Below are 57,671 nucleotides of genomic sequence, written 5' to 3'. Positions count from 1 at the left end.
ACATTACCAGTCATATCATATATGCCTAATTCATTAGCTTGCTTAGAACCAACAGCATGAGTTTTGCTGCTGCTATTATCTTTATACCATGCCACATCAGAAAGATTATCGCTACCACTATACTGATAGCCTCGACTCTTTTTTCCACCACGGGCGGCATATTCCCATTCGGCTTCTATGGGGAGACGGAATTTCTTGCCAGTTATACTGTTCAGCTTGCTGATAAATTCATGACAGTCATTCCAACTAACCTGTTCTACGGGTAAGTTATCACCCTTAAAATAAGAAGGATTATTGCCCATAACTACTTGCCATAAAGCCTGTGTTACCTCGTATTTACCAATATAATAATCGTTGGTAAGAGTAACTTGATGGGCAGGTTTTTCATCATCCCATGGTTCCTTCATCTCTGGAGTCGCTCCCATTGTAAACGTTCCTGCCTCAACACGAACCATATCAATGCTGATGCCATCCTTTACGGGGATGGAGATTGTATTGCCCGCCAATGAAGTTCCTGAAGCTACAGACGATGAGGCATTGGTTTTCAACACCCCCGACAGAGAAGCTGTCTGACCCTCCAAGATGCTTACCGTCTTGCTGTCCGTACCATAGCCGTCTTTTTTAATTTCAACCTTATGATTGCCCACCAATATCCCATTAAACACACGTGGACTTTGCCCAACCTTATTGCCATCAATATAGACATCTGCCCCAAATGGCTTATAGTTTACAGAGAGGTTGCCCTGTATGGCTACGAGTTCATTAAAAGCCACATCAAGTTTTTGTTGTTGAGACAGATTGATGGTACGCTGTTGACTGCGGTAGCCCTCCTTCTTTGCCTCGACAAGGTGCATACCCTCTTTTAGACTTCCTGTCCAAGGAATCGTGCCAACGGATTTCTTATCGACATATAGCGACACGGCAGGTGTCGGGCAAGTTACAGAGACTGTAGCCATAGCAGAGACAAGGCTGACATTGATGGGAGTCATGTCGCTGCTGCTGATGGTGAACGAGCCACTCTTACTTATATAGCCTCCTGCCTCCACCTTATAAGTATGACTGCCATAAGGAAGCATGGCTGAATACTCACCGTCGGTGGATACCGTCTGCTGATTGCCATCGATGGTGACGACAGCATTCTTGGGATTAACGGTGAGTGCATAGAAGTTGCCTCCAGCATCAGCAGGCTCTGTGCTGCCTGAAGGCTTTGACAAAGTAAGGATGTATGTCATTCCACTCTCCACCTTGCCAACGCCATAGTCGTAGAAATTGACCATAAGGGGAGTGTAGTTCTTATGCAGAACCTGAAGCATAGAGACACCCTTAGGCATATACACCCAATACTCGCCCAATTTCTGAACGGGCTCACCCATGATGCTACCATCAAACTTAACGCCGTCGAGAGCGATGCCCACCTTGACAAGAGCACAATTAAGATTGTTGAGGTCCTTGCGAGGGTGCGATTGGGCAGTGATGTCGTTTGAAGCAAGTTTGAAGGACTCCACCTTGAGCTTTTGGGCAAAGACAGTAGACATTATTGCAAAAAGCATGAAAAAGGATAATAATATCTTTCGCATGATTGTTGTTGTTCTTTTATAATGTTATTATCTGATGACAGTGTCTATCTTCTTTCCATCACGGTAGAGACCACCATTCTGAACCACTCCGTTTTCGCAGTAGCCAATGATATAATCGCCTGCTTGAGGGGTCATAGAACAACCGCTAATGGCATGAGAGCTATGGAACTTCATTGTGCCCTCGCCATGAGGCTTGCCGTTAAGCAGACCACCAGTCCATGTGGCGTAACCAAGATTTACTGTGCCAGACTTGGGAGATGGAGTAGGCTTGGGAGATGGGGTAGGAGTTGGTTTTAGCTCCTCCTTTTTAGGAGTTGGCTTTTGCTCCTCCTTTTTAGAGGGTGTAGCTACAGGAGCTTTAACAATTTCTATAGACGCTTTCTTTTCAGTGTCAGCTGTGGCAGACGTGGAGTCCTTCTTCTGAGACGGCAACGTATCGTTAGCTGCTGGAGTTTGTTCAGTAGCATTGCCCCCGCCACCTTTATAGAATTTATCCCAGGCAAACCATCCACCAATAGCCACTACAGCCACACATGCTATAGCAATGAGTTTTGTACCGATAGGCTTAGGAGAATCAGGAATGATAGGGTCGGTTGGAGTACGTCCGTCGCCTGCATTATTAGAGGATGAGCCGTTGGCAGTTGAAGGTTTGCCATGCTCCAATATATTCTGGAAGGAAGCAATGTCGTTAGGTCGGTCGGCTGCGTCCTTAAGCAATCCGCATATAATGGCATCCATTGTGTTCGACGACACAGATTCAGGCAATGTCTTATAGATTTTGTGAATACTTTGCTCCTCAGCATCACACGGGTCAATACCGCTAAGCATATAGAGCAATGTGGCAGCAAGCGAATAGATGTCGAGCGAGGGAGAGAAGGTGCTGACGTTTTGTTTCAGTTCCAAAGGAGAATAGCCCTTGGAATAGCCACGGATGCCCTTATCCTTTTTAGGCTTGCCATTGACGAAATACATAGCCTGACCGAAGTCTATCAATACAGGTTTTATAGTGTTGCCATGCCTAACCATCATGATATTGTCGGGCTTGATGTCGAGATGCAGGATGTTGCGGTTGTGCAGATAGGCAAGAGCACTCGTAAGCGGCAAGATGATGCCTTTGGCTTGAGACTCCTGCAATGCCCCACAATTCTCAGCCACATACTGATAGAGCGACACATTGCCGAGATAGCTCATGACATAATACACAGTGTTGTTCTGCTCGAACACCTCGTTCACAGGCACTATGTTGTCGTGTTTGAGCGAGTGCAGAATCTCAGCCTCGGTCTTGAAGTCGGCCTTGGCATTCTTAAACGCCTGCTGGTTTTCAGCAGCCACCACAACATTGCCATTGACATCCCTTGAGCAAATCTTGCCAATAAAGAACTCCTTGATGGTGAATGTGGCAGTCTGCGGAATGTTACCCACCATTATTTGGGCTGTGGCACGATAGGTGATGCCAAAGCCACCACTATGCAATGGCTCTGCTATAGTATAAAGAACGGCTCCTTTCAATGAGGAGCCGATAGTTAGAGCGTTATGTATCATGTTGTTTATTTAGAAAGACAAAAACGAGTTCTACCAAGCACAAACTCCTGGTTTGGCTGGATATAAATAGATGTGCCCTCGGCAATAGGTTTGCCAGAGAGATAAACAGGATTTTTGGAACGGTTGACAGAGAACAGATACTTATAGGAGCTGCCCACAGACTCAACCGTTATAGTAACAGAGCGATGGCTGATGGTACGGTCGCCCTCAATCATAATGTCGGAAGGCGACTGCGGGTCGAACATACCAATGGTGTTGGCACCCAGATGCAGCTCATGAAACTTATCCTTGTTGTAGAAATGCTTCTTTTTCTGCAACAGTCGGGCAATAACACCCGAAGGAGTGCCACCAGTGTTCACAATAGGGTCGGTGACAGGATGAGATTCTCCTTGCTGTTGCTGTGTGGCACCATTGCCAAGATGAATTTCCTTCTGTGTGATTTTCACTCCAAAAACATGTCCACATTGCTGTTGCGGACATTTTAGTTTTACCACACATCCCTGTTCAGGCATATAGAACTTCACAACCTGTCCGCATTTGGGACATTTGGCTGCTATTAATTTTCTTTTATTATCTTCTGCCATATTGAAATTCCTTACCAGCTCATTAGAACATTATCGTATAGTGACTTGGAAGTGACCAGTTGCGGATGCTGCTTGTTGTTATGCAGTTGCACATCCTTATGTACATACTTAAACAATTCCATCACAGTAATCTTCTTGTCGTCGTTGCTGTCAGCCTTGCCACGCAATCCCTTGATGACACCATTGGTGAGGAATCCCGAACCAACAAGTGGACTTTCTGCCGAGAGTTCATCAGAGCGTGAGGACAGAAAGACAATATATCGAGGATTGTTCTTCACGATGGTTTTCCAAGCAATGCGGTTCATGTCCTTGGAGTTCATCTCTTTTGTATTCATATTGCTAACAGCAGTTCCTGAGAAGCAAGCGTCAATATAACAAACGATGTCCTTAGCCTGGCATTTGTCCAACTCGCTGAACAGTTCATTATAAGAAAGCATCTTCGTGCCCCCCGACACATAAGTGCATATATAATTCTCCATGCCATGTCCGCTATACGAGAACACGATGTGGTCGTTGGCATTGGCAACAGCCTTCACCTTACGGATGGCAGCAATGACATTGGCACGTGTGGCATTCTTGGAAGTAAGCAAAACCACAGTAGCGTCTTTGGTCTTGTAGAGCGAGGCAAGACGCTTGGCATCTTTGGTAGACTGGGCAAGGTCGTTCTGGTCGCCCTCATAGTTTGACACGCCCGTAATGATGGCATAGGTTTTCTGAGCCTCTGCCGACATACAGAGCAGAAGCATAGCAATGATAGTAGAGAACAGTCGCTTCATATTTATTTTCTTTGTTTTTAATGTTATGCATGAGCTTTACACCTGCTGCACATTTGATTTTTAAATTCTATCTCGGAGAGAAGTTTAGAGCAGCAAGGACATATAAGTTTGTTAGAATATTTGGCGTTGAAATTCTTCAAGTTGGAGTCCTTGCCCAAATAGAAGTTGATGATAGCCTGCAGAAGAGCCGTGAACACAGCTGTTACAGCCACACCATACACCTTCTGGTTGAAGGGAAGAAGCAATGTGAGCAAAAGACCAATGACTGCCGAGACAACACCCGGCAAGAATCTCATCATATTCTTCTTTTGTATCTTGGCATCAATCTCAGCTTTCTCCTTCAAAGCCTTGTCGTGAATGCGAAGAACATATTGAAACTCTGCCTTGTAATTTTTGGGATCATCCTCAACAACATGGTGGGCAAAAAATGAGAACCCCATACTCGTTTGGTCGGCAAGGACGACACGAGTAAACTCAGTGATGTTCACCTTCTTGATTTGAACAAGTTCGTCGTTGTCGTCGATGATATAAGTGCCGTTGGTGGAATTAAGGTCTTCAAGAGTCCATTGTCCACTGTCCGATACAGTAATCTTGGCATGTTGTCGGCTCACTCTCGAATTGTTGATAGGGAACTTCTGTGTTCCCTCCTTACCGATAATAACTTCTTGCATAACTATTTTTTTACAGTTATGTTGCTACTTCCGCTCACCATATCCTTATATTTCTTAAGCAATGGCTTGGGAAGTTTGAGCGTTACCGAATTTTTAAGGCAATCGGACAGCACAAGGTGTTGTTTTAGAACATTGATGTCGTAGAGGAACATCTGGTTGATGATAACGCTACGTCCAAGGCGTATAAATGGACTCGTCGTTCCTTTGGGGTAAGCCTGCGACAACATAGTCTCAATCTTTGAGATACCCAACGATAGTACCGTAGAAAGTCCACCGATATAACATATTTTGGTGTAGTTGCCGTCTGCCATGATATATGCAATATTATCGACAAACAGTAGAATCATCTCGTCGCGATTGTTGATACAAATCTTTTTCATAAGCTTTATGTTTTGAAATGATATTTTAGACCCCTTCTATGTCATTGACATATAAATCATCATTAGGACCACCATACATGACAGGTTCTGGATATATCATATTATCGCACATACCAGGACCTCCGTACATTAAAACATCATCTTGTATAGGGCCTAAAGGGTCGTCTATAAAAATTGGTTCTTCTGGCTCAACCGGTTCTTCTGGCTCAACTGGTTCAACCGGTTCAGCTGGTTCTTCTGGTTCAAGAGGCTCTTCCAGATAAAGAGGTTCTTCTAGCTCAACTGGTTCTCCCAGTTCAACCTGTTCAACCTGTTCTTCCAGTTCAACCAGTTCTTCTGGTTTAAGAGGCTCTTCTGGTTCAAGAGGATCAACCATAATCGTTTGATCTATATCTTCAGTAAAGTCTTGAAGTGCATGCGGACTTAGTTGATCTTGTACATTGTCTTCATTCACAACCTCAACAATAAAATCTTCTTCTGGACTATCGTTATCGGTTGATTTTTTGTCGATTATTACATCCGCCCCAAATGATCCTCCAATACTTCCTACAGCAGCTGCCGCAGAAAGAGCAGCTGCGCGTTTAGCTTTTTCTTTATCCATATCATTTGCTATTAAAAAGTTTGTTATAATTACAGAACATTAGGCTTCCATCATTATTTCTCAAATGCATCCCATTGCCTTGGCAATATTTGAACACCTTGCAGTCGGCACACTCACCACTGCGCATCCACTCACGATTGCGATATTTGTTGAAACGGTTTTGCCATACGTTCCAAAAATCATCCTTATATATATTTCCCTGATGATAGTTGCTTCGGATGCTCAAACAACCAGAAATCGAACCATCGCTCAGCACAGATGCCGTCGTGAGACCAGCACTACATAGGAAATGCGACCTACGCACAAGTCCTTCATAATCTCCCAAATATCCCTCGCATGCATACGACAGTTGTATCTTGCCTTCCATTCGTGTTTTTACAATAAAGTCCATAAGGTAACGGTACTGACTGTTAGACAAAACCAATTCATTATCATCTTTAGCTCTGCCCATTGGTACTATTGAAAAACAACGCCATTTCGTGACACCAGCTTCAATAAGCATGCGTTTTATTTCTTCCAATTGCGATATATTCCTACTGTTTACACATGTGATGACATCCCAAATTAAATGAGGAGCCTTCTTTATATGTCCAATAGCATTATACACAACATCAAAACTATTGTTATCATTACGGAGCCAATTATGTGTGTCGCGCAATCCGTCAACATCAACAGCCAATGAACGCAGACCAGCATCCGAAAGCTCTTTCATCATATAAGAATCGATAAGCTTGCCATTAGAAACCATTCCCCATAAGAATCCCTTCTCTGTTATAGCACGTCCACATTCAATAATGTCTTTTCTGACCAATGGTTCACCACCTACAGTAAAGACCATTGTTTTTATGTGGGGTTGATGGAGTCGCACCTCGTCAAGCACTGGTGTGAAATCTTCAAATGGCATATCTGGGACATTTGAAACAGTCTTGCAATCACTGCCACAATGTCTACAAGCCATATTGCAACGTAGGGTACATTCCCAAAAGAGTTGTCGGAGAGGATGAAGAAGTTTCAGTCGCTCTCGATACCAATAGGTAATTTCTTGGTCTATTTCTTGTAGTTTATTCATCTGTTTTAGATAATTGTTTTCCTATGAGTGGCAAAATATACCAAATCTACTATTCCCCAAAATATAGAACAACTAATGAATGCCAATATTAACTCTATAGTCTCCAAGTCTTCTGCCATGACTCTTGAACTATTTGTAATGTATTCGATTGTTATTAATAGAAATGAAACGGTAAAAAGCACACCCGTTCCAAAATTTAATCCAATTAATAATGACGAGCACCATTTGCCAAATCTACTCTTGGTAGGGAATAATCCAATGAATGATTTTGAAGAATAATTGTTGAAAAATATCCAAGGAATCAATAAAAAGACAAAAGCACATAAGCAATGCCCAAGAACATACCAGTCCATTGATGACAGGTCGAAATAATGATAGTACCTATTGCCATTCTCTGTTAGAGGTCCATAATGGGTATAGAGTATGAATACTGAAATAATATTAATCGCGAAAATTATTGCAGCGTATAATAACCGCCACTTCCTTATAGGTGTTATTTCTTTGAAACCTTTCATAGCTTGAGTTTTATATTTATTGTTGTTTCTCCAAAAACGCACTCGGCACATACGCTGTCACCACAGTTACCAGTTCTTCCATCACAACAGCCACTCTCTGTTGTCCTTGCCATCTTGCCACTCTTCCTACCACTCCCTTGAATGCTCCGTCCGTTACTCTCACCATCTGTCCTTTCTTGAACTTTGGCACTTCGGCTAATGACACTATAGTGTTGTCTGTTTCGGCGGCATAGATGATTCTTAGACTTTCCATCTGATGGTTGGGTACAATCATTGGGGTCTTTTCGATTCGGCTGCCAACATGGGTGTGACGATAATAAAAGCGGAGGAAGGGAAGGTTTACGTTGTCGTAAACGAAGTGTTTTATCTGGTCTAAGGTTCCGTAGGCAAAGAAAATGTTTGGTAATAGTGATTCGGTTACAGCTTTGCGTTTGCCTTTAATTAGTTTTACTGTCGTTTGTGTAGGGTAGAATGCTGTGATGCCTTTTGCCGTCATATATTCGTATGCGGTCTTTTCTCTGCCGTAAGTGCAGCGTAGAGCATACCAATGGGGAGGGTCTCCCGAAAGTGCATAGCTGGTGGACACCCCGGTATGTGAACTCTCTGCTTTTTTACAGCTTTGAGCTTTGGGGAGGGCGTTGGAGGTAAGTCCAGCGCAGGGAGGGATTTCACCACCTCCCGAGGTGTGTATATCTTCCGATATACAGCCATCGATATTCATATCGCTTAACTTAATTCTAGACAGAATTATGTTGGTACAGACAAAAAAAGCGTGAACCGTCCGTTGTCCGATCCTCACTCTGAGGCCGTGAGAAGTGCCTATACTGCTGAACGAACAACAGTATAGCCCACGCCGATATGATATATAGCAATATTCGTACTTTCGGCATGATGCAAATAATTGTACGACAAAATGTCAGAACACAATAAATGCTTCTGCGAAAATACGAAAGGTATATCACACCCCTGGACATTTACCGTTGCCATGTTCAATGCAGTACATGTATCTTGAAATTTCTCACGTTTCAGAGTGTACGTTGAACGTGACGTTTGTAAACGCCTAATATGTCTGGACTGCTTTTCCCACCCAATACCCGCTTTGTGTAGATATGTCATATTGATGACCTTAATACACTCTGCACGGCGTAGGCTGCCGAGTCGGTTGTCATATGTGATAAGAACACGTTCTTTTGCGACAACAGCGGTCTGGCTTTTCAGTCCGAATGCAAAGTTACGAAAGAAAAATGAAAAAATGTGATTTTGTAATAAAAATTGTACAAGATTTTTCATGCAAATATCGTACAGGCAGTAAAAAAGTGTTACAAACGAAAAATTGATTTTAGAGTTTTCAATTGGCGTTTTTTAGTGGTTGGGCAACGTCAATCTTCGTGTTTTTCATCATTCAAGGCTTCGTTACACTGCAAAAGGACTACTTTTGGAGTGCAACGAAGCCCCAATTGCATTGCAAAAGGACTACAGTTGCAATGCAATAGTTGTCCTTTTGAAGTAAAAAGGAGCTTTTTTTTGAAGCATAAACTTGCACCGCAAAGCCACTATCGACATAACTCGCTGTGTATAAACGATATAACTAAAACCGCTCAAAACTCACGAATTTTGAGCTAAAGATTTCCTCGCGCGTTCAGCTCGCAGTTTTGAGCGGTCAAGAATGCAAATATAGGAGCGAAGCGCTGCTCGCTCCGATTGAGATAGTGAGGTGTTGGGGGTGGGTTTTATTTTATTAGCCACTTCATAGCCCATTCCGTTAAAGGGGAGGGACATGCAAGCATTCCACAGTTTTGCTGCAAATTAAGGAAAGAGAAACGTATGCGGTTCCTGGGTTGGTAACGTTCGTTGTACACAACAATACTTCTGCCACTGACACAATTTTCAGCCTTTACTTCTACAGGAATTATCTCGTCTTCTCGCTGTAACAGAAACTCTATCTCAGCCTTTCCTTCCGAAGACCAATAGTAAGGAATAGAACCATATGAAGGCAACAGACTTTGCAGCACTGCATTCTCAGCCATCGCTCCCTTAAATTCGGTGTAGTTGGCAGTCGGGTCAATAACTATGCTTCCTGGCAGCCCAGCCAATCTCCGCAACAGTCCGCAGTCACTGGCATAGACCTTGAATATGTCCGGCTCCTCGTAGGCACTTAAAGGCATTCCAGGTTTCGAGACCGCGTTCACACGATATATCATGCCAGCATCTTCAAGCCACAACAATGCATCCTCGTAGTCACGGCTTCTTGCACCCTTCTTTATAATCTTATAGATAAACTTCCGATTCTCTTTTGCAAGTTGGGATGGAAGCGAGCGCCAGATGGCATGAATGCGCGGTATCTCGCGAGGATCTGCATACTTGGCAAAATCAAGCTCATATAAGTCTAATATACCTTGAAGAATGTCATCCACCGCTTGCATACCCTGATTTTCAAGCATACTTACGGTAGCTTCTGGCATTCCTCCAGACACCATATATCTACGATATTCCGATTTCAACTTGTCAAGTATAATAAGAGGCAGTTTCTCGGGCTGTTCTATCTGCTCAACAAAATTGAAAGTCTGGATATCACTGGCTCGCAGATATTCCTTAAACGTAATCGGATACATACGCATAACCTGAACCTTTCCTACTGGTACGGTCATTCTCCGCCTTTTCACAGCCACACCCAACAGCGAACCAGCTGCAATAATATGCCATTCGGGAGCATCCTCACAAAAATACTTCAACGAGTTGAGCGCTTCCTCGCATTCTTGTATTTCATCGAATATGAGCAGCGTCTTGCCAGGAACAAGCGGAACAGGACTATAAAGGGCGAGTTCCTTAATTATGCGTGCAGGCTCTTTTGACACAGTGAAAGCTGACTGCAACTCTTTCTGGCGGTCAAAGTCAAATTTCGCTGTGTATTTAAAACACTCTCTTCCGAACTCCTCCATAGCCCATGTCTTGCCTATCTGACGGGCACCTTTCAGAAGGATTGGCTTATGCTTTTCTGCTTCTTTCCAATCCTTGAACTTATTTATTATGTCTCTTTCTATCTTCATAATTACATCAACAACTTCCGATTTGTGTCAAAATTGACATTTTTCCGAACTTATCAAGTGCAAAGATACAATATATAGAGGAATGTTACAATTTTTCTGAGAGTTTTTAGCAAACAATTCCAAGAATAACTTGTGATCTGTTTTTTCGTTATAGCACCTCAAGTCTTTGCATGCAAATATCACACAGGAGGTAAAAAAGTTTTGCCCAAAATACACGGAGTCTGCAAACTGAACTATCACCATTATACATAATAAATATGGTTTAAAAGTCAAAAAATCAGGCAAGCGTGTTTTTATGTGCAATAGTTTGTATAACTTTGCAGTCCAAAACGTATATTATGAACCAGGAAATAGAACGCAGGCGAACTTTCGCCATCATTTCACACCCTGACGCAGGTAAGACTACGCTCACCGAGAAGTTCCTTCTCTTTGGCGGCCAGATACAGGTGGCAGGTGCAGTAAAGAACAACAAGATACGCAAGTCGGCTACGTCCGACTGGATGGAAATCGAGAAGCAGCGTGGTATCTCTGTGTCAACGTCGGTTATGGAGTTCGACTACGAGGGCTACAAAATCAATATTCTTGACACTCCGGGCCACCAGGACTTCTGCGAGGACACATACCGCACTCTTACAGCTGTCGACTCAGCCATCATTGTAGTGGATGGAGCCAAGGGTGTGGAGACTCAGACACGTAAGCTGATGGAGGTGTGCCGCATGCGCAACACTCCGGTTATCATATTCATCAACAAGATGGACCGCGAGGGTCGCGACCCGTTCGACTTGCTCGACGAACTGGAGGAGGAACTTCAGATCAGCGTGCGCCCGCTGTCATGGCCTATCAACATCGGTGTCAAGTTCAAGGGTGTGTACAATATCTACGAGAACAAGCTCGACCTCTTCAAGCCCGACAAGCAGCGCGTGACTGAAAAGGTGGAGGTTGACATCAACTCTACAGAACTTGAAGAGCACATCGGTGAGCAGGATGCCAAGCAGCTGCGCGACGACGTAGAACTGATTGACGGCGTATATCCCGAGTTTGACGTTGAGACATACCGCTCAGCCGAGGTGGCTCCTGTATTCTTCGGTTCGGCATTGAACAACTTCGGTGTGCAGGAACTGCTCAACTGCTTCGTAAAGATTGCTCCGTCGCCAAAGCCTACCAAGGCTGAGGAGCGCACCGTAGAGCCTGAGGAGCAAAAGTTTACGGGCTTCATCTTCAAGATTACTGCCAACATCGACCCCAACCACCGCTCATGTATCGCTTTCTGCAAGGTGTGCAGCGGCAAGTTTGAGCGCAACAAGCCCTATCTGCATGTGCGTCAGGGCAAGACTCTGCGTTTCTCTTCGCCCACCCAGTTTATGGCTCAGCGCAAGAGCACCATCGACGAGGCATGGCCAGGCGACATCGTAGGTTTGCCCGACAACGGCATCTTCAAGATTGGCGACACACTGACTGAGGGCGAGAAGCTGCACTTCCGCGGACTACCTTCGTTCTCGCCAGAGATGTTCAAGTATATCGAGAACGACGACCCAATGAAGGCAAAGCAGCTTGAGAAGGGTATCAACCAGCTCATGGACGAGGGTGTGGCACAGCTGTTTGTCAACCAGTTTAACGGTCGTAAGATTATCGGCACCGTAGGTCAGCTGCAGTTTGAGGTAATTCAGTATCGTCTGGAGAACGAGTACAACGCCAAGTGTCGTTGGGAGCCAGTTCATCTGCACAAGGCCTGCTGGATAGAGAGCGACGACGCTGATGAACTCGACCAGTTCAAGAAGCGCAAGTATCAGTATATGGCCAAGGACCGCGACGGACGCGATGTATTCCTTGCCGACTCTGGCTACGTGCTGTCTATGGCTCAGCAGGACTTCAAGCACATCAAGTTCCACTTCACAAGTGAATTCTAAGAAGAGTAAAAAGGTAAAAGAGTAAAAAGGTAAAAAGGCTGAAGAGATTATTGTCTCTAAGACTATACATAAAGCAATGAGGGTGTGTCAATTTGTTTTGACACACCCTCATTTTATTTTCGAGGCTTTCCCATTTTATTTATACAACTGGATTCAATCGTTCAATTTCCTGTTTCTGCAGACCAGTTGCTTTTGCAATGTCGTCAATTGACATTCCCATATTTAATAAATTTCTGGCAATCTCAACACGTCCTTCCGCTCTGCCCTCCGCTCTGCCTTCAGCTCTGCCTTCCTCCATGCTTCTCCTATTAGAATCGACAAAAAGCAAGCGTTCTGCACCGAGTTTGTCCCAAAAGTCGTCGTAGGCAAGAAGCTCATTTTTCGACATTGCTGATTCTTCTACAGCCTTTAGTGCTTTAGAGGTCTCGGGATTGTCCAACAGTTCTTGCGGAACTTCCTTTGTATGCTCATCTATCTCTGTCAGAAATCTAAGCCACAGCACAGCCATTTTCTTTTCTTTGATGGAATGAGCCTGGAATTTTGGCAGCTCCACGAATGTGAAATGAAGTCCGTCGATAATCTCGTCGCTATGCAGTTCGTGCACAACATTGTAGTTATGGATAAACTCATCCGGATATTCCTTCATGAAAGTCTCGTTGACAAGATTGAGCGAATATACAGGCTGTAACATTTCATACTTGCGCTTTTTGTCAAGCTGACGCACAAAAGCCTTGGAAGCATTAAACAGCACACGCTGTTTGAACGCCTCTGTCCACAGCATCTGCATTTCTACAATAAATTGCCTGTTTTTCACATCACGACATCTCACGTCAACAATACTGTTCTTACCTACGTAAGTGTCGGGCACAAGTTCAGGCGACAGATACTCAACGCTCTTTATCTGCTCGTCATCAGCCAATGGCAGCAGGGCGTTAAGCAGACTGATGAGCAAATCCTTATGCTCACCAAATATCTTCTTGAATGTGAGGTCGGCTTTAGGGTCAAGATATCTCATAGTGGAACTATATTTATTGTTTACATATTGTTATATATGGCAAATTTACGAATAAAAATCGACAACGTTGTGGTTTTATAGATTAATTGTTGAGATGAAAATGTATATTTATATATGAATACACGTGATGAATTGAAAATTAATATTTACCTTTACAGCCAAATAAATACAATAACCATAAAAATGAAACCTTTCGTAAAACAAACAATCTACAACAGGTCTTTAATCAAGACACTGGGCGTGGCTTTGCTTACAGCCACACTGGGATTTGGCACACACGCAACGGCAGCTGCCAAATCCGACAACAAGAATACTGCTAAAGAAATTGAGAATTATTTCGGCGAGCGTCTGGCTGGCAAGGATGCCAAGCTCAACTGCAACGCCAAGGTAAAGACGGCTGACGTAGCCTCGTCGAGAACTATGGTTTGGGAGGCATGGAAGCGCGCCAACAACGCACAGGACAAGAACATAATGGTGAACCTGCCAAACCTGTCGGATGCCAAGACCGGCAAATGGCAGTTGCCTGCACAGCTTGAACCGAACGCCACAATGCCGTATTATTATGGCAAGAAAGTGGCAGCCGGCGAGACTGTGCCAGCCAACGGACTGCCCCTGTTTGTATACATGCACGGTTCGGGACCCAAGGCGCAGGAGTGGACAACGGGGCTGAAGCTTGCACAGATGTTCAAGGACTCGCCGTCAGCTTACTTCATACCACAGATACCTAATGAGGGCAATTACTACCGCTGGTGGCAGCAGTCGAAGCAATGGGCATGGGAGAAACTGCTGCGCATGGCTATGCTCTCGAGCGAAATAAATCCCAACCGTATATATATGTTCGGCATCTCGGAAGGCGGATACGGCTCGCAGCGTCTGGCTTCATTCTATGCCGACTATCTGGCGGCTGCCGGACCAATGGCTGGCGGCGAACCGCTGCGCAACGCTCCTGTAGAGAACTGCGCCAACATCGGATTCTCATTCCTCACCGGCGAGTACGACCAGATGTTCTTCCGCAACCGCTTCACCTACGAGACCAAACTGGCGTTTGACAGTCTGCAGGCTCTGCACCCCGACCAGTTCAAGCACCGCATCGAACTGGTGCCCAAATGCGCCCATCAGATTGACTATCGCCCCACGACACCATGGTTGAGCGAGTTTACACGCAACCCCTACCCCAAGCACATGATGTGGGAGGACTTTGCAATGCACGGACGCCACCGCCAAGGATTCTACAATCTGCGTGTTGACAAGCGCCCAGCTCTCGACTCGATGTCGCGCTCCACATACACAATGGACATCGTCGACAATACCGTCAACATAACAGTGAAGACCGTGAGATACGAGATTCTGGAGACCGACCCCTACTGGCACACTATCGACATGAAGATACAGCGCCACTACTCGGAAGCCAACGACCTGCAGTTCACCGTGTTCCTCGACGAGCATCTGGTAGACATGAACCGCAAGGTAACTATTATTGTCAACGGACATAAGGTGTTTGCAGGCAAACTCAAGACAAACATTCAGAACATGGCAGAAAGCGTGGCTACATTCGGTGACCCATGCCGTATATATCCAGCGGCAGTGCAGGTGAAGCTGTAGACTACTTGTCTATCTTGCTAATCTCGCTTGCCTCCCATTCCTGCCACTGCTTCATAGCCTCCTGCCAGTCGGTCTGTTCGCCAGCAGCCACAGCGTCCTGCATTCGGGCAGCCTCGTCGCGCTCACGGTCGCGTGCACGCTTTGCCTTCATGTCGGCTATGGTCTGGTCGTCGAGTATACGTATGGCGCCACGATGTATGGCGTCATACAGTTCCTGCTCGCCAAAGGCACGTCCCGGCACGTTGAAGTCGGAGATGTTGAACTCGTATTCGACGCGCAGTTTATGGCGAATCTCCTTCTGCTTGGCACGGTTGGCACAGTTCTTCAGTCGCAGGAGCTTGGCAATGCCCTGAATCTCGGAATCAGAATATTTGTTTCTTCCCATACAAATTTAATAATAGTCTGAATTAATAATTTTCGTAATCAATTTTACATACATTAAAATAATGGCAATGTCCGCAGCGTTCAATGCAGGCATTGCCATTGTTTTATGCTTAACAACTTGCAAAATTAGCTTATTTTGTTAAATAATCCACTTTTTAACCGCAAATATTTGTTTTGTTCGAATATAAGCTATATATTTGCGTTATCATTTTTTGATGATTTCGATTTTTACGAAATCAACAGTTATGAGGTTGGTAGCTTCCTGCACCAACCTCTTTTGTTTTTATGCCGTTGCATCATCGTGCCAAACGCAACTGAGAACGGTCGATGTCGCCCGAACCTTTCTTTGAGGTGTTGAGCGTGCGCAACGTTCCCTTCAACTCTACGTCGCCACTGCCGCGCAGGTCAATATCGGCATTGCCACAATTGATGAAGTCAAGATCGAGGTCGCCACTGCCTTGCAACGAAGCCTTCACGTCGGCTACACCTTTGAGCGTAGCGTCAAGATCGCCCGAGCCTCTGAGTGCTGCATTTGCATTGCGTGCCTTCAGCATCTTCACCTCAAGGTCGCCGCTGCCAAGCAGTTCGAAGTTTGCCACAGCACAGTCTACAGCCTGCGCTTCAACATCACCGCTGCCACGCAAGCGCAACGATATATTGTCGCACAACACCTTGCGCAGGTCGACATCACCCGAACCAGAGAGTTCTACATTGAGAGCGTCAGTGTCAATATTGCTTTGCGCTTCAAAATTGCCCGATCCTTTCAGATAGACAGAAGTAATGTCGGGCGACGATACATATACGGTGAGGCGCGCCGGACCGACTATCCTCATTCCACGACCTTTAGTTGTAACAACAAGAGTCTCGCCATTCTGCTTTATGTCGAGATTGTCTACCAGACTCTTGGTTCCCTCAATACGCACCGACGATGTCTTGCCTTGAACAAACTTTATATCAGCCGAGGTGTACGACTCAATCTTGCAGAAATAGCCAACCTTAACTACACGTTTCGCGAAAGAACGGTCTGCCTTCAGATCCTTGCTCGAATAGCATGCTATGCATGCAACACTCATCGTCACCAAGACAATGAATGAAAAGATACGTTTTGCTGTCATCATAATACTAAATATTAATTATTAATCGTATATTTGACGCAAAGCTACAAAAAAAAGTTGCAAAAATAAAAAAAAGTTGGCTGTACCATACTTAATTTGTAACTTTGCAGCCAATACATTATTTAAACAATGGGCATAGAATTATTAACCGCGGCGGAAGCCGAATCACTCAAGGCATATATCAACACAGCCGAACACATTATTATTTGTTGTCATAAGTCGCCTGACGGCGATGCTATCGGATCGTCGCTCGCATGGGCCGACTATCTGCGCTCACTCGGCAAGAACCCCGAAATCATTGTGCCTGACGCTTATCCCGACTTTCTTCAGTGGATGCCCGGCACCGAGCGCATCATACGCTACGACAAGCACGCTGCCGACAAGGCCGACCCGATGCTTGCCTCAGCCGACCTCGTATTCTGCCTCGACTTCAACGGCACCGACCGTGTAGACGAGATGAAGGACGCTCTGGAGCAGTCGCCTGCCAAGAAGATAATGATCGACCACCACCTCGACCCACGCATGGACACAGTCTTGACCGTGTCGCACCCGCACATGTCGAGCACCTCCGAACTCGTGTTCCGTATAATATGGCAGTTGGGCGGATTCGAAGAGATGTCGCGCAAGTGTGCTGCATGCATATATTGCGGCATGATGACCGACACGGGCGGATTCACATACAACTCTACACGCCCCGAGATATTCTACATCGTCAGCCAACTGCTGACCAAGGGCATCGACAAGGACAAGATATACCGCAACGTGTTCAACAACTTCAGCCCATGGGCAATACGTCTGCGCGGCTATCTGATGAGCCAGAAGCTGAACGTGTTTGGCGACATTCATGCCTCTTACTTCACCATCTCGCGCCGCGACATGCGCGACTTCCACTTCATCAAGGGTGACGCTGAGGGGCTTGTCAACGAACCACTGAAGATAAAAGGCATGCGCCTGTCGGTTTCGCTGCGCGAGGACGACCGTCGCGACAACACCATCTGGGTGTCGCTACGCTCGGTAGACGACTTCCCCTGCAACAAGATGGCAGCCGACTTCTTCAACGGCGGCGGCCATCTCAACGCCAGCGGCGGCAGACTCTACTGCTCGCTCGACGAGGCTGAACGCATAGTGAGAAATGCGTTTGAGCAATACAAAGACCTGCTCACGAAATAAAAAACGTGAAATATTGTCAACCCAAGGTGACATTACATATAATTTTTGTACTTTTGTACGATAATTAGTGATTTCAATCAAATAAAAAAGAAAAAGCAATTGATGAAGACGTTAAAATTCTTAGCGCTCACACTCTTAGCCATTGTGGCTCTTGCTTCGTGTAGCGACAGCGAAACTTATGCCGACATGAAAAAGAAGGAACGCTCGGCTATAAACCGATACATTGCCAACCAAAAGATAAAGGTCATATCTGAGGATGTATTCAACGCACAAAACCAGACCACAAACGTTGACAAAAACGAATGGGTGCTGTTTGAAGGCACTGGCGTATATATGCAGATTGTGCGCGAGGGATGCGGCAAGAAACTGGAAAGCGGCAAGACCGAAAAGATACTGTGCCGATTCAACGAGTACAACATTCTTGAATCAGACTCGACACTGCAATGCACCAACATCTACTCATACAACTGGTTGGTAGAAAAAATGACAGTGAAGAATACATCAGGTACATTCTCTGGCACATTCGACAAAGAAAGCAGTCTGATGTACAATACATACAGCTCAACAGCTGTTCCTTCGGGATGGCTCGTTCCGCTGACTTATATCAAGCTTGGCCGTCCGGCATCAGCAACCGATGAGATTGCCAAGGTGAAACTGATTGTTCCGCACTCAATGGGACAAAGCAATGCCTCGCAGAATGTCTATCCGTGCATGTACGAGATAACATACCAGCAGGGAGCATAATTGCAGAATCGGCGGTCACTCAACAACAGCCGCCAACATACTAAAGACTAAAGTCAATCATTTAAAACATCATTACTATGACACTAATCAAGTCAATTTCTGGTATCCGCGGTACTATCGGCGGACCTACGGGCGACACACTCAATCCGCTCGACATCGTTAAGTTTACAACTGCCTACGCTACATTCATGAAGCGCAATGCCAAGACCGAAGGACGCGGCAAGATAGTAGTTGGTCGCGACGCACGTATCTCTGGCGACATGGTGCGCAACATCGTGTGCGGTACTCTTATGGGTATGGGACTTGATGTTATCGACATCGACCTCGCTACAACTCCTACTACAGAGCTGGCTGTACGCTGGACTGGCGCTATGGGTGGTATCATCATAACAGCAAGCCACAACCCACGTCAGTGGAACGCTCTGAAGCTGCTCAACAGCGAGGGCGAATTCCTGACAAAGGAGAACGGCAACGAGGTTCTCGAAATTGCCGAGAAGGAAGATTTCGACTATGCCGACGTTGACAATCTGGGCCACTATACACGCGACGACTCTATGGACGCACGTCACATCCAGAGCGTACTCGACCTCAAGTTGGCTGACGTAGAGGCTATCAAGAACGCTAAGTTCAAGGTATGTGTTGACGCTATCAACAGCGTTGGTGGTGTTATCCTGCCCGAACTCCTTAAGGCTCTCGGCGTAGAGTTCACAATACTCAACGGCACACCTAACGGCGACTTCGCTCACAACCCAGAGCCATTGGAGAAGAATCTTCAGGGTATCATGGACGAGATGAAGAGCGGCAAGTACGACCTCGGTATCGTTGTTGACCCCGACGTTGACCGTCTGGCTTTCATCTGCGAGAACGGCGAGATGTTCGGCGAGGAATACACACTCGTAAGCGTAGCCGACTACGTACTCTCACACACACCGGGCAACACCGTAAGCAACCTCTCTTCTACACGCGCTCTGCGCGACGTAACTGAGAAGCACGGTGGCGTATACGCTGCATCGGCTGTAGGCGAGGTTAACGTTACAACTAAGATGAAGGCAGAGCACGCCGTTATCGGCGGCGAGGGCAACGGTGGTGTTATCTATCCGGAGAGCCACTACGGTCGCGACGCATTGGTAGGTATCGCTCTGTTCCTCTCTTCACTGGCTCACAAGAAGTGCACAGCAAGCGAGTTGCGTGCTACATTCCCAAGCTATCAGATTGCCAAGAACCGCATCGACCTCACCCCGTCTACCGACATCGACGCAATCCTCGAGAAGGTGAAGGAAATGTTCAAGGAAGAGAAGATTACTGACATCGACGGCGTTAAGATTGATTTCCCCGACAAGTGGGTTCACCTGCGCAAGTCGAACACCGAGCCTATCATCCGTGTATACAGCGAGGCTGCTACAATGGAAGAGGCTGACGCACTGGGCAAGAAGCTCATGCAGGTAGTTTACGACATGCAGTAATTAATATAATACAAAATGCCGCAACATCCAAAACGAAGAATGGATTGTTGCGGCATTTTCCATATCCGAACAGACATGAGCAAATCATTATTCACAGTCATAGCCGTAGCCACAGCCATGCTGATATGCACCAATGCTACAGCACAACAGACCGATGGATTCCCCTACCCTACAGTGCCCGACACATTGCGCACTGCCGAGACGCGTGCCTTGTATGTAATGGAGCACTACTGGGACCGATTCAACTTTGCCGACACAACACTCATGCACCGTCCCGAAACGACCGAACAAGGATTTGCCAATTTCATCGACCTGCTGCCGCGTGTGGCTCCATCGACTGCCACTCTCGGCATAAAGGCATTTGCCGACCACCTCTACAACATCAAGCCAGCTAATGCTGACGACAGCAATACACCCGAACGCATACGCGAATACTTCGCCACACTGACCGAGAAATATTTGGGCGATTCGGAATCGCCGCTACACAACGACTTGCTCTACGCCCAGTTTCTCGACGTCATGTCGGCAAATAAGTTTGCCTCAATGGCCGAACGCACACGCAACGAATACATGGCACGCAACCTGAAGAAGAATCTTCCAGGCACCACAGCCACCGACTTCGTGTACATCGACCGCAAGAACCAGCTGCACCAGCTGCACAATCTGAAAGCAAAATACACCTTATTATATTTCTACGATCCCGACTGCGACCACTGTCACGAAACCGCCGCACAGATAGCGGCAATGCCCGAAACATCATCGCCAGCCATCAGCGTGCTCGCCATATACCCCTATAGCGACTCCGAAATGTGGAAGACGAAGACATCACGCATGCCCGCCACATGGACCGAAGGCTACAGTCCCGACGGACAAATCACCACCGACGACATATACTACATCAAGTCGGTACCGTCGGTATATCTGCTTGACGAAGAGAAAAGAGTAGTGCTGAAGAATCCAAGTATCACACTACTGCAAAATACATTGAAGAAACTGACGGCAACAGCCGTCAAGTAATATTACAAAAACAAAAAACCGCGAGGCTTAATAAGCTTCGCGGTATTTGTTTTCGTCCTTATCCTCAAGCATCGAGAGATAGCTCTGATAGCGTGATGCAGCTATGTAATGCTCTTCAACGGCTTTCAGCACGGCACAACCCGGTTCGTGAGTGTGCGTACAGTTGTTGAATCGGCAGTCCTTCGAGAAGTGGAATATATCCTTGAAGTAACTTGTCAGCTCTTCGGGTTCGATATCGAACGTTCCGAAACCCTTGATGCCCGGAGTGTCGATGATCCATCCACCCTCGGGAAGCGGCAGCATCTCAGAGAATGTAGTGGTGTGCATACCCGTGTTGTGAGCGTCGGAAATCGACGACGTGCGCAGATTGGCACCGGGAAGGATATGATTGATGAAGGTAGACTTGCCCACACCGCTGTTGCCGCTGAGTAATGTAATCTTGTCCTTCAGCATAGGCAGTATGCTGTCCATACCCAGTCCCGTAGTGGCCGACACAGCCACACACTCGTAGCCAATCGTACGATAGAGCGTCATCATCATCTCCTGATAGTGGCGTTCTTCGTCCGAGAGGATATCGGTCTTGTTGAACACGAGCACCGTCGGAACGCTGTAAGCCTCGGCAGTGGCAAGAAAGCGGTCGATAAAAATGGTGCTTGTCTGCGGATAGTTGACCGTGACGATAAGGAAAGCCTGGTCGACATTGGCAGCAATGATGTGGCTCTGCTTGCTCAGGTTTTGCGACTTGCGTATGATATAGTTGCGACGGTCGCAAATGGCAGTAATGAAAGCCGTGCCCTCCTGATTGCGCACAATCTCCACACGGTCGCCCACAGCAACGGGATTGGTGCTGCGTATGCCTTTAAGGCGGAAGTTGCCCTTTATCTTGCAGTCTACATTCTGCGCGTCGTCAGTGCGCACAGTGTACCAGCTGCCCGTGTTCTTTATTACTAAACCTTGCATTCAATACTATACTGTCATGATTTCCTTCTGCTTTGCAGCGAGCAGGTCATCTACCTTCTTGACAAACTTGTCGTGAATCTTCTGGAGTTCGCCCTCAGCGTCCTTCTCCAAATCCTCAGACAGACCGTCCTTGATAGCCTTCTTCAGCTTGTCCTTTGTCTCCTGACGAGCATTGCGAATCTCCACCTTAGTGCGCTCGCCAATCTTGTTGCACTGCTTGACAAGCTCCTTACGGCGTTCCTCTGTAGGCTGAGGAATGCCAAGGCGGATAATCTCGCCGTTGTTCTCGGGAGTGATGCCTACGTCGCTATCCATGATAGCCTTCTCAATCTCGCGGATCTGCTTCTTGTCGAAAGGACGGATAGCGATAGTGCGTGGATCGGGCACAGTAACGTTGGCTACCTGGTTCAATGGCACCATCGAACCCCATGAACTAACTCGAATGCCGTCAAGAATTGCCACGTTGGCACGTCCGGCACGGATGCGTGCAAGCTGCTCCTCAAGGTACATTGCACCCATTTCCATGCGCTCCTCGGCGCTGTTCAATGTTTCTTTTACGTCTATCATATTAATATTTTATTAGTTTCGTACAGTCGTTTTTCAATATTCGATTTGCAAATTTAATGAAAATACTTGATACTACGCTACAATACAAACCAAAATTATTGCAATAATACGCCCTATATCTCTTTTAATAAGGTTAGCCACAAAAAAACACGATGAATATTTGCTTATATTAAAAATATTGGTAAATTTGCATAACTATGAACGAAAGAGTACTGCGCGAACTGCCGCCGCTGCACGAAAAGGACTTCATGTACGTGGCTGACAGACGTAAGAAAGAATTTACCTATCCAATACACAAGCACGAAGTGTTTGAACTGAACTATGTAGAGAACGGAGAGGGAGTGGTGCGTATCGTCGGCGACAACACCCAGACGATAGGCAACAGCGACCTTGTGCTCATAACAAGCCCCGACCTTGAGCACGTATGGCTGCAAGGCGATTGCCACAGCGAGGAGATACGCGAGGTTACGATACAGTTCTTCTTCGACTTCGACAGCTCTGACAGTCTTTTCGGCCGCACACCATTGCTGCCTATCAAGCACTTGTTTGAGAAGGCACGCAACGGAGTGGCGTTTTCACAGGAAGTGATAGACAAGGTCAGGCCGCTCATCGACACTCTTTCGTCAACCCAGGACAAGTTTTATTCGGTCATAAAGTTTATGACCATACTCTACGAGCTGTCGCTTGCCGGCGATACGCGCGAGCTTGCCACGTCGTCGTTTGCCAAGGTAGATGTCGACAGCGACAGCCGTCGCATACTCAAGGTGAAGGACTACATAAGCAATCATTTCACCGAAGAAATCCGCCTTGCCGACCTTGCCGACCTCGTAGGCATGTCTGCCACATCGTTCAGCCGGTTCTTCAAGCTTCGTACAAGCAAGACTCTCAGCGACTATGTGGTTGAGATGCGCCTTGGTGTGGCTGCCCGCAAGCTCGTCGACACCACCGACAGCATCAGCGAGATATGCTACGACTGCGGCTTCAACACACTCAGCAACTTCAACCGCCTGTTTCGCAAGCACAAGGGATGCAGTCCGAGAGAGTTTCGCGAGAAATACCTCAAGACCAAGATTATAGTTTAGGCTCGCAAGATTGTGTCATACGTTGGCAAGATAATGCCAATGCGATTGACCGTTTTTTGATAATTTTGCAGTCGAACTATAAAACTTAAAACAAAAAACAAATAATCAAACAAAGCTATGGGAAAATATCCTAAACGTATTTTTCTTCCGGCATTGGCGCTGATGATGCTTTCGGGCGCTGCCAATGCCGAGAATATCAGCGTGTCTACACCCAAGACATCGCTCGTAGTGGACGCCACCAAGGGCGGAGCATTCAAATTCGTGTATTATGGCGACAAGCTGGCGGATGCCGACATAGCCACACTCCAGGCTGGCGGAACGGCTGGCAAGGACGCTTATCCGGTGTATGGCATGATAGGCGAATCGGCTGCTGCACTCTCGGTGCGCCATGCCGACGGCAACATGACTCTTGAGATGGATGTTGATAGCTACACCACTACAACCGAAAAGAACGCCAAAGTGCTCAAAGTGAAGCTCAAAGACCGCGTATATCCCTTCTACGTCACCGTGTGCTACCGTGCCTACAACGATGTGGACATTATCGAGATGTGGACCGAGATAAGCAACGGCGAGAAGTCTACCGTCACCCTCTCGCAGTTTGACTCAGCCTATCTGCCCATACGTCGTGGCAACGTATGGATGTCGCACTTCTACGGTGCTTGGGCCAACGAGGCACAGCTGTCGGAAGAGGAGCTGAAGCCCGGCACATTCGTCATTGAAAACCGCGACGGAACACGCAACGCCCACACATCACGCGGCGAAGTAATGTTCTCGCTCGACGGCAAGGGACGGGAGAACACGGGCCGTGTTATCGGTGCCGCCATTTGCTATTCGGGCAACTACAAGCTGCGCACCGTGACCGACGAGTCGGAGTATCACCAGTTCTTTGCAGGCATCGACGAGTACAACTCAGAGTATCATCTCGCCAAGAACGAGACCTTCACCACTCCCGTCACAGCCTTCTCCTACAGCAAAGAGGGAATGAGCGGAGTGAGCCGCAACTTCCACCGTTGGGGACGAGAGTATAAGCTGATGAACGGCAACCGCGAACGCAAGATTCTGCTTAACTCTTGGGAGGGCGTATATCTCAACATCAAGGAGCCGGAGATGGCGCAGATGATGGCAGACATCAAGTCGATGGGCGGCGAACTGTTCGTCATGGACGACGGATGGTTTGGCAATAAGTACAAGCGTAACATCGACAACTGTGCGCTGGGCGACTGGGTTGTAGACAAGCAGAAGCTGCCTCACGGCATTGAGGGACTCCTTGCCGAAGCCAAGAAGCTGGGCATAAAGTTCGGTATTTGGCTCGAGCCGGAGATGTCCAACACCAAGAGCGAACTCTTCGAGAAGCATCCCGAATGGGTTATAAAGGCTCCCCACCGCGACCTTAAGTGCGGACGTGGCGGCACGCAGGTAGTGCTCGACCTCGGCAACCCAAAGGTGCAGGACTTCGTGTTCTCCATCGTCGACGACATGATGACCAAGTATCCTGAGATTGACTACATCAAGTGGGACGCCAACATGAACATCTCTAACCACGGATCGCAGTATCTCACAGCCAACAACCAGAGCCACCTCTTCATCGAATATCACCGCGGCTTTGAGAAGGTGCTGCAGCGCATCCGCACCAAATATCCCAAACTGACCATACAGGATTGCGCATCGGGTGGCGGACGTGTCAACTGGGGCACACTGCCATACTTCGACGAGTTCTGGACCAGTGACAATACAGACGCCCTTCAGCGCGTATATATGCAGTGGGGAACCAGCTACTTCTTCCCTGCCATAGCCATGGCATCCCACATCTCCAACGCTCCCAACCATCAGACAGCCCGCACCGTGCCATTGAAGTATCGCACCGACGTGGCTATGAGCGGACGTCTCGGCATGGAGATACAGCCTAAGGTGCTGAGCGAAGCCGACAAGGACCAGTGTCGCAAGGCTATAGCCGACTATAAGCGCATCCGTCCAATAGTGCAGTTCGGCGACCTTTATCGCCTGCAGTCGCCCTACGAGAAGAAGGGTGTGGCATCGCTCATGTACGTGACAGACGCTAAGGACAAGGCTGTGTTCTTCTGGTGGAAGACCGAGTCGTTCTGCAACCAGCACCTGCCACGTATTCCTATGGCTGGACTCGACCCGCAGAAGCGCTACCGCATCACCGAGCTCAACCGCATCGACAAGACTCCGCTCGCCTTCGAGGGCAAGACTTTCTCAGGCGAATATCTCATGCAGAACGGCCTGGAGATTCCTTACGGTCATAATGCAGACTGGGGCAAGGCCAACGAATGGGCAAGCCGAGTGCTGCTGCTCGAAACAGCTGAGTAACAGAATTCTAACGATTGTAATTCAACATCAAAACAATTACCTTTAAAAAGGGCTCCTTTTGCACTCCAAAAGGGGCCCTTTTTCATTGCAAAACGAATCCTTTTGCCTTCCAAAACGAATCCTTTTGAAGGGCAAAAGGACTACATTTTTTTAAAGATTAATTATTAGTGTTTAATGTATTGTTTTTTTTAGGGTTTTATGATTGGTTTTTTACTCTCTCGGTAGGAATTTATTGCAACTACGCGAGAAAACAAAAACGCCACCCCGTTATTTCAAACAGAGTGGCTCACTATAAATGTTATATTAATATGGCTAAAGTTACATATTACAATATCGTATTTCGTTCATCACAACTTATCAGCGCGCTACGTGCTTCTTGCCGTTCATAATGTAGAGTCCGTGCTGCGGAACGGCGTTAAGCTTGCGTCCGTCAATCGAATAGATTGCATTATCGGCCTTGGCAGATGTAGTGATATGGCTGATGGCTGTTGCCACCTCACGCACAATCTGCACGCTGTTGACAGTGAAGTTCTTGCCCTGGATGTAGAGCTTATCGGCCTCGATGTCGGTAATCATCTGCGCTGTAAGTTTCAGGTCGAATACAGTCTTGCTGGCAGAGAGGTCTGTGCAATCGAGAATGTTGTGCCACTTGGGGCTGTTGGCGCAGAGCTGTATCTGTGCGTCGCCCTCAGTGGTGTAATTGATGCGCACAAAGTCACCTTCCTTTACACCAGCCTCGGCAAAGAGCGAACCTGCAACCTCTACAGTTAGGTCCCAGGTGCCTATTGTAGCAGGTGTATCGAGCAATGTGGCAACAACAGTTTTCTCAGCAGGCTGCGGAGCTTCAGATGTGAGTTCCACCTTGAGCAGATTGACATACTCGCCACCCTGCACACGTATACCGTTCGACTTGATAGCTTCGAGCGTTTCGGTTGTAATGGTATAACTGCCGGTTGGCTCAGAGCTTACGAGCAGCTCGGTCCAAGGATAGTTGGCAACAAGCTTGAATCCGCCGTTCTCTGTTGTTACAACGATGACGTCGCCAACCTAAGCATCCGCCAATTTAGTTCCTGCAATCTGCACGCCGTCGCTCCAGTCGAGCGCCTGCTTGCCTTCGAAGAGTACTGTTGTGGCTGCCGACATAAATACGCAGCACATGAAAAACATGATTGTAGAAGTAAAAAATCTTTTCATACTGTTTTAGTTTATTTAAGTTGAATAATAAGAATTGAAAAATGATAATTGATGATTGAAAGTTGAGAGTTATAATTACCATAGATAATTACAACCCTCAACTTTCAACCGATTATTTCTTAACGATACGTATGTTTCCTATACAGAAGTCGGCATTGTAGGCTGCCGAGGGCTGCATTGTGATTCGCAATGTCTGCCATGATCCGGCAGCGCTGATGCCCTTGGTTGCCATCGGAGCAAGCGGAAGGGTTACGGTCTGCCAGTTGCCGAAGGTATTAATGCCTGCGCCATCGGCAGGATTCCATGCGTAAGAGTCGCCCCAGTTGAAGCAGAACTTCAGGCCTGTAGCCTCTGTAAGCGGATGATCCTTGGTGTTGAGCACCTCAAACTTCAGTACATAGTCGTCGAGATTTGTCATGTCGCCAGCGTCAATCATATTGCAGCTGATGTCGTAGGTGTTCCACGCCCATGCTGCGAAGTTGCCAGTGAAGTGCAGATGCTTGTGTCCGAGAGCCGAAGAAGCTGTCGATGTGGCATCGTCGCCCTCAATTTCTACGTTCAGAGCACCGTCCTTGTTGATTGATACACCGTCGAAGTCGGCATACAGAAGGTTGCTTGTCGGGCGGAACGGCAGACTGACAGTCTGTGCCGAGCCGTCGCTTGCCGACCACTTCAGCGTGATGAGCGAGTTGTCGGGAGTGCCTTCGGGTATCTGTATCGTCATCGACTGCTTTGTTACGTTGCTCACTGTGGTTTCCTTGTCGCCCACAAACACCTTCGACTGCGAGCCGAACTCATAAACATCGAAGTTGGCACCGTTCAGCGTAACTGTTCCGCCAGCATTGGCAAACTCGTTGTCAAGACAGCCAACGGTAAGCGACGGGAACGGCACAACGAAGTCGAATGAAGCCGAACCACGGTCGGTAGTGTATTCAATCTTGTTTACATGTTCGAACGACAGTGTCTCGGGCACACGCACATTGGCGTAAGTGGAAGCCGTATAGATGTCGTCGAGCACCACAGGCACAGTATTGAAAGTTATCGACTTGACGTTATTGAGGTTCTTACCCTCAATGCGCACCATCGTACCAATCTCCGCCTGAGTGATAGGCGTTGTGAGTTCAATGTCACCTATGTTGTAGACAGCCTTTATCTCGGGCGCTCCGGCATTAGCCATCTTGTCGGCAGCGGTATATCCGTCGTTGAAATCGACGATGTCGTCGCACGAAGCAAGCGACACGCAGAGCGTTGCAGCCGCAAATATGGCTGCAATTGCTCTTATGTGAAATCTATTGTATTTCATTTGTCCTAAATAATTCAAAATTCAAAACTCCTAATTCGTAACTCGTAATTCGTAATTCCTAACTCGTAACTCCTTAGTTCCATCCCGGATTGTTCTTCGTGATATACTTGTTGGTATTAATCTCCGAAGCGGGAAGCGGATAGAGCAGACAACGCGACTGGCGCACCTTGCTCACACCCGAGTCGTCAGAACCTTCAAGAGCGTTCATTGCGTCGAGATAGATGCCCCAACGAATGAGATCCCAGCGGCGGTCGCCCTCGCATGCAAACTCCTTGGCACGTTCCTCGATGATAGCCGAACGACGTTTGAGCTGTGTGTCGAGCGCTCCATTGCCTTCGAGCACTGCCTCAGTGGCATTAGAGCGCTCGCGTACCTTATTGAGATACTTCACAGCCTCATCGCTGTTGCCCAATTCGTTCTCAGCCTCAGCATAAACGAGCAGTACGTCGGCATAGCGAAGGAACGACCAGTTACAGTCGGCATCCTTAATGGCATCATTTGTGACATCGTCATACTTAGTGGTGAACGCCAGACACTGCGAGTCCATCGAATAGTAGTAGCTAACGCCGTCGGCATATATACCCGTAGGATCTGCCACTTTCTCACCGTTGAGGTTGTAACCCGTGGCCTTGAGTGTGTATTCCTCGTCCTTAGGATAGTAGAAACCAGAGTTCGACTGCTCCTGAGTGTAGGCACGCCAGCGGTGCTTCACGCCCTTAACGATGCGCAGATCGTCGTGGTCGAAGAGGTCGTACCAGTGGCGTGTACAGCCAATCCATCCACCCTCCTGAATAAAGTCGGAACCTGCAGCCGTCTTATAGCCTGCATACTGTGTATGTATGGCGTTCTTGTAGGTGGCATCGCCGCTTACACTGCCTACAGAGAACATAAACTCACTTGCCGTAGCGTTGACCTTCTTCCACAGATTGTCGTAAGCAAGCAGTTCGTACGAACCGTACTTGCCGTCGATTACGTCCTTAGCCCAGTCGGCAGCCTTTTTGTATAGAGCCTTAGCGTCAAGCTGTTCGTATCCGCTTACAGCCTGTTTCTGCAGCGTTATGCTGCGCAAGGGGGCATAGGTCTGTGTGTCACCCGAACCATTATATGTCTTGCCCGAACGTATTGTAATCTCTGTTCCGGCAGGCATAGCCGATGCAGCCTCTGTGGCATACACCTTGGCAAGCAGTCCGGCAGCCGATCCGGCAGAAGCATGACCTGCCTGCCATGCAGCGTCGGTATTCTTGTACATCATAGTTGCTGCCGACTCCAATGTGGAAGTGATGTATTCGTAAACCTTGTCGACCGACTGGCGTGGCTGGCTTATGTTCTCATACTTCGAGTCGTTGGCCTGAATGGGCACCTCACCGTAGGCACGTACAAGCAGGAAGTAGGCAAGCGCCTTCTGGAAGCGCACCTCACCAATGAAGTTGTTCTTCTGTGCCTCGGTGATGTTGCGCATTTCTTCGATGCGGTTCTCTGCCTTGTTGGCACGGGCAATGAGTCCGTAGCAACCTTTCCACAGAGCGTCGGTAACGTCGTTCTCACCCTGGAAGTTGCCAGTACCAAACTTGTTGAACATCCAGTCGGGACCAGATATATAGTCGGCATCAATCTCCAGTACACGCGGGAAGTAACCCCAGCAGAACATGTCGTAAATCCACTTGCTGTACACACCAGTCACCCACGACTTGGCAGCTTCCTCGCTGTCGCCCACCTTTTCTTCGGTGATTTGTCCGTCGGGATTCTCTTCTATCCAACTCTCGCAGCTTGTGAAGCACAGAGCCGCAGCTGCAAGGGTGAGGACGGATAATATATTCTTTTTCATTTTGTATGAATCTTTAGATTGTTAGAAAACGATGTTCAGTCCGAATGCAAAGCTGCGCGAACTTGGATAAGAGTAGCTGTCGACACCAGGACAAGCTGCATTGTTGCCACCTGCATTCACATCGGGGTCAAACCAGCTGTAGTTGGTTATGGTGAAGAGGTTGTTGGCAGTGAATGTAAGGCCAATCTTCTCGATGAACTTGGTGGGATGAACGAAGTCATAACCCAGTGTGATATACTTCATCTTAAGATAGCTGCCGTTCTCGATGAATCGGTCGCTCATCAGCCATGTACGTGTATAGCCTGCTGTAGCCTTAGGCCACTTGGCTGTTGCTGCAGTTTCGGGTGTCCAACGCGAATTGTAGGCATCGACGGTGATGTTGCCAATATTGGCCATCTGAATGTCGGTGAGGTTATAGTTGAAAATGTCGTTGCCCTGACTGCCCTGCATCATGAACGAAATGTTGAAGTTCTTCCACGACAGATTGGATGTGAAGCCGTAGGTGAAGTCGGGATTGGTATTGCCAATGATGGTGCGGTCTTTCTCTGTGATGTAGCCGTCGCCGTTGAGGTCGCGATACTTTATCTCGCCCACATGCTTCAGAGCCTCTCGGTCGGAGAGGTTGGCATACTCCTTGAACGAGCGCACCTCGGCAATGTTGTCGTAGAATCCGTCCTCTACATATCCGAAGATAGTACCTATCGGACATCCGTTGCGCTGCAAGTACATCTGATCGGCCTTGCTCCAAAGAGCTGTAGCATACTGGTCGCCTTCGAGTCCGCCAATACGGTTGCGGTTCATTGCGAGGTTGGCTGAGATGTTCCACTTCACTGGAGTCTTTGTCAGCACAGCATAGTTGAGTGTAAACTCAAGACCCTCGTTGGTGACATTGCCCGAATTGATAAGCATCTGTCCGAAGCCCGAACTTGCCGGAATGGTTACGTTCTGCAAGAGGTCGCGTGTCTTCTTGTAATAGTAGTCGACAGTAAACTGCAAGCGGTTGTCGAAGAATCCGAAGTCGATACCGGCGTTGAACTGTGCAGTTGTCTCCCACTTAAGGTCGGGATTGGTAGGTCCGCGCCAGTCGATGAGCGAGAAGCCGTTCTGCAATGTTCCGTTGTAAGGATAGTTGGCAGCATTGAGTATGCTCAGTGTGCGATAGGCACCGATGCCCTGATTACCCGTCTCACCATAACTAAGGCGGAACTTAAGGTTGCTGAATATGTTGAGATTCTTGATGAACGCCTCGTCGCTGGCACGCCATGCAAAGGCTCCTGAAAGGAATGTAGCCCACTTATGGTTCTTGGCGAAGCTTGAACTGCCGTCAGTACGCACACTACCCGTAAACATATACTTGCCATTGAGCGTATAGTTGATACGTGCAAGGAACGATTCCAAAGTCTGCTGGGTCTTGCTCGAAGCTATTACAGCACGATCGAGAGCCAACGACATATCAGCATCCTTGGTCATATCAGAAGGGAAATTGGTGGCAGTCATTGATTCTGTCTCGCCTGTTCCCTTCTCGAATGTCATACCAGCCACTGCATTTATGGCGTGCATACCCCATGTCTTGTCGAAGGTGAGGATGCTCTCGGCTGTCATACTCTTCCAAATGTTGGATGCCTTACCGCCCTTGCCGTTGTTGGGAGCCTTACCCTCCTGGGTGTGACGGTCATAGTAGGTGCCACGATGGCTGTCGTTGTAGCCAAGACCGAGGTTCTGGCGGAACTTAAGCCATGATGTAATCTTAGCCTCAAGATACGAACTTGAGAACCATGAAATCTGCTTCAGCTCGTCCTTGGCGCCATGTACGTAATTGTATGGGTTGGCTGCGAGCCAGTTAAGCTCGTCGAGCTGTTCGGTAGAGGTGTGTACTCCGTATGTAGACGGGAAGATAAGGGCCGAACGAATGATGCCCGTATTCTCCGAATTGGTGCGCTGAAAGTTTGTCACGGTGTTAGTAAAGAACGAGCTTGCACCAATCTCCAGATACTTGTTGATGTGTCTGCCAATATTGAGCGACACGCCGTAGCGGTCGAAACCAGTGTTGCGTATTATACCGTCCTGTGTGGTATAGTTGCCCGAGAAGCTGTACCATCCCTGGTCGCTGCCTCCACTTACGCTGAGACTGTAGTCCTGCTGCCATCCGGTGCGATAAATCTCGTCCTGCCAGTCGGCACCTGCCACCTCGTCGATGTTGCCATACTCGTCCTGACGTATGCCGGGATTGAGAAAGTCGTCGGGCGAAGGATTGTACGTACCCTTGCTGTACACGTAGCCATTGCCAACGTAGGGATATTCCCACTCGCCAGTATATGGATTCTTCTGTGTGCCTCCCTCGTAGTAGCGGCTATTCTCGGCAGCCTCATTCTGATAGAGAGCGTATGTGCGAGCGTCGAGCACATTGACACGTTTGGCGATATTAGAAACGCTCCACTTTGCGTTGAACTCCACCTTCGGTTTGCCGTCGCCCTTCTGTCCGCGCTTTGTGGTGATGATGACAACGCCATTGGCACCACGCGAACCATATATGGCTGTAGCCGAAGCGTCCTTCAACACCTCAATCTTCTCGATGTCGTTAGGATTGATCATTGACAGAGGCGAAGTCGATTGGTTGTTGCCATCGTTGGCACCACTCTTCGGAGCACCGTTAGGGTCGGTGCCATAAGGAACGCCATCGACGATGTAGAGCGGCTGCGACGATGTTGTGAACGAGTTGGCTCCACGCACAGTGATGCTCACACCGGCACCCGGCGAACCGTCGTTCTGCGAAATGTTGACACCGGCAATCTTACCCTGCAGACCGTGAGCCACGTCTGTGGTACCGCCCTTCATAAGCTCGTCGCTCTTAATCTGGGTCATTGAGCCTGTGAGGTCGCGCTTCTTCATCGTACCATAGCCGATGACAACCACCTCGTCCATCACCTCGGCATCCTCCTTAAGAGTCACCTCGACGTACGACTTGCCCTTTACGTTAATCACTTGGGTCTTATATCCGACCATCGAAACCTGAATGACAGACTTGCCCTGTGGCAGGGTGAACGAGAAAGCACCGTCCAAATCGGTGACTCCTCCAACACTGGTGCCTGGCACCTGAACACTCGCGCCAATCATCGGCTCGTTGTTCATAGCTCCATCAAACACCTTACCCTTGATGGCGGTCTGAGCGTTGATGCTTATGCTTATCAGCAGAAGCACAACATTTAAGAATAACTTTTTAGACATTGTTTTTAGTTATTTATTTATTTTATTCTACATGCATCAATTCTATTCTGTTCAATACAAATCCACGGCCTGTCACCACCAGTCCGGTAGTCTTTAGCTTGTCGAGCGACACTGCGTCGAAAGTCATCACCACATCGTTGCCGTCAAGCTTCTGCCACTGCGGTTCAACGGCTCCCGAGAGGTCGTGCCACTTGCCGTGATTCTCGCGGAGCGACATCTGCGGGACTACACCCTCCTGACGGGGCAACAACTTATAGCTGATGACGAGCACATCGTTCTCGGTAGAATGCTGAAATGGTTCGGCAGTGATGCGCAGGTTGGCGCTCCAGTCGTTTGGGAATGTCAGCTCGCCATGAAACAGTTCGCCAGGCTTCAGCTTATACTCTTTCGGGGCGCGCTGGGCTGAGGATGTGTCGTCGGAACGTTGTCCTACAAACGATACTATGCCCAACCGGTCGAGCTGATAGTCCTTGCCACCTATGCGCATGGCTACATTTTCGCCACCGCCGGCAAGCTGAAGCTTGATGAGCGGAGCCTCGTCGTCAATATAATAGGTGAATGAATCGCCACCAACGGGTGCACCGTCTACAGTATTGTCGATAGGATTCCACGTCAAGTCCATTATCTTCACAGCCGAACCGGGCTTAGTCTTGCTTACGTGCAGCTTCAAGGCGTCGCCCACCTTGAGCGCAGCCAGGGTCTTGCCCTTAATCTCGGCACATCCGCCCCAATTGCTGTCCATCTTGGCGGCAGGTCCTGTCCACACAATATTCTCCTGATAGTCGGCAGCCTTGGAGAGCGTTGCATAGAGAATGCGGTAGTCTTTGCCACCTATACACACTCCGTGCTGCTTCAGAACGGGAAGCATGTCGGCAGTTATGGTCATGCGGAAGGGGCCTGCTATACCGAAATACTTATATTGTTCGGCTAAGGCTTGCCAATCCTTAGGATTCTGGAATGTGCCCTGCGACGAACGTCTGTAGCCGTCGGTGTACACGGTGAGCACATCGCCTGCCTCGGCTTCGGCAAAGAGACGCGGTTCAAGCACTATACGGTCTTTCCATGCGGGCCCGATAGTCTTCGGACCTACAAGGATGACACGCTCCACTGCATAGCTGCCTAAGGCAGACACAAGGCACAGAAGCACCACAATTATAAATCTAACATGTTTCATTACTTTAGGTTTTTGGTCAGAACATTCAAAGCTTATTACTTCATATTCTCTATTATCGCCTTCATCTCATCGCGGTCGAGCACCGTGCCCGTACTGAAAGCGTTCTGCCACCACTGCTTGTCGGCAAACCGATGGGTGTCGGAGTTGCCATTGTCGTAGTCGTAATCGTACCATGGCATGAACCAACTCCAGCGCGAGCCTTCCTGCCAAATATCGCTCCACTGCGACATGTGCACCTCGTCGCCATTGCCACACTCAGCCAATGCGATGAGCTTTGAGGGATATTCCTTCTGCAATTGCTTGAAATTCTTCATCAGCGGATATTGCAGGGCGTAGTATGAGTCGCGTCCTACAACGTCGACAACGTCGTCGCCGGGATACCAGTCGTGGTCGTTCATCTGCGAGTTCCACACCCAAATGAGGTTGTTGAGCTTATGATGATTGACAAGCCGGTCGTACAGGAACCGCCACAACTTCTTGTAAGCGTCGGCACCCTTGATGCCCCACCAGAACCAAGCCTTGCCTCCATCAAACTCGTAGGTGTTGCCGGCAGCCTCATGAAGCGGTCGCCAAATGACGGGGATGCCACGTTTCTGCATCTGCTTGAGGTATCCAGCCACCTGGTCGATGTCGTGAATGAGCTGCTTGTAGTCGGCTGACGACACATTATTAATACAAGTAGGGTCGAACGAGGTTTCGCCTGATGCAGTGCCAGGAGTGCAGGTGTAGTCGATGCCGTTGTTGGCACGTACCTGCCAGTGCCACATTGCTCCAACAATACCGCCCGCCTTTGCCCAATTGCGCACCACGGTGTCGTCGCTATAGTCAATCCATCCCTTGGAGTTGACATCCTTCGACGCATGGATATTGATGAAATCGAACACATTAATGGCAGGATACCTGCCTGTCCATTGCTTCACGAAGTCGGCCTCTCGGGTGTTCCAGTCGACACTTGCTACTGTACCCGATATGCTCTTCTTGCCAAATTGCGACCAAAGGGCATTGTAGAGCCGCTGTGTCTCTGCTGTAGCATTAGGGTTGGCAAGCCTGTGTTGCTGGGTTGTGGTTTGTTCTGTACCCAGCTGTCCTGCCCCCTGATTTTCACTGCTGCCGTTCTCGCCTGAGCAAGAGAGGCATCCCGTCGATAACAGGACTGCAATCAGCATATAATTTCGTATGTTCATTTTTATTTATAAAGGTTTAGTTAGTAATCACGGTGCAAAGTTAGTCATTTCCAAATATTCCAACTAACACTTTATTTACAACAACTGACACTATTTTGTAATTCTACATTTTTGACACAAAACGCAATGGATGCAATAATGCACAAAAATATCAAAATGGCATTTTTGTGTAATTTATTGGCAAAATAGTATTAATGCGATTTGCAAAATTGATATAACTTTGCAACCGTAATAATTCGAAAACTTAAACCACGGTATTACGAACTTTATCGAAACAAATAAAAATGAAAAGAACATTATTATTAAGAACACTCGTGTCACTGTGCATTCTATTGAACATGTCATTAAGCATGTCGGCACAGAACGGATGGAGCAGCATCAACGTTGCCATCACACCCAATCATAAGGATTGGAACTATCGCACTGGTGAGACAGCGGGATTCAAAGTGGAGGTGCAACGCTCTGGCACTACTATAGATAATGTGAAGATTGACTACGAAGCCGGTCCCGAGATGTATCCTACGGTAAAGAAGAACGGAGTGGTGCTGAAGGACGGCACAATGAAATGGAGTGGCACAATGAAGCAGCCCGGAATGTACCGACTGAAGGTAACGGCTCACGTCAACGGCAAGGAATATGTAGGCATGTGTACTGCAGCTTTCTCACCCGAGAAGATTCAGCCCACAACCGTAAATCCTAAGGACTTCGACGAGTTTTGGCAGAACACTCTTGCTGAAGCACGCAAGACTCCACTTGAAGCAAAGCGTCGTCTGCTTCCGGAGCGTTGCACTGAGAAGGTGAACGTCTACGAAGTTAGCTTCCAAAACATACGCCAAGGCAGTCGCACCTACGGCATTCTCTGTGTGCCTGTGAAGCCTGGCAAATATCCTGCATTGCTTCGTGTGCCTGGTGCTGGCGTACGCCCATACAACGGCGACATCTGGACAGCAGAGCAGGGAGCCATCACTCTTGAGATTGGTATTCATGGTGTTCCCGTCACAATGCCACAATCTACATACGACGATATGTTCAACGGTTGTCTTAACGGCTACTGGGACTATAACATGAACGATCGCGACAACTGCTATTACAAGCGTGTATTCGTTGGAGCCGTGCGCTCTATCGACTATATTGCGTCGCTTCCAGAATGGAACGGTTCGTCATTGGGCGTTACGGGTTCATCGCAGGGTGGTATGCTGTCGCTCGTTTGTGCAGCACTCGACAAGCGCGTAACATTCTACGGTGCTGTTCATGCAGCCATGTGCGACCATACAGCATCGCTGAAAGGCATTGCATGCGGATGGCCTCACTACTTTTATTATAACCCAAAGAACATCGACCAGAAGAAGGTGGAGACATCACGCTACTATGATGGCGTTAACTTTGCTCGTCGCATCACCTGTCCGGGATGGTTCTCGTTCGGATATAACGATGATGTGGTGCCGCCTACAACTGCCTACGCAACATACAACATTGTGACAGCACCTAAGGAGCTTCACCCTTATCAGATAACCCGCCACTTCTGGGTTCAGGAGCAGTGGGACGAGTGGGAAGCCTGGTTGCTGAAACAAATGGGACTGAGATAAAATCACAAATAGGTTTGAAGTAAAATAATTAGATAACCTTACCAAATATGAACAAATTTATGACAACATTGGCTGCCCTTGCCATTGCTACATCATCGGTAGCTGCTTCGCGCCAGCCGGCTATTAAGCTTATCAACCGTTTGGCTGCAATACAGAAGCAAGGCATTATGATTGGACATCAGGACGACCCCATGTATGGATGCTCATGGAAATGGGAGGAGAACCGTTCGGACGTAAAGGAGGTTTGTGGTGATTATCCTGCTGTGATGGGGTTCGACCTGGGCGACTTGGAACTTGGCAAGGACCGAAATCTTGACGGTGTGCCCTTCGACCGTATGCGCCAGGAAATCATAAAGCAGCATGAGCGTGGCGGAATAGTGACCATAAGCTGGCACACAAACAATCCTGCTACCGGCAAGAATGCATGGGACTTTGAGGGAGATGCAGTAAGCAAGATTCTCCCTGGAGGCAAACTCAATGGCAAACTCAACGCATGGCTGGCTATGGTGAGCCGATTTGTCAATTCGCTGAAGACTGCCGACGGACAAAAGGTGCCCGTAATATTCCGCCCTTGGCACGAGATGAGTGGCGGATGGTTTTGGTGGGGCGAAGGACGATGCACAGCCGAACAATACAAAAAGCTCTACCGCTACACATATAATTATATGATGCGTCGCGGATGCAGTAATATCGTTTGGGCTTACTCGCCCAATCTTGCAGACGAAAAAGAAACCGTAGAACACTACGAGAAGTATTATCCAGGCGACGACGTAGTAGACCTCATTGGCATAGACATATATCAGCGCGAACCAAACAACAAGCAATATCAAGAATGGTTGCGCACGGAGCTGGACGTTGTGAAGAAAGTGGGCGAGAAACGCAAAAAACTTATTGCGCTGACTGAGACCGGATACAACAACGTTCCCGACCCAACATGGTTTACCGAGACTCTGCTGCCCGTACTCAAGGAATATCCGCTGTGCTACGTGCTGCTATGGCGCAACGCATGGGATCAACCTACAGAGAACTATATAGCAGCACCGGGCAAACCGTCGGAACAGGATTTCAAAAGATTTTACGAAGATGGCAAAACGCTGTTTGTGAAGGATATAGAACAAAAATAATGAGACAAGAATGATACAATGCACTTGTCTTTTACCTTACATTCATCGCAGATGGATTGACTTCTTCTTAAACTCCGACACCTCCTATTTTGACACCCCCGCAAAAGGACCCCTTTTGCTCAGTAAAAGGACTCCTTTTGTCCAGTAAAAGGACTCCTTTTGATGAATAAAAGGACTCGTTTTGGAGGGCAAAAGGACTCCTTTTGTAAAACAACGAAAAAATCAATTGAAAACGCTCTGACAACAAGAGCAAACAACAAGCAATTAAACATAAATAATAAAGGATAAACAACATGACTGATTTCGCACAAAAAGTAGAGGCGCTACGCGCTCATCACGAAGAGCTTCTGACACGTAAGAATACCCCAAAGCAGTGGGGCAACGGTATATACACTAAGTATGAATACCCTATTCTCACAGCCGAACACACTCCACTGGAATGGCGCTACGACTTCGACGAGAAGAGCAACCCGTATCTGATGCAACGCATCATGATGAATGCCACTCTCAACTCAGGTGCAATAAAGCTCAACGGCAAGTATCTGCTCGTTGTGCGTGTTGAGGGTGCCGACCGCAAAAGCTTCTTCGCAGTAGCTGAAAGCCCTAACGGCATCGACAACTTCCGATTCTGGGAGGAGCCAATCACAATGCCCGAGGATCTTATCCCTGCCACCAACATATACGACATGCGCCTGACACAGCATGAGGATGGATGGATTTACGGCATCTTCTGCGCTGAGCGTCACGACGACTCACAGCCTGGCGACCTCTCAGCTGCTACAGCCACGGCTGCCATTGCACGCACTCACGATCTCAAGACTTGGGAGCGTCTGCCTGACCTCAAGACTAAGAGCCAGCAGCGCAACGTAGTGCTCCACCCTGAGTTCGTGAATGGCAAGTATGCTCTCTACACTCGTCCGCAGGACGGATTCATTGATGCCGGTTCGGGCGGTGGCATTGGTTGGGCTCTCGTAGACGATATGACCAATGCCGAGGTGAAGGAAGAGAAGATTATCAACGCCCGACACTACCACACTATCATGGAGGTAAAGAATGGTGAGGGACCCCACCCTATCAAGACTCCTAAGGGTTGGTTGCATCTTGCTCACGGTGTTCGTGGTTGCGCCTCTGGATTGCGCTATGTTCTTTATATGTACATGACTTCCTTGGAAGACCCCACAAAGGTTATCGCTCAGCCGGGCGGATACTTCCTCGTGCCCGAGGGCGAAGAGTATATTGGTGATGTCATGAATGTGGCTTTTGCCAATGGTTGGATTGAGGATGAGGACGGACGAGTGCTTATCTATTATGCAAGCTCTGACACTCGTATGCACGTAGCTGTATCTACTGTTGACAAACTCGTTGACTACTGCATGAACACTCCAGAGGATGGATACACAACGGCTGCAAGCGTGGAGACTATAAAGAAACTTGTTGCCAAGAACAGAGAAATACTGTAAAAACATTTTAAGCCCTCAACCCAAAGTGGGGATATGCCCTCACGTGGGTGGGGCTTATAATATTTCTCACTCCTTTACGTTATATCAACACCCCTTTAACCTGATTAACTATTTAGCATTCTCAAAATGATCAAACTAAAAGAAAACATCGGATATGGTTTTGGCGACATGTCATCATCGATGTTCTGGAAGATATTCGGTGCTTACCTCATGATTTTCTACACTGACATCTTCGGTCTGTCGGCAGCAGCCGTAGGCGTTATGTTTGCCGTTACACGCGTGTGGGATTCTGTTTTCGACCCTGTAGTAGGCGTCATTGCCGACCGCACAGAGAGCCGTTGGGGCAAGTTCCGTCCTTATTTGCTCTATCTTGCTATCCCGTTTGGACTGATTGGTATGCTTACGTTCTTGACTCCTCCATGTGGCGGAACCATGAAACTTGTCTACGCATACATCACATATACACTCATGATGATGGTCTACAGTGCCATCAATGTGCCTTACGCATCGCTGCTTGGCGTTATGAGTCCTAATCCGGCAGAACGTAATACGCTCGCTACCTACCGCATGATGTTTGCCTACATCGGCTCGTTCATTGCCTTGCTGCTGTTCACTCCTATGGTTAAGTCGTTTGGCGGCGACCGTCCGTCCGATGTGATGGTAGGTTGGATGACGGCTCCACAATTCGGTTGGTTTGCCACTGTAGCTGTAATAGCAATCATGTGTGCTTTGCTGTTCTTCGCTTGTTTTGCTCTCACAAGAGAGCGTGTGCGTCCAGTGAAGGAAGAAAAGACTCCGCTTAAGAACGACATACGCGACCTCATCCACAACCGTCCTTGGTGGATATTGCTTGGAGCAGGCATTGCCTCACTTGTGTTCAATTCCATTCGCGATGGAGCAACAGTCTACTATTTCAAGTATTTCGTCGACGAGACTGCCTTTGGCGACATCAACTTCCTTGGTATTCCGTTCGTACTTAGCGGACTCTACCTTGCTGTAGGTCAGGCAGCCAACATCATTGGTGTTTTGCTTGCAGCTCCAATAAGCAACCGTTTCGGCAAGCGACGCACATTCATGGCTGCAATGTTCATTGCCACCTTGTTGAGCGTGGTGTTCTACTTCTTCGACAAGTCACAACTCGTGGCTATATTCGTGTTCCAGGCTCTCATCTCAATATGTGCTGGAAGCGTGTTCCCATTACTTTGGAGTATGTATGCCGACTGTGCCGACTATAGCGAACTTAAAACTGGCAACCGTGCCACTGGCCTAATCTTCTCGTCATCATCAATGAGTCAGAAGTTTGGCTGGGCTATAGGCACTGCCCTTACTGGCATTCTGCTCTCTGCCTTTGGCTTTGTAGCCAATGGCACACAGAATCCTGAGACTATCAACGGCATTAAGATGTTCCTCAGCCTGCTACCTGCTGCTGGAGCTTTGCTCTCATTCATCTTCATCATGTGCTATCCGCTGTCTGAGGAAAAGATGAAGGCTATAACTAAAGATTTAGAGGAAAAAAGAAAGAAATAATTTTTTATTATGACTACAATTAAACAAGAGATGCACGAGTGTCTCACAAACAATATACTACACTTCTGGCTCGACCGCATGGTTGACAATGAACAAGGCGGTTTTTACGGACGCATTGACGGCAACGACCATGTCGTGGCTGATGCCGAAAAGGGTGCCATCCTCAATTCACGCATCCTTTGGGCGTTCGCTGCTGCCTATCGTGTCTTGGGCGACCATCGCTATCTGGATGCTGCGCTCCGTGCCAAGGAATATATCCTCAACCACTTCATAGACAAAGAATATGGCGGTGTGTACTGGAGTCTTAACGCTGACGGAACTCCGAAAGACACAAAGAAACAATCATACGCTATCGGCTTCACCATATACGGAATGTCCGAGCTGGCACGTGCCACGGGCGACAAGGAAGCGCTCAACTGTGCCCTCTCGCTCTATAACAGCATTGAGGAGCATGCTTTCGACGCAAAGAACAACGGATATATAGAGGCTCTCACACGCGACTGGCAGCCTATTGCCGACATGCGTTTGTCTGATAAGGACGAGAATGGCTCACGCACAATGAACACTCATCTGCACATCATCGAGCCTTACACCAATCTCTATCGTGCATGCCCGTCGGCTGAGCTTAAGGAGCGTCTTGTTAATCTTCTGCATATCTTCACCGACAAACTCCTCAACAAGCAGACTCACCACCTCGACCTCTTCTTCAACGATGAGTGGCTGGGACGCAGAAACATCGAGAGTTTCGGACACGACATCGAGGCTTCATGGCTGCTACACGAGACGGCTCTCGTTCTTGGCGACAAGGATATTCTTAAATGGATAGAACCTGTAGTGAAGGATGTTGCGGTAGCTGCCGACGAGGGGCTGCTGCCAGATGGCTCGATGGTATACGAGCGTTGGAAAGACACCGATCGTACCGACCGTTCACTACAGTGGTGGGTGCAGTGCGAGAATGTAATTGGTCATGTAAATCTGTGGCAGCACTTCGCTACAGAGGAGGATTTCAACATAGCTGCCCGCTGCTGGGACTATATCAAGACACGCCTCATAGACCAGAAGAACGGCGAGTGGTACTGGAGCATCAATGAAGACGGCTCAATCAACCGTAACGATGACAAGGCTGGCTTCTGGAAATGTCCTTATCACAACACTCGTATGTGTTTGGAGATAATGGAAAGAATGTAAGAATAATGTTATTACTTGCAAATAAAGTGGAAGCAATAGTGATATAATTGCTGTAACTTTGCAATCGTAAATAATGAAAAAGAGAAGACAGATAGTTATAGAACTATAAATTATTGTTTTAGGATTATTATTAGTCAATTAAGGTAAATAGGTTAGATTTTGTAGTAGTTGAAAAAAAAGTCCCCGTCACTTGTGCAAGTGGCGGGGACTTTACGTCTAAATCTTACAACCTCAGTCCTACTCCAACGGTGAATGGATGCCATTCGGGAGCATACTTAGTATGCAAAAGCGGAGTGAGCGATGTGCGTGCATAAAGCATCAAGAAGCCATATCCAAGACGTGCCTCAAGATTTATGCCTACAGGATTCATGTTGACATCTCTTGTCAGCGTATGTCTCTTGCCGAGCTTATAGCGTGAACGCTCCTTTGCACGAAACTCTATGGATGGGCCGAAAGCTGCATAGACGTCTTCAGAACCGATGCGGTTGGACCATTCCAGCATTATCGGAATGCGGACGGCCCAATAGCTTAGGTAGCTTTTAGACGGACGCTCGCCATTCTCATCATCTCCAACGGCGAAAGGCTTAAAGCTTGTTATACCGTCAACGGTAGTAAGCATATAGTCGGTCTTAAAGTGATGGCTGACAAAAGCCAACGACATAGCAGCCGTCACTGCCCACGAACTGCTGCTTATAGGACACTCGAACGTACAACCTGTAAATCCCCATTCACCCGACTTGCTGTCGCGCATTTCCTTACCTTCCGACTTGACACCAAATGCCGAGCCTGCGAGCATGTTGCCACCATAGAAGAAAAACGGATAATGGCTATACTCCTGATTGCGACGCTTGTATGTCTTTCTGGGGATAAAGGGCGACGTGATATACACCTGCTCCACCTCCTGTCCGTCGACAAACTCGGTCTCTCTGACCTTCTTCATCTCCGTGCCGCACTTCTTGTACACACTTACATTCGTACGTTCACCATTTTGAGATATGGCAAACTTCTGACTGTTGAATACAAAAGTTGTGTCGTACGTGTTAGACACTGTGGCTGACTGCTGGGTGTATGTTGTGTCTTGCGCTGTGGTTGCCTCCTGTGCTAAAGCTATGGCTGGCATGAAGGTTGCCGCCAATACCAATGTTCTGATATTCATAATATACGTTTTTTAAATTTCCAAATATTTCTATTTATATTTCTTGCTATCTCTTAGTATAGCATATCGACATTATGTCGTCCGGCGACAAATCGCCTTCGATGTATATCACAGCCCCTTTGCCTCGGTCGGTATGGCTAAAGAGAATATATCTATTGTTGCCTGACGGCAGTGGTGCCATCATATAATAGCCACTTGCTATTCGTCCGTCGTCCACTACCTCACGAATCTTCTTAGCAGCCCGGCGATCGGTCTTCAGGATGTTGTTGATGCTTGCTGCATATTTGTTATTATATGTAAGGCTCTTGTATATGGCCAGTTGATAGCCTCGGAGCTTGGTGTTATGCATCACCACCATTTTGCAACCCTTCGAATGACCGTACTGCTGGAATATGCCATTAACGGCAAGTCCATCCTGTGCGTGGCACGGAAGCATAACGCACAACGTCATGACAAACAGAAGACCCATCCTGGCTGCAATCAGCGGAGGTTTGCATATGATATCAAATAGTTTATGCATAATGTAAATGGTTTTAATTGTTGTCAAATGTTATTGCATCAGGTCGAGTGCGCTGAACGGATCGTCGTTCTCTGCCGAGACAGTCTGTAGTGCGTCATCCACCTGCTCGTTTATCACTTCTTGGTTGGTATATACCTTTCCGTCTATGACAGCATAGTTTTGCGGTTCCGGGGCGAAAGCTTTGTTCATCGACGGCACAAGCATCACTATGACAATAGCTACAGCAGCCACAGCTGACGAAATCCATATGCGGGGTCGATGCATGGCTCGCTGCAAAGTGGTGCTGCGCTGTTCATCCACAAAACAAAACAAAGCTCGCAGCGGTCGCCACTCTTCAGGTATGTCGTCTCCGGCAAGCCGAAACCACGTGCGCAGCATAGCCTCTTCCTCGTTAGTGGTATCTCCCGACATATATCTGTCGATAAGCAACCGAATGTCGGTTCCGTGCAATTTTGGCTTTATGTCTTTTATCATGTTCCGATTCCTTTCATCATTATTTTAATGTAAGTCTCGCGTATCTTGATTCGTGCTCTTGAGAGGTTTCGCCTGAGATTATCAGCAGTGCACCCCGTTATCAGCAGTATCTCGTCAGCGGTATAGCCTTCTATCTCCTTCATGCGGAATATCTGCTGTTGCAGAGGTGGCAACTGTGCAACGATGTCGCGGATTAACCTTGTCTCGTCACGGAGTTCCGCCCGCCGGTCATCCACAGCTATGTCCACATTGTCGGGCATCGCTGCTGTATGGCTCTCGTGTCGCTGTTGGTCAAGATACAGATTGTGAATCATTGTCATGGCAAGCGACTTGAGCCGCCCTCCAGAATCGAGCCTTGAACGCTTGTCCCAAAGGCGCAACATCACCTCCTGCACAAGGTCCTCGGCATTGTCCTCTGACTTTGTGACACTCAGCGCATAGCCTAACAGCTCGTCGCGCATGGGCAGGATGATATGGTTAAATTCGCTTGGTTTCATTTCTCTTACATAGATATAACGTATGAAACGAAAAAATCGGACATGCTATTCAAGATTTTTATTAGGATATTTCTCTCCTATTTCCCTATAAACAAAAAAAGGCTTTACATTAGATTGTAGAGAACTTGGTTCTCGTTACATCTAATGTAAAGCCTTTTATCTTAAAACTCGAAATTCTAAATTACAATGTCTTTCCGATTTTTTGTGCTTCTTCTGCCACCATATTAGTAAGCTCCACAAACTGCTGCACTGAGAGTTGTTCGGGACGCTTGGTCATGATGTCTTGAGCATAGAATTCGGGCGATGCAGAGCCACCGAATATCTGGCGCAATGATACACGCAGCATCTTACGGCGCTGATTGAACACAGTCTTCACCACGCGCTTGAACAAACGCTCGTCGCATCCTAAATCCATCACCTCATTGCGTGTCATGCGTATTACGGCACTCTTCACCTTTGGAGGCGGATTGAATACTGTCTCGTCGACGGTGAAGAGATACTCCACGTCGTACCATGCCTGAATCAGTACCGACAATATGCCGTAGGCCTTGTTGCCCGGAGCCGATGCTATACGCAGAGCCACCTCGCGCTGTATCATACCCGTACAGCAAGGTATCAGCTCCTTATAGTCAAGCATCTTGAAGAATATCTGCGACGAAATGTCGTAGGGGTAGTTGCCGGTGAGCACAAACTGTTTGCCGTCGAAAATCTCGTTGAGATCCATGCGCAGGAAGTCCTGGCCAATGATGTTCTCACGAAGTTTCGGAAACTTCTCGTTGAGATAAGCCACCGACTCCTTGTCTATCTCTACCGCCTTTACGGGACGAGGCTTGGTGACAAGAAACTGCGTCATGACACCCATGCCGGGACCTATCTCAAGCACCGGTATGTCGGGACAAGCATCTACCGTGTCGGCAATAGCCTTGGCTATGCCAAGATCAGTAAGGAAGTGCTGTCCGAGATTTTTCTTTGGTCTTACGGATTTTATCATTATTCGGCCTCCTGACGGTCGTCTACATTATCACCTTCTGTAGGAGCGAGTGCTGCCTCGAAATCGGTGATGCCGTTGTTGACGAGGATGTTATACCACTGGATGAGCTTCTTGATGTCTGAATCGTGAACACGGTCGCGATCGTATGCAGGCAAAACCTCAGCAAAGAAAGCGTGCAACTCGTCGGCTGAACACTTCTTGTAGTTGAGCGAGCACTCCTTCGACTGCTCCTTCTCGCCAAGATTCTTGAGCACCTGCCACAATGGGATGTCCTCAGCGTCGGTGTACATTGCGATGTCGGCAAGCGATGTAACACGGTCGGAAGCGAATGCCGGCATGCGACGGTGAGTAGCGTCGATAGCCTCAACGATGAGGTTACGGTTGCCACGATTGACGAGTTTGTAAAGTCCTGGTTTACCTGCTATTGAAAGAATTGTTTCCATTTTCTTTATTTGTTTATTTATTGGTTATTAATTATTATTCGGGCAACTGGAATTGCACCGATATACATTCTTATATTAAATAATTACAATTATTATTCGGCTGGTTGGAATTGCTGGAGCATACGGTCTATCTGATGCTGCAAATCGCTCACCCCGTCATTCGTTATGACGAAGTCGCTGCGCTGCTCTACTTCCTCCTGCGACATCTGTGCGTCAATCCATTCGGCTGCACGCTCGGCCGATATGGAGTCGCGCTGCATGATTCGCTGTATGCGCACATCGCGTGGTGCAGTAACACATACAATATGGTCAAAATGCACACGGCGGTCGAATCCGCTTTCGAAGAGTATGGCACTCTCAAGCCATTCCATTCCCGAAGCATCATAATCGGCTGCTACAGCGGGATGCACCACATTGTTGAGAGCCTGCTTGTTGGCTTCGCTTGTGAGCAGAAACTCTGCCAGCACCCGTTTCTGAAGCACTCCATCAGCAGAATACACATCCTCGCCAACAAGTTCCTTCAGCTGTCGCTGCAAACAATCTGACGTTCGCATAAGGCGTTTGGCGGCTGCATCACAGTCGTATATCTTGATGCCACGCTGCTCAAGCATTCGGCACACATAGCTCTTGCCCGAACCTATGCCTCCTGTTATTGCTATTCTCATTGCTGTTCGATTAGATAATCCACCTGAGATATTGACAGTTTGGCGCTACGCACGCTGTGCGGACTCGCCTTCAGGTATATGTTGCACTTGTCAGACGGATGCTCCATCAGTTCGTTATAGTCAACAACGACCTGGAACTGGTCGGCTGTGATATTGCGGAACATGCTCGCTCCTACAATGAAGTTCACCTTGACGCGCGACGGGAATGTGCGCAGCACCTTGCCCTCAGGCATATTGATTGAGCCTACCGGCACATCAATGCTCTCCTCGGTCATGATGTCGGGATAGAGACCGATACGCACACGGTCTGGCACCATCTTCACGCCCTTTATCTTCTCAAGCGCTACGGTCTGAATGACAGTGTCGCCGAAGTTTACTATATTAATAGGTACTGTCTTGACAAAGCGCAGCGAGTCGAGTACGCGCTTGCTTGCATACACCGTAATCTGGTCGGGCCAAAAGCGTGTACGTGCCAGATAGTACGACTTGCCCGGCACTACATAGCCAGCCATGCGCACCGGCAACTGCTTTGACACGCCATAATTGAAGTAGAAGTCGAGCCGGTCGGGTTTCACCTGTATGATTTTCGATTGTGCCATGAATCGCTGGCTAAGCATCTTTAGCAAGTCGGATGCCGGCACATACCCATAACCCGTCTGACGATTGGCATATACAGAAAAGTTTACAGACACCGGTTGTATCATGTCGCCATACATATATGTGGCAAGAGTGAATCCCTTGTCGCGTACTGTGACACGCACTGTATCCTCCATTTCGGTGGTGAGCACTACATTCTTGGGCACATTCACCAGCCTTACCGGCACTTTTATTTCCTGTTCATATGTTTCGTTCAATGCCATCATGAGCCAGAAAATACTGCTCAAGAACAGAAAGAACAAAAAAATCAGAAACTCCTTGTTCACTGAACTGAACAAGAAGTTCCTGACAACCTTGAATATTTGCGTCAAACGATATTTCATCTGGCAAACCTTCCGTATGTTTTATTACTTCTGTACTGACTGTGCGTTATCAGCGAAAACACCAGTCTTGTCTACTGTGATGACTACACCACGTGCAATCTCCACCTCAACAGTGCCAGCTGCCAAGTCTACACGGCGTACAGTGCCATGTATGCTTCCGCCAAGGAGCACCTTGTCGTTCTCCTTGAGAGCGTTCTGGAACTCACGAATCTTCTTCTGCTGTTTCTGCTGCGGACGGATCATGAAGAAATACATGATAGCAAAGATTGCCACCATCATTATAATCATTCCCATTCCACCACCTTGCGCTGCCTGAGCAGCGAGTACGATTGTATTCATTGTCAATATTATTATGTATTATTAAACTTCAAAAATTAAAACTCCTGCTCGTCGGTATTGGCTTCTTCCTCCAGCTGTGCAGCATAGCGTGTGCGCAATACTTCACCATCCTCAAGGGCCTGCTGAGCACGGTTGAGACGCGGTGTTGACTGGCGACGTGGAGCCGGACGACGCTGCGGGCGGTCCTCGATGGTCTTCATCAGCTTGCCAGTAGCAACGAGGTAGCGTGCTATTGAGTCGAGCATACCATTGATGTATCCTCCCGACTTAGGTGTAGAGTACAACTTTGCGAGGTCTACATACTCGTTGATGGTCACACTGATAGGTATGTTGGGGAACGTGAGCATCTCGGCAATGGCAATCTGCATAATCACCACATCCATGTATGCCAAACGTGAGAAGTCCCAGTTGCGCGATGTTTCACTCATATAGCGCTGATACTGGTCGGCATTGAGAATAGTGGCACGGAACAGCTTCATTGCAAAATCCTTGTCTTCCTGGTCCTTGTATTCGGGCAGAAGGTCCTGCTTCGACTTGTTCTTCGGGTCAAAACGCTTGATGGTCTTAAGCACGAATGTATCAACCACCTCCTTGTCATCGTTCCAGTAAAGGCTCTGCTCCTCAAGCAGCTGGTCGAGAGTCTCGTTCTCCTGTATGAGCTGACGATAAAGCTTGCGCCACAACTCACGGTCGGCCTCATACGAGTCGTCGGTGTCGGCAATATAATCGGCATATGCCTGGCTCTGTTCTATCTGGTTGCAGAGCGAGCGTACAAACTCCAGACTGTCAGCCCACGACTGCTTTTGTGTCTCAGCAAAATCGAGCAACTGACGATTCTCCTCAAGCTGTACTGCAAACTTATTGTATGCGAATTTTTGCGACGGCATTTCTCCACCCTCACGTACTGCACGTTGGGTTGCCACCTCAACACGGCGGCGCTCTTCTTGAGTCACTGCCACGATAAGCTCCAAGAGGTAGTTGTACAGATCGTAAGCCTTCGAAAGACTGAACAACAGTTCCTTCTCTGCGCTGTCCATGAGTTTGTTGCCGTTCTGATAGTAAGCGTAGGTTAACTGGACTATCTTGATTCTTATTAATTCGCGATTAATCATCTCTTTGATATTATATATAATGTATCTCTAATGTTTCTGTTTGTTTTTCGCTTTGCAAAAATAGACAAAATTGGATGAACTACCAAGAAAAACGGTAATAATTATACATTTTAAGGATAAACTTTGCTCATTTCAGATAAAAGATGTACCTTTGCACCGCTTTTTTGAGCACATCTATACAGAAAATAATTAAAAAATTCTCGTGTGATGGCGAATTAAGGCATAAATCACATTATTTATTAAACTTAATTTAGAGTAACACAATTATGAAAGAGATTAACGTTACAGGTCAGAAGCGTGAGGCCCTTGGAAAGAAAGCTTCTAAAACATTGCGCAAGGAAGGTCTTGTACCTTGCAACCTCTATGGTTTGGCAGAGCAGGACGGCAAGCCCGTTGCTAAGTCATTCGCTATCGCTATGACAGAGCTCCGCAAGATCATCTACACTCCGCACATCTATGTTATCAACCTCAACATCGACGGCGAGTCACACACAGCTATCCTCAAGGAGATTCAGTTCCACCCGGTAACAGACGCAGTTCTGCACGTAGACTTCCTCGAGGTTAACGATCAGAAGCCTATCACAATCGGTATTCCTGTTAAGCTCACAGGTCTTGCACAGGGTGTACGTGACGGTGGCCGCATGAACCTCTCTATCCGTAAGATTGAGGTTACAGCTCCCTACCAGCAGATTCCTGAGCACCTTGACATCGACGTTACTGCCCTTAAGATTGGCAAGAGCATCAAGGTTGGTGAGTTGAGCTTCGAGGGTCTGGAGATCGCTACAGGCAAGGATGTCATCGTATGCTCTATCAAGATGACACGTGCCGCTATGTCTGCTGCTGCTAACGCACAGGCTTAATCAATATAGCACATTAGCACATTTAATAGAAAAAAGGAAAGCGCACGCGTCATTACGACGAGTGCGCTTTTTTGTTTCAACATGTCGATTCTATTGAGACATCAGTTAATCATTTATCATTAACAATTAATCATTAAAGAAGTGGACAAATACTTGATAGTGGGTCTTGGCAATCCCGGACGCGAATATGAGATGACTCGTCACAACACCGGATTTATGGTAGTAGACGAGCTGGCCGACAAACTTGGCGCAACGTTCGAAGACAAGCGTTACGGTTTTGTGGCCGAGATATCAATTAAGGGACGCAAGGTGTTCATACTGAAACCTACAACATACATGAACCTCAGCGGCAACGCTGTGCGCTACTGGCTTCAGAAGGAGAATATCGACCAGAGCCGTTTGCTTGTCATCGTCGACGACCTCTCCATTCCGCTTGGCGACTTCCGCCTGAAGGGCAACGGATCTAACGGTGGCCACAACGGACTGGGCAACATACAGCAGCTCATCGGACAGCAATATGCACGTCTGCGTATGGGCATAGGTGCCGACTTCCAGCAAGGACAGCAGGTAGACTGGGTACTCGGCAGATACGATGACGAGGACATGAAGACTCTGCAGCCCTCAATCGACATGGCGGTAGAGATAATAAAGAGTTTCGTGCTTGCCGGACTGAACATCACAATGAACCAGTTCAACAAATTTGGAAAGAAATCAAAGCAAACCAATCAGCAATAATCACATGTCAGAAACAGCACGCATAGACAAATGGCTATGGGCAGCGCGCATATTCAAGACGCGCTCTATCGCTGCCGACGCCTGCAAGAACAGCCGCGTTACGATAGGCGGACAGAACGTTAAGCCAAGTCATACGATAAAGGCAGGCGAAGTGGTGAGTGTAAAAAAATCGCCTATCACCTACTCGTTTCGTGTTCTCAAGACGATAGAACAGCGCGTAGGTGCCAAGCTGATACCCGAAGTGTACGAGAATGTGACCGACCCCAAGCAGTACGAACTGCTTGAGATGAGTCGTATAAGCGGATTTGTAGACCGTGCACGTGGCACTGGCCGCCCCACCAAGAAGGAGCGACGTGCCCTTGATGCATTTGTCGACCCAGCCATGTTCGGCTTCGACGACATCGACGACGATATCGAAGGCGACGAATAAACAATCAGCCAAACCAACTACGACGAACAGACGGCTATTATACGCCGTCCTCGTCGTCAGCCTCATCTACAACATCGCTGGCCGTATCGAGCTGAGTGTCCTTGGCTATGTTCACAGTTCCTCCCCGCGAAATGGTAAGCACAAGCGGCACATACTCATCACTCATCTTATCTGGCGAACCAACACTTGCTGCAAATATCAACGAACCACCGTCGGCGCGGTCGAATACAATGCCAAGCAAAGCACCATCGGCATTGTCACCGTCAACATATTTTGCAAAATCGGTCTTTGAGAATGTACGACTGAAGAAAGCCGTACCGTCAGGCCGGCTTATAGTTAGCGTTATACGATTGTCGTAGTAGCGGTTGCCTTGCTCGTCTACGGCCTGCGGAAGCGATGTGTCGGGCTTGCGCTCTGCCACAACCTTATAAGTTCCGCCGAGCCACTCCACGTCGCGCACTTGGCGATATTCGTCCATCTTCTGCACACCTTTCTTAGGCTTAGGAGTTGGTTTCTTCACAATGATATCTGTTGTGCGAGGTTTTTCCTTGCACGATACAACCACGCCAAGCGACATGGCCGCCCACGCTACTATAAAAAAACTCTTGAATAATGTCCGTGTCTTCATAATGACGACAAAGTTAATGCAAATCGAAGACAATACAAAATGAATTCGGTCATTTTTAAATAATAAGCTATGAGAACAGCAATAACCACACTTACACTTGTCGCCCTCACGCTTCTCGCATCTTGCTCAGGCAAAAACGACAAGCCGACGACCACAGCCGACACTATTGCCACAGCACGTGTCGACACAACACGATTGATGGTGATGCAGATACAACGATGCTCACGTCTGTACACCACCGAGTATCGCATACACAAGGTCATAACCCACGACGACCAAGTGAAGATGAAGGGCCGCGTACTCAGCCACGACTACGACATCAACCTGCCGTTGGGCAAACGCAAGATAGCCATCCCCGTCGATGCTACCGTAAAAGCCTACATCGACTTTGCAGGTTTCTCAGATGCCAATGTACGCCGCGACTCTACACATATTGAGATTGTTCTGCCCGAACCTCGCATCGTGCTGACATCGTCACGTATCGACCACAACGGCATACGCGAATATGTAGCTCTGACCCGACGTAACTTCTCCGACGAGGAACTCTCGGCCTACGAACGACAAGGACGCGATGCCATAATAGCCGATGTAGCCAACACTGACATTATGGAGAATGCCCGCATCGGAGCCGCCAACGTACTCATACCGATGATAGAGCAGATGGGATTCAGCCCTGAGAACATCACCATCTCGTTCAGCCGCGACTACAAGCCACGCGACATAATGAAACTAATAGACCGTTCAACCATTGAAAACAAGCAAAATGCGAAAGTCAGAAAATAGCCCCATACGCCCCAAAGAGACGTTCTTCGGATTTTGGTTGAAGTCAACCGCCGTTAAGATTGCATTTGTTGCAATACTTATTGTGTGCGCCATCGTCGTGGCACGCCACTACATGAAGAAGACGGTCGACACCTCTACCCCACTTCAGATTGTCACCGATCAGAGCATTGACATCACTCCGTCGCAGATACGCTCAATAGAACAGATTGGCAAATGGTCGTTTCTGGAAGTCAGCGACGAGGAAATCGTTGACACGATACGCCGCGGATTCTTCTCCGACGACGAACTGGTGCGCATATATTACGGCACCCTACGCCTTGGCGTTGATACGCGTCAGGCTCACGAAGGCTGGATAGCCATGCGTGGCGACACGCTTTGTGCCACATTGCCACCCGTAAAACTCCTCGACAACGACTTTATCGACGAGACACGTACCCGCTCGTTTATCGAAACCGGCAAGTGGAGCCATCAGGACCGCAAGCTGATGTACAATCGTGCCGACGCTATGATGCGCCGACGCTGCCTCACCCGACAGAATTATCAGACTGCACAGCAGAACGCCAAAACCCAGTTTGAAAACCTGCTACGCTCTATGGGATTTGAATACGTAAAGATTGAATTTGAGAAATAAAACCCTACACAAGGCTATGACATCCTCGCCTTAGCCACAACAGGTGGACAATCATATACGACAATAGAGACAATCATTGACAACAAGCTATACACTTGTCAAGGATTGTCTCTATTGTCGTTTTTTATATCCTTAGAAATCCACCACAGTAATACCCGCACCGCCAAACTGCACATGCTCGTCCTTGCAGCTTGTCACATTAGGCACCGACTGCAAGTACTGACGTATGAGCTGACGCAGAATACCGTTGCCCTTGCCGTGCAGAATACGCACACGCGACATTCCTACAAGTATCGCGTCGTCGATGAAGTGCTGCACAGCGTTCAGAGCTTCGTCTCCACGCATGCCACGCACGTCGAGATCCTGATGGAAGTTAAGCTTGTGCGAATCGATAGTCTGTCGTGTCTCACGACTGATGGCAAATGTTGCCGGCTGTGTCGACTCGGGCTTCTTGACGGTATGCTCAAGTCGCGACGTCTTCACCTTCGTTCTCACGTCGCCAAACACCACTGTAGCCTCCTTGCCCTGCACCGTCTCCACAGTGCCCACAGTGGTAAGACCACGCATACGTACCGTGTCGCCCACAGCAAACGTCTGCTGCTCGGCACTGGCTGTAGGCGTTGGCAGTTTGGTTCCGATAGAAGTTGGTTTGCCGGCGTTCTCCTTCTTCTCCTTCTTGCGCTTCTCGCGACGTTCCTTGCGCTCCATTATCTGGCGCATCTTCTTCTCAATGAGGTCATCGGCCGACTTAGTGTCAATCTCGCTGACATCCTCCTTGAAGGCGTTCAGCTCTTCACGCAGACGCTTCGTCTCCTCCTTCTCAGCCTGACACTCGCGTATCTCGCGTATAGTATTCTCAATATTGCGGTTGCTCTCCTTGAGCAGTTCCTGCGCTTGCTCCTTGGCCTGCCGCAATATATCCTTGCGTTTTTGCGCAAGTTCCTTTATCTCTTCTTCATACTTGGCGATAGTCTTCTCCAGGTCTTTCTCGCGCTGGTGCACATTCTGTCGTTTGTTCTCCCAGTAGCGTTTGTCGCGTACTATGTCCTGCAGATACTTGTCGCTCTGTATGTAGTCCGACCCAACGATGGCGCTCGCCTCGCGTATCACCTCATCGGGAATGCCCGTCTTGCGCGCAATCTCAATGGCAAACGACGAACCTGGCTGACCGATGGCCAGCTGAAACAGCGGTCGCATCTCGTGGCGGTCGTACAGCATGGCACCGTTGGCAATGCCGTCGTGCGAATCGGCATAATGCTTCAGATTCTGATAGTGGGTGGTTATAACGCCCCACGCATGCTTCTTCACAAACTGGTTGAGCACAGCCTCAGCCATGGCACCTCCAATCTGAGGCTCAGTGCCCGTACCAAACTCGTCGATAAGCAGCAGCGTTGCCTCGCCTGCCCTACGCATCATGTTCTTCATATTGAGCAAGTGCGAAGAATAGGTAGAAAGGTCGTTCTCAATACTCTGCTCGTCGCCTATGTCTATCATTATGTCTTCGAACACACCCACCTTCGAACGCTCGCTCACGGGTATCGACAGTCCGCACTGCAACATATACTGCAGCAGTCCTACAGTCTTCAGACACACCGATTTACCTCCGGCATTCGGACCCGAGATGATGAGTATATGGCGGTCGCTCGTAAGCATTATGTCGAGCGGAACGATAGGCTTGTCCTGCTTCTTCAGTGCAAGCCACAGCAGCGGATGGCGTGCCGTTATCCAGTCGATAACCGGACCGGCATTGACATCAGGCTCAATGGCATTGGTGAGACGTGCAAATTCTGCACGAGCACGAATGAAGTCTATCTCCGCCAGAAGTTGATAGGCGTATATAATGTCATCTACATGCGGACGCACAAGCTTCGAGAACTCCGTAAGTATTACGATTATCTCGCGACGCTCGTCGGCCTCCAACTCACGTATACGGTTGTTCGCCTCAACCACTTCGGTTGGCTCAATAAACACAGTCTTACCCGTCGACGACTCATCATGCACAATACCCTTGATTCGGCGTTTCATAGCTGGCGCCACGGGCACAACAAGTCTTCCGTCGCGCAGCGTAGGTGTCACGTCCTTCTCTACAAGGCCCTCACTCTGCGCAGCATGCAGTATACTATATAATGTACGCGAGACGCTGCCCTCAGCCTTACGCAACTGCGAACGTATTTCAGCCAGACGTGGCGATGCCGTATCCTTAATCTTGCCATACTTGTCCAAAATCTGGTCTATACGGCGTATGAGGTCGGGAAAGGTCATCACATCCTCGGTCAGGGCATGAAGCGTAGGATAGTCGTAGTTGCCGTCGTCGTCGCTACGGTTCAGAAACTTCACTATACCCGATATCGTCTCCAGCGAACGGCGCAAGTCGAATATCTCATTCTCCTCAAGATGCGTGCCCTCGATGCGTATTCGCTTTATCGAAGCGCGCATGTCAAAAAAGAACTGAAGCGGGAAGTCGTCGGCTTCTTCCTGCATACGGCGGAACTCGCGGGTCTGCGACAGGGCTGTATTGATGCGTTCGGCATCGCTCGTGAAAGCCATGTCGTCCACCTTGTCCTTACCAAGCTGGCTCAGACAGTAGCCCTTCAGCAACGAACGAATTTCGTTGAACTGTATCTTATTTTCAAAATTATCAGGATAAATCATGGTGCAAAGTTACTTTTTTTTTGTTGTTTGGTAAAAAAAGTGCCAATTAATTTGCAGAACAAAAAAAAAGCGCTACCTTTGCACCCGCAAATGAGCAAGACGACAGAATGAGTCGCAGCATGTAGCAAGACTACATCTACCGGATTCCAGCACCCCATGGAGAGATGGCAGAGTGGTCGAATGCACCGGTCTTGAAAACCGGCGTACTGAGAGGTACCGGGGGTTCGAATCCCTCTCTCTCCGCTATATGTAGTAAAGCTATGAGTTCCGAACATTCCGGAGCCTTGCTTATTTCAACTCGACCAACCATACGCACCCTATGGAGAGATGGCAGAGTGGTCGAATGCACCGGTCTTGAAAACCGGCGTACTGAGAGGTACCGGGGGTTCGAATCCCTCTCTCTCCGCAATAAACGCTGAAAATCAGCAAATTATAAAACAAACACCCAATTTTACACCCAAGAATGTAAAGTTGGGTGTTTTTATTTTATTTAAGACGAATCATATTCGCTCGGAAAATAATTTGATAAAAAACAGAACAAACGAAAAAAACAACCAATTCATTTTCCGTAAGATTTCGTATCTTTGCAGTAAATAATAAATCAGGGTCTGTCATGATAATATATAATGTTTAAAAATCGTAGTATGAAAAAAAGTAGAAGAAAACGCCTTGTAATTTTGTGTATAGCTTTAGTTTGTATCATAGTTTTAGTTTTTTTATTGTTCTCTAAATCAACTTCTAATAATAGTACAAATCCACCTTTGACAGATGTTTTGACTGATAGCATTTCTCGGGGCTCAGTGGAAATTTAGTGGGGATAAGCATAAATCTTTGCAAGTCGATACAGAAAGAACTTTTCATCAACG

At 48.0% G+C, this 57,671-nt stretch carries 54 protein-coding genes, 2 tRNA genes and 1 pseudogene (1 of these 57 running past the window's edge); 21 read left to right on the top strand and 36 right to left on the bottom strand.

All coding sequences use genetic code 11. The features are described from left to right. The 12 genes from I6E38_RS04680 to I6E38_RS04625 form a co-directional block, all read right to left on the bottom strand. Positions 1-1,535: the 5' portion of an SUMF1/EgtB/PvdO family nonheme iron enzyme gene (locus I6E38_RS04680; protein WP_235392923.1), read on the bottom strand. It extends 205 nt beyond the left edge of the window; 1,535 of the gene's 1,740 nt are visible here — the first part of the coding sequence; the start codon lies at positions 1,533-1,535; the stop codon falls past the left edge of the window. Between the two features lie 69 nt (positions 1,536-1,604). Then, positions 1,605-3,119, bottom strand: coding sequence for a serine/threonine protein kinase (locus tag I6E38_RS04675; protein ID WP_235392922.1), 1,515 nt, complete (start codon positions 3,117-3,119; stop codon positions 1,605-1,607). A 5-nt stretch (positions 3,120-3,124) separates the two neighbouring features. Beyond that, a complete protein-coding gene (locus I6E38_RS04670; RefSeq protein WP_235392921.1) occupies positions 3,125-3,703 on the bottom strand; it encodes an FHA domain-containing protein in 579 nt (192 codons plus the stop codon). A gap of 11 nt (positions 3,704-3,714) precedes the next feature. Continuing rightward, the gene (locus I6E38_RS04665; protein ID WP_235390213.1) at positions 3,715-4,479 is read right to left on the bottom strand and encodes a caspase family protein; all 765 of its coding nucleotides are present in this window, start codon (positions 4,477-4,479) and stop codon (positions 3,715-3,717) included. A gap of 23 nt (positions 4,480-4,502) precedes the next feature. Next, entirely contained in the window at positions 4,503-5,150 is a 648-nt protein-coding gene (locus tag I6E38_RS04660; protein ID WP_235390214.1) for an FHA domain-containing protein, read from the bottom strand. A 2-nt stretch (positions 5,151-5,152) separates the two neighbouring features. Further along, entirely contained in the window at positions 5,153-5,530 is a 378-nt protein-coding gene (locus I6E38_RS04655) for a hypothetical protein (protein WP_235390215.1), read from the bottom strand. Positions 5,531-5,555: 25 nt separating this feature from the next. Continuing rightward, complete coding sequence (locus tag I6E38_RS04650; protein ID WP_235390216.1) at positions 5,556-6,131, bottom strand: hypothetical protein; 576 nt, start codon at positions 6,129-6,131, stop codon at positions 5,556-5,558. A gap of 1 nt (position 6,132) precedes the next feature. Next, entirely contained in the window at positions 6,133-7,200 is a 1,068-nt protein-coding gene (locus tag I6E38_RS04645; RefSeq protein WP_235392920.1) for a TIGR04133 family radical SAM/SPASM protein, read from the bottom strand. Positions 7,201-7,205: 5 nt separating this feature from the next. Next, a complete protein-coding gene (locus I6E38_RS04640; RefSeq protein ID WP_235392919.1) occupies positions 7,206-7,715 on the bottom strand; it encodes a hypothetical protein in 510 nt (169 codons plus the stop codon). A 16-nt stretch (positions 7,716-7,731) separates the two neighbouring features. After that, positions 7,732-8,436: a UpxY family transcription antiterminator gene (locus I6E38_RS04635; protein WP_262912328.1), complete on the bottom strand. Its 705-nt coding sequence runs from the start codon at positions 8,434-8,436 to the stop codon at positions 7,732-7,734. A 98-nt stretch (positions 8,437-8,534) separates the two neighbouring features. After that, positions 8,535-9,005, bottom strand: a complete 471-nt coding sequence (locus I6E38_RS04630) for a hypothetical protein (protein ID WP_235392917.1) — start codon at positions 9,003-9,005, stop codon at positions 8,535-8,537. Positions 9,006-9,445: 440 nt separating this feature from the next. After that, complete coding sequence (locus I6E38_RS04625; RefSeq protein WP_235392916.1) at positions 9,446-10,762, bottom strand: ATP-binding protein; 1,317 nt, start codon at positions 10,760-10,762, stop codon at positions 9,446-9,448. 338 nt (positions 10,763-11,100) lie between these two features. Here I6E38_RS04625 and I6E38_RS04620 point away from each other — a divergent pair, with 338 nt between their 5' ends. Beyond that, positions 11,101-12,669 (top strand): peptide chain release factor 3, encoded by a 1,569-nt coding sequence (locus tag I6E38_RS04620; RefSeq protein WP_235392915.1) that lies wholly within the window; start codon positions 11,101-11,103, stop codon positions 12,667-12,669. Between the two features lie 139 nt (positions 12,670-12,808). Here I6E38_RS04620 and I6E38_RS04615 read toward each other — a convergent pair whose 3' ends face one another. Then, positions 12,809-13,684: an Rpn family recombination-promoting nuclease/putative transposase gene (locus tag I6E38_RS04615; RefSeq protein ID WP_235392914.1), complete on the bottom strand. Its 876-nt coding sequence runs from the start codon at positions 13,682-13,684 to the stop codon at positions 12,809-12,811. A 183-nt stretch (positions 13,685-13,867) separates the two neighbouring features. Between I6E38_RS04615 and I6E38_RS04610 the strand changes: the two genes are divergently transcribed. After that, entirely contained in the window at positions 13,868-15,286 is a 1,419-nt protein-coding gene (locus tag I6E38_RS04610; protein ID WP_235392913.1) for a hypothetical protein, read from the top strand. A gap of 1 nt (position 15,287) precedes the next feature. Here the strand turns inward: I6E38_RS04610 and I6E38_RS04605 are convergent, their stop codons facing one another. Both I6E38_RS04605 and I6E38_RS04600 read right to left on the bottom strand, forming a co-directional pair. Beyond that, positions 15,288-15,671 carry a hypothetical protein gene (locus tag I6E38_RS04605; protein ID WP_235392912.1) on the bottom strand — a complete coding sequence of 128 codons (384 nt, stop codon included), beginning with the start codon at positions 15,669-15,671 and terminating at the stop codon, positions 15,288-15,290. Positions 15,672-15,966: 295 nt separating this feature from the next. Continuing rightward, positions 15,967-16,788: a GIN domain-containing protein gene (locus I6E38_RS04600; protein ID WP_235392911.1), complete on the bottom strand. Its 822-nt coding sequence runs from the start codon at positions 16,786-16,788 to the stop codon at positions 15,967-15,969. Positions 16,789-16,914: 126 nt separating this feature from the next. On the opposite strand from I6E38_RS04600, the gene I6E38_RS04595 reads away from it, so the two are divergent. The 4 genes from I6E38_RS04595 to I6E38_RS04580 all read left to right on the top strand — a co-directional run bounded on the left by I6E38_RS04595 (position 16,915) and on the right by I6E38_RS04580 (position 21,179). After that, positions 16,915-17,955 (top strand): DHH family phosphoesterase, encoded by a 1,041-nt coding sequence (locus I6E38_RS04595; protein WP_235392910.1) that lies wholly within the window; start codon positions 16,915-16,917, stop codon positions 17,953-17,955. A gap of 102 nt (positions 17,956-18,057) precedes the next feature. Continuing rightward, complete coding sequence (locus tag I6E38_RS04590) at positions 18,058-18,699, top strand: BamK family beta-barrel-assembly machinery protein (protein ID WP_235392909.1); 642 nt, start codon at positions 18,058-18,060, stop codon at positions 18,697-18,699. Positions 18,700-18,776: 77 nt separating this feature from the next. After that, entirely contained in the window at positions 18,777-20,162 is a 1,386-nt protein-coding gene (glmM, locus tag I6E38_RS04585; protein ID WP_235392908.1) for a phosphoglucosamine mutase, read from the top strand. A gap of 75 nt (positions 20,163-20,237) precedes the next feature. Then, positions 20,238-21,179, top strand: a complete 942-nt coding sequence (locus I6E38_RS04580; protein ID WP_235392907.1) for a DUF5106 domain-containing protein — start codon at positions 20,238-20,240, stop codon at positions 21,177-21,179. A gap of 27 nt (positions 21,180-21,206) precedes the next feature. On the opposite strand, the gene rsgA is transcribed toward I6E38_RS04580, so the two are convergent. Together rsgA and frr are read right to left on the bottom strand one after the other, a co-directional pair. Then, the gene (gene rsgA / locus I6E38_RS04575) at positions 21,207-22,139 is read right to left on the bottom strand and encodes a ribosome small subunit-dependent GTPase A (protein WP_235392906.1); all 933 of its coding nucleotides are present in this window, start codon (positions 22,137-22,139) and stop codon (positions 21,207-21,209) included. 6 nt (positions 22,140-22,145) lie between these two features. Then, positions 22,146-22,706 carry a ribosome recycling factor gene (frr, locus tag I6E38_RS04570; RefSeq protein ID WP_235392905.1) on the bottom strand — a complete coding sequence of 187 codons (561 nt, stop codon included), beginning with the start codon at positions 22,704-22,706 and terminating at the stop codon, positions 22,146-22,148. A 197-nt stretch (positions 22,707-22,903) separates the two neighbouring features. On the opposite strand from frr, the gene I6E38_RS04565 reads away from it, so the two are divergent. After that, positions 22,904-23,788 (top strand): AraC family transcriptional regulator, encoded by an 885-nt coding sequence (locus I6E38_RS04565; RefSeq protein WP_235392904.1) that lies wholly within the window; start codon positions 22,904-22,906, stop codon positions 23,786-23,788. A 117-nt stretch (positions 23,789-23,905) separates the two neighbouring features. Beyond that, positions 23,906-26,119, top strand: coding sequence for an alpha-galactosidase (locus I6E38_RS04560; protein ID WP_235392903.1), 2,214 nt, complete (start codon positions 23,906-23,908; stop codon positions 26,117-26,119). 357 nt (positions 26,120-26,476) lie between these two features. Here the strand turns inward: I6E38_RS04560 and I6E38_RS04555 are convergent, their stop codons facing one another. The 7 genes from I6E38_RS04555 to I6E38_RS04525 form a co-directional block, all read right to left on the bottom strand. Then, positions 26,477-27,013 (bottom strand): hypothetical protein, encoded by a 537-nt coding sequence (locus I6E38_RS04555; RefSeq protein WP_235392902.1) that lies wholly within the window; start codon positions 27,011-27,013, stop codon positions 26,477-26,479. 153 nt (positions 27,014-27,166) lie between these two features. Continuing rightward, the gene (locus I6E38_RS04550) at positions 27,167-27,313 is read right to left on the bottom strand and encodes a hypothetical protein (RefSeq protein WP_235392901.1); all 147 of its coding nucleotides are present in this window, start codon (positions 27,311-27,313) and stop codon (positions 27,167-27,169) included. A gap of 112 nt (positions 27,314-27,425) precedes the next feature. After that, positions 27,426-28,616, bottom strand: a complete 1,191-nt coding sequence (locus tag I6E38_RS04545) for a glycan-binding surface protein (protein ID WP_235392900.1) — start codon at positions 28,614-28,616, stop codon at positions 27,426-27,428. Positions 28,617-28,689: 73 nt separating this feature from the next. Next, positions 28,690-30,441, bottom strand: a complete 1,752-nt coding sequence (locus I6E38_RS04540; RefSeq protein WP_235392899.1) for a RagB/SusD family nutrient uptake outer membrane protein — start codon at positions 30,439-30,441, stop codon at positions 28,690-28,692. A 21-nt stretch (positions 30,442-30,462) separates the two neighbouring features. Beyond that, positions 30,463-33,666 (bottom strand): SusC/RagA family TonB-linked outer membrane protein, encoded by a 3,204-nt coding sequence (locus tag I6E38_RS04535; protein ID WP_235392898.1) that lies wholly within the window; start codon positions 33,664-33,666, stop codon positions 30,463-30,465. Positions 33,667-33,688: 22 nt separating this feature from the next. Further along, a complete protein-coding gene (locus tag I6E38_RS04530) occupies positions 33,689-34,840 on the bottom strand; it encodes a hypothetical protein (RefSeq protein ID WP_235392897.1) in 1,152 nt (383 codons plus the stop codon). Between the two features lie 35 nt (positions 34,841-34,875). Beyond that, positions 34,876-36,024, bottom strand: a complete 1,149-nt coding sequence (locus I6E38_RS04525; protein WP_235392896.1) for a glycosyl hydrolase — start codon at positions 36,022-36,024, stop codon at positions 34,876-34,878. Positions 36,025-36,308: 284 nt separating this feature from the next. Here I6E38_RS04525 and I6E38_RS04520 point away from each other — a divergent pair, with 284 nt between their 5' ends. From I6E38_RS04520 to I6E38_RS04500, 5 genes are all read left to right on the top strand, one after another. After that, a complete protein-coding gene (locus tag I6E38_RS04520; protein ID WP_235392895.1) occupies positions 36,309-37,610 on the top strand; it encodes an acetylxylan esterase in 1,302 nt (433 codons plus the stop codon). A gap of 47 nt (positions 37,611-37,657) precedes the next feature. After that, positions 37,658-38,734 carry a glycoside hydrolase family 26 protein gene (locus tag I6E38_RS04515; RefSeq protein ID WP_235392894.1) on the top strand — a complete coding sequence of 359 codons (1,077 nt, stop codon included), beginning with the start codon at positions 37,658-37,660 and terminating at the stop codon, positions 38,732-38,734. Between the two features lie 293 nt (positions 38,735-39,027). Continuing rightward, entirely contained in the window at positions 39,028-40,194 is a 1,167-nt protein-coding gene (locus I6E38_RS04510; RefSeq protein ID WP_235392893.1) for a glycoside hydrolase family 130 protein, read from the top strand. Between the two features lie 126 nt (positions 40,195-40,320). Beyond that, on the top strand, positions 40,321-41,721 hold the full coding sequence (locus tag I6E38_RS04505) for an MFS transporter (RefSeq protein ID WP_235392892.1): 1,401 nt from the start codon (positions 40,321-40,323) through the stop codon (positions 41,719-41,721). A gap of 9 nt (positions 41,722-41,730) precedes the next feature. Beyond that, a complete protein-coding gene (locus I6E38_RS04500; protein WP_262912327.1) occupies positions 41,731-42,909 on the top strand; it encodes an AGE family epimerase/isomerase in 1,179 nt (392 codons plus the stop codon). Between the two features lie 223 nt (positions 42,910-43,132). On the opposite strand, the gene I6E38_RS04495 is transcribed toward I6E38_RS04500, so the two are convergent. The 10 genes from I6E38_RS04495 to nusB form a co-directional block, all read right to left on the bottom strand. Continuing rightward, on the bottom strand, positions 43,133-44,065 hold the full coding sequence (locus I6E38_RS04495) for a hypothetical protein (RefSeq protein ID WP_235392891.1): 933 nt from the start codon (positions 44,063-44,065) through the stop codon (positions 43,133-43,135). A gap of 46 nt (positions 44,066-44,111) precedes the next feature. Beyond that, a complete protein-coding gene (locus I6E38_RS04490; protein WP_235392890.1) occupies positions 44,112-44,585 on the bottom strand; it encodes a DUF6108 family protein in 474 nt (157 codons plus the stop codon). A 30-nt stretch (positions 44,586-44,615) separates the two neighbouring features. Further along, entirely contained in the window at positions 44,616-45,059 is a 444-nt protein-coding gene (locus I6E38_RS04485; protein WP_235392889.1) for a hypothetical protein, read from the bottom strand. Continuing rightward, positions 45,056-45,556, bottom strand: a complete 501-nt coding sequence (locus I6E38_RS04480) for an RNA polymerase sigma factor (protein ID WP_235392888.1) — start codon at positions 45,554-45,556, stop codon at positions 45,056-45,058. Before I6E38_RS04480 ends, I6E38_RS04485 begins: the two co-directional genes overlap by 4 nt. Before the next feature lie 181 nt (positions 45,557-45,737). Beyond that, the gene (gene rsmA, locus I6E38_RS04475; RefSeq protein WP_235392925.1) at positions 45,738-46,544 is read right to left on the bottom strand and encodes a 16S rRNA (adenine(1518)-N(6)/adenine(1519)-N(6))-dimethyltransferase RsmA; all 807 of its coding nucleotides are present in this window, start codon (positions 46,542-46,544) and stop codon (positions 45,738-45,740) included. 2 nt (positions 46,545-46,546) lie between these two features. Further along, positions 46,547-46,990, bottom strand: coding sequence for a DUF5606 family protein (locus I6E38_RS04470; RefSeq protein WP_235392887.1), 444 nt, complete (start codon positions 46,988-46,990; stop codon positions 46,547-46,549). Between the two features lie 92 nt (positions 46,991-47,082). Then, on the bottom strand, positions 47,083-47,655 hold the full coding sequence (coaE, locus tag I6E38_RS04465) for a dephospho-CoA kinase (protein WP_235392886.1): 573 nt from the start codon (positions 47,653-47,655) through the stop codon (positions 47,083-47,085). Next, on the bottom strand, positions 47,652-48,635 hold the full coding sequence (locus I6E38_RS04460; protein WP_235392885.1) for a CdaR family protein: 984 nt from the start codon (positions 48,633-48,635) through the stop codon (positions 47,652-47,654). The genes coaE and I6E38_RS04460 overlap by 4 nt, the downstream gene beginning before the upstream one ends. Before the next feature lie 24 nt (positions 48,636-48,659). Beyond that, a complete protein-coding gene (yajC, locus tag I6E38_RS04455; RefSeq protein ID WP_235392884.1) occupies positions 48,660-48,974 on the bottom strand; it encodes a preprotein translocase subunit YajC in 315 nt (104 codons plus the stop codon). Positions 48,975-49,009: 35 nt separating this feature from the next. Beyond that, positions 49,010-50,086, bottom strand: coding sequence for a transcription antitermination factor NusB (nusB, locus tag I6E38_RS04450; protein ID WP_235392883.1), 1,077 nt, complete (start codon positions 50,084-50,086; stop codon positions 49,010-49,012). A 266-nt stretch (positions 50,087-50,352) separates the two neighbouring features. Here nusB and I6E38_RS04445 point away from each other — a divergent pair, with 266 nt between their 5' ends. The 3 genes from I6E38_RS04445 (at position 50,353) to I6E38_RS04435 (ending at position 52,111) form a co-directional block, all read left to right on the top strand. Next, a complete protein-coding gene (locus I6E38_RS04445) occupies positions 50,353-50,946 on the top strand; it encodes a 50S ribosomal protein L25/general stress protein Ctc (RefSeq protein ID WP_235392882.1) in 594 nt (197 codons plus the stop codon). A gap of 141 nt (positions 50,947-51,087) precedes the next feature. Next, entirely contained in the window at positions 51,088-51,681 is a 594-nt protein-coding gene (pth, locus tag I6E38_RS04440; RefSeq protein ID WP_235392881.1) for an aminoacyl-tRNA hydrolase, read from the top strand. Between the two features lie 4 nt (positions 51,682-51,685). Beyond that, positions 51,686-52,111: an RNA-binding S4 domain-containing protein gene (locus I6E38_RS04435; RefSeq protein WP_235392880.1), complete on the top strand. Its 426-nt coding sequence runs from the start codon at positions 51,686-51,688 to the stop codon at positions 52,109-52,111. 37 nt (positions 52,112-52,148) lie between these two features. Here the strand turns inward: I6E38_RS04435 and I6E38_RS04430 are convergent, their stop codons facing one another. After that, positions 52,149-52,739 carry a DUF4738 domain-containing protein gene (locus I6E38_RS04430; RefSeq protein ID WP_235392879.1) on the bottom strand — a complete coding sequence of 197 codons (591 nt, stop codon included), beginning with the start codon at positions 52,737-52,739 and terminating at the stop codon, positions 52,149-52,151. A 69-nt stretch (positions 52,740-52,808) separates the two neighbouring features. On the opposite strand from I6E38_RS04430, the gene I6E38_RS04425 reads away from it, so the two are divergent. Then, entirely contained in the window at positions 52,809-53,522 is a 714-nt protein-coding gene (locus tag I6E38_RS04425; RefSeq protein WP_235392878.1) for a DUF4230 domain-containing protein, read from the top strand. Beyond that, the gene (locus I6E38_RS04420; RefSeq protein ID WP_235392877.1) at positions 53,503-54,153 is read left to right on the top strand and encodes a DUF4230 domain-containing protein; all 651 of its coding nucleotides are present in this window, start codon (positions 53,503-53,505) and stop codon (positions 54,151-54,153) included. Before I6E38_RS04425 ends, I6E38_RS04420 begins: the two co-directional genes overlap by 20 nt. A gap of 132 nt (positions 54,154-54,285) precedes the next feature. Here the strand turns inward: I6E38_RS04420 and I6E38_RS04415 are convergent, their stop codons facing one another. Further along, complete coding sequence (locus I6E38_RS04415; protein WP_235392876.1) at positions 54,286-56,805, bottom strand: endonuclease MutS2; 2,520 nt, start codon at positions 56,803-56,805, stop codon at positions 54,286-54,288. A 158-nt stretch (positions 56,806-56,963) separates the two neighbouring features. Here I6E38_RS04415 and I6E38_RS04410 point away from each other — a divergent pair. The 3 genes and pseudogenes from I6E38_RS04410 to I6E38_RS04400 form a co-directional block, all read left to right on the top strand. Next, positions 56,964-57,048 (top strand) — tRNA-Ser (locus tag I6E38_RS04410). A 78-nt stretch (positions 57,049-57,126) separates the two neighbouring features. After that, a tRNA-Ser gene (locus I6E38_RS04405) sits at positions 57,127-57,211 on the top strand. 238 nt (positions 57,212-57,449) lie between these two features. Then, a pseudogene (locus I6E38_RS04400) lies at positions 57,450-57,599 on the top strand (CfxA family class A broad-spectrum beta-lactamase); the annotation flags it as partial. Positions 57,600-57,671 lie beyond the last annotated feature (72 nt).

Origin of the sequence: Leyella stercorea, assembly GCF_021531355.1 — a bacterium.
In the GTDB taxonomy this organism is placed as follows: Bacteria; Bacteroidota; Bacteroidia; order Bacteroidales; family Bacteroidaceae; genus Prevotella.
Note: the sequence above shows the minus strand (reverse complement) of the source record. Positions and strands in the feature narration are given on the sequence as shown.

Coding starts and splice junctions, on each gene's coding strand:
- I6E38_RS04675 (WP_235392922.1), bottom strand. CDS start 3,119: ATGATACATAACGCTCTAACTATCGGCTCCTCATTGAAAGGAGCCGTT.
- I6E38_RS04670 (WP_235392921.1), bottom strand. CDS start 3,703: ATGGCAGAAGATAATAAAAGAAAATTAATAGCAGCCAAATGTCCCAAA.
- I6E38_RS04665 (WP_235390213.1), bottom strand. CDS start 4,479: ATGAAGCGACTGTTCTCTACTATCATTGCTATGCTTCTGCTCTGTATG.
- I6E38_RS04660 (WP_235390214.1), bottom strand. CDS start 5,150: ATGCAAGAAGTTATTATCGGTAAGGAGGGAACACAGAAGTTCCCTATC.
- I6E38_RS04655 (WP_235390215.1), bottom strand. CDS start 5,530: ATGAAAAAGATTTGTATCAACAATCGCGACGAGATGATTCTACTGTTT.
- I6E38_RS04650 (WP_235390216.1), bottom strand. CDS start 6,131: ATGGATAAAGAAAAAGCTAAACGCGCAGCTGCTCTTTCTGCGGCAGCT.
- I6E38_RS04645 (WP_235392920.1), bottom strand. CDS start 7,200: ATGAATAAACTACAAGAAATAGACCAAGAAATTACCTATTGGTATCGA.
- I6E38_RS04640 (WP_235392919.1), bottom strand. CDS start 7,715: ATGAAAGGTTTCAAAGAAATAACACCTATAAGGAAGTGGCGGTTATTA.
- I6E38_RS04635 (WP_262912328.1), bottom strand. CDS start 8,436: ATGAATATCGATGGCTGTATATCGGAAGATATACACACCTCGGGAGGT.
- I6E38_RS04630 (WP_235392917.1), bottom strand. CDS start 9,005: ATGAAAAATCTTGTACAATTTTTATTACAAAATCACATTTTTTCATTT.
- I6E38_RS04625 (WP_235392916.1), bottom strand. CDS start 10,762: ATGAAGATAGAAAGAGACATAATAAATAAGTTCAAGGATTGGAAAGAA.
- I6E38_RS04620 (WP_235392915.1), top strand. CDS start 11,101: ATGAACCAGGAAATAGAACGCAGGCGAACTTTCGCCATCATTTCACAC.
- I6E38_RS04615 (WP_235392914.1), bottom strand. CDS start 13,684: ATGAGATATCTTGACCCTAAAGCCGACCTCACATTCAAGAAGATATTT.
- I6E38_RS04610 (WP_235392913.1), top strand. CDS start 13,868: ATGAAACCTTTCGTAAAACAAACAATCTACAACAGGTCTTTAATCAAG.
- I6E38_RS04605 (WP_235392912.1), bottom strand. CDS start 15,671: ATGGGAAGAAACAAATATTCTGATTCCGAGATTCAGGGCATTGCCAAG.
- I6E38_RS04600 (WP_235392911.1), bottom strand. CDS start 16,788: ATGATGACAGCAAAACGTATCTTTTCATTCATTGTCTTGGTGACGATG.
- I6E38_RS04595 (WP_235392910.1), top strand. CDS start 16,915: ATGGGCATAGAATTATTAACCGCGGCGGAAGCCGAATCACTCAAGGCA.
- I6E38_RS04590 (WP_235392909.1), top strand. CDS start 18,058: ATGAAGACGTTAAAATTCTTAGCGCTCACACTCTTAGCCATTGTGGCT.
- glmM (WP_235392908.1), top strand. CDS start 18,777: ATGACACTAATCAAGTCAATTTCTGGTATCCGCGGTACTATCGGCGGA.
- I6E38_RS04580 (WP_235392907.1), top strand. CDS start 20,238: ATGAGCAAATCATTATTCACAGTCATAGCCGTAGCCACAGCCATGCTG.
- rsgA (WP_235392906.1), bottom strand. CDS start 22,139: ATGCAAGGTTTAGTAATAAAGAACACGGGCAGCTGGTACACTGTGCGC.
- frr (WP_235392905.1), bottom strand. CDS start 22,706: ATGATAGACGTAAAAGAAACATTGAACAGCGCCGAGGAGCGCATGGAA.
- I6E38_RS04565 (WP_235392904.1), top strand. CDS start 22,904: ATGAACGAAAGAGTACTGCGCGAACTGCCGCCGCTGCACGAAAAGGAC.
- I6E38_RS04560 (WP_235392903.1), top strand. CDS start 23,906: ATGGGAAAATATCCTAAACGTATTTTTCTTCCGGCATTGGCGCTGATG.
- I6E38_RS04550 (WP_235392901.1), bottom strand. CDS start 27,313: ATGAAAAGATTTTTTACTTCTACAATCATGTTTTTCATGTGCTGCGTA.
- I6E38_RS04545 (WP_235392900.1), bottom strand. CDS start 28,616: ATGAAATACAATAGATTTCACATAAGAGCAATTGCAGCCATATTTGCG.
- I6E38_RS04540 (WP_235392899.1), bottom strand. CDS start 30,441: ATGAAAAAGAATATATTATCCGTCCTCACCCTTGCAGCTGCGGCTCTG.
- I6E38_RS04535 (WP_235392898.1), bottom strand. CDS start 33,666: ATGTCTAAAAAGTTATTCTTAAATGTTGTGCTTCTGCTGATAAGCATA.
- I6E38_RS04530 (WP_235392897.1), bottom strand. CDS start 34,840: ATGAAACATGTTAGATTTATAATTGTGGTGCTTCTGTGCCTTGTGTCT.
- I6E38_RS04525 (WP_235392896.1), bottom strand. CDS start 36,024: ATGAACATACGAAATTATATGCTGATTGCAGTCCTGTTATCGACGGGA.
- I6E38_RS04520 (WP_235392895.1), top strand. CDS start 36,309: ATGAAAAGAACATTATTATTAAGAACACTCGTGTCACTGTGCATTCTA.
- I6E38_RS04515 (WP_235392894.1), top strand. CDS start 37,658: ATGAACAAATTTATGACAACATTGGCTGCCCTTGCCATTGCTACATCA.
- I6E38_RS04510 (WP_235392893.1), top strand. CDS start 39,028: ATGACTGATTTCGCACAAAAAGTAGAGGCGCTACGCGCTCATCACGAA.
- I6E38_RS04505 (WP_235392892.1), top strand. CDS start 40,321: ATGATCAAACTAAAAGAAAACATCGGATATGGTTTTGGCGACATGTCA.
- I6E38_RS04500 (WP_262912327.1), top strand. CDS start 41,731: ATGACTACAATTAAACAAGAGATGCACGAGTGTCTCACAAACAATATA.
- I6E38_RS04495 (WP_235392891.1), bottom strand. CDS start 44,065: ATGAATATCAGAACATTGGTATTGGCGGCAACCTTCATGCCAGCCATA.
- I6E38_RS04490 (WP_235392890.1), bottom strand. CDS start 44,585: ATGCATAAACTATTTGATATCATATGCAAACCTCCGCTGATTGCAGCC.
- I6E38_RS04485 (WP_235392889.1), bottom strand. CDS start 45,059: ATGATAAAAGACATAAAGCCAAAATTGCACGGAACCGACATTCGGTTG.
- I6E38_RS04480 (WP_235392888.1), bottom strand. CDS start 45,556: ATGAAACCAAGCGAATTTAACCATATCATCCTGCCCATGCGCGACGAG.
- I6E38_RS04470 (WP_235392887.1), bottom strand. CDS start 46,990: ATGGAAACAATTCTTTCAATAGCAGGTAAACCAGGACTTTACAAACTC.
- coaE (WP_235392886.1), bottom strand. CDS start 47,655: ATGAGAATAGCAATAACAGGAGGCATAGGTTCGGGCAAGAGCTATGTG.
- I6E38_RS04460 (WP_235392885.1), bottom strand. CDS start 48,635: ATGAAATATCGTTTGACGCAAATATTCAAGGTTGTCAGGAACTTCTTG.
- yajC (WP_235392884.1), bottom strand. CDS start 48,974: ATGAATACAATCGTACTCGCTGCTCAGGCAGCGCAAGGTGGTGGAATG.
- nusB (WP_235392883.1), bottom strand. CDS start 50,086: ATGATTAATCGCGAATTAATAAGAATCAAGATAGTCCAGTTAACCTAC.
- I6E38_RS04445 (WP_235392882.1), top strand. CDS start 50,353: ATGAAAGAGATTAACGTTACAGGTCAGAAGCGTGAGGCCCTTGGAAAG.
- I6E38_RS04435 (WP_235392880.1), top strand. CDS start 51,686: ATGTCAGAAACAGCACGCATAGACAAATGGCTATGGGCAGCGCGCATA.
- I6E38_RS04430 (WP_235392879.1), bottom strand. CDS start 52,739: ATGAAGACACGGACATTATTCAAGAGTTTTTTTATAGTAGCGTGGGCG.
- I6E38_RS04425 (WP_235392878.1), top strand. CDS start 52,809: ATGAGAACAGCAATAACCACACTTACACTTGTCGCCCTCACGCTTCTC.
- I6E38_RS04420 (WP_235392877.1), top strand. CDS start 53,503: ATGCGAAAGTCAGAAAATAGCCCCATACGCCCCAAAGAGACGTTCTTC.
- I6E38_RS04415 (WP_235392876.1), bottom strand. CDS start 56,805: ATGATTTATCCTGATAATTTTGAAAATAAGATACAGTTCAACGAAATT.